Genomic DNA, 55,826 nt, shown 5'->3' with positions numbered 1-55,826 from the left:
CTCACTTCCCGATGCGGCGCGCCAAGCGACACGGCAGAGGAGAAGTAATAGACCACCTGCGCCAGCACCCGCCCCCAGTTGATGGAGTTCACTCCAGCAAGCGAAACCTCTTCCCGAAACGCGAAGTCGTTGAACATGTCTTTGACCGCTGCTTGGCAATCATCGAAATCCCCATCAACGGCGAGCGCGTGAACGTTGGCTTCGGTCGGCGTTGTCATCTGACGCCGCTGCACTTCGCTAACGCGGCCATGCGGGTAAAGGATGAAGACATTGACGTTGGACAACCCGCGGAACGCCTCAATCGCTGCGGACCCCGTATCCCCTGACGTGGCACCGACGATGGTAATCGACTGTCCAGACCGCCCAAGTACCGCTTGGAACATCTGTCCGATAAGCTGCATCGCGAAGTCTTTGAATGCCAGCGTCGGACCGTGGAACAGCTCCAACAAAAAATGGTTTGGGGCAAGCTGGACCAAAGGCGCGCGGACCTCATGTCCGAAGCCTTCGTAAGCCGCTTTGATCAGGCCCTTAAACTCGTCATCGGTGAACGTGTCCCCAATGAAGGGGCGCATGACGGTGAAGGCGATCTCTTCATACCTCTGCCCTGCCATCGCTGCGATGTCGTCCGCGTTCAAGGTTGGGATTTCGGCAGGCACATAAAGGCCGCCGTCCCGCGCCAGACCCGTCAGCATCGCCTCTTCAAATGTCAGTTCCGGGGCTTGACCCCGGGTTGAGATGTAGCGCATGTCAGGCGTCCTTCGGGCGGAGTATTCGGAAGACCCAATATAGGGACATCAACGCCCACACAACGGCAAGTCCGAACCATGTGGCGGCGTATTCAAGGTGATCGTTTTTGATCGTTCTGGTGTTGACCGGGACTGGGGTCAGCCGTGGGTCAGCGGGGTCACTGGACCGCACGACGACAAGCAGTGGTTCTGTGTTCAACGCCTCTGCCATCGCGTCCAGATCACGTCCGAACCAGATGTTGGCTGACAGATCAGGCTCTGGCGTTGAGCTGTTGATGTCATCGGGCCAAAGCAGATTGCCCAGCACTTCGACGGTCGTATCGGTTGCAGGCATGTTCTTCCGATCCAGCGGCAACAGTCCTTGATCCAGCAAAATCCGCCGCCCATCGGTCAGCGTGACGGCGCGGATCGCAAGATAGCCCGTGCCGGCAGAGGTGCCGGAGATCAGCACATGCAATTCTGACCCAGACAGATCGCCGGTCAGCATCACGCTGCGGTATTCATCCGTTTCTTCGCGGGGCTCCTCGGGGAAAGCAATCGCATCCTCCGACATGCGGGCCTCAATGCCTGCGAGAACACCCTCTTTCCATTCCAAGCGCTCAAGTTGCCAAAAGCCAAGGCTCAGCAACACCACTAAACCAGCAACGCATAACACAATGGGGAAGAGTAGCTTTCGCACCGCATGTCCTTTCGTCGCGGTCTATATCGCTGATAATTCCAATGGTGAAGAGCGACATAAGCGACAAAAAAGGGCAGGTTCAGTACCCGCCCTTTGAAATCTTAATTCCCAGCTTGTTCAGCCGCCCCAGATGTAGACAGCAAAGAACAGGAAGAGCCAGACCACATCAACGAAGTGCCAGTACCAAGCAGCGGCTTCGAAACCGATGTGCTGTTCTTGTGTGAAGTGACCGCGCATCAGACGCAGCAAACAGACCAGCAGGAAGATTGTCCCGATCAGAACGTGGAAGCCGTGGAAACCTGTCGCCATGAAGAAGTTGGCACCATAGATGTTGCCGGAGAAGCCGAAGGCTGCGTGGCTGTATTCGTAAGCTTGGAAGAACGTGAAGAGAACGCCAAGCGCAACCGCCAGGATCAGACCCCATTTCATATCTTCGCGGTTATTCTCATGCACCAGAGCGTGGTGTGCCCATGTGGCCGCCGCACCGGAGCAGAGCAGGATCAGCGTGTTGATCAGTGGCAGGTGCCACGGGTCAAATGTCTCAATCCCTGCAGGTGGCCAAACGCCGTCTACAGTGGGGCTTTGCGGACCCATTGGATACAAAGCATGCTTGAAGAACGACCAGAACCAAGCGGCAAAGAACATCACTTCAGACATGATGAACATGATGAAACCATAACGCAGGCCGATGCGAACGACCGGTGTGTGATCCCCGACATGGCTTTCCTCAACCACGTCAGACCACCAAGCGAACATGCAGTAAAGCACCAGCGCAAGGCCGATGAGGAACATGTAAGGGTTGCCGCTGTCTTTCATCCAAAGCACAGCGCCAAACAGCATAATAAACGCCCCAAGCGCTGACGCCAGCGGCCAGATAGAGGGGTTCAGAATGTGATAATCGTGATTCTTTTCATGTGCCATTGTCAGTGTTCCCTATGGCTGTCTTATAGCGTTGTCCTATGGCGTCATCTACGCCAGTTGTCAAAGCAAGTTCGGCGTCAAGCGCGGCCTGCTGAAGCTCATCCTCAGGCAAATCGATCTGATAGAACGTATAGCTGAGGGTAATCGTGTGGATGTACTGGCCTTCGCGATCATCAACGATGTCGGGATGCACGAAGAAACTGACCGGCATCAGAACGGTTTCGCCGGGTTGGAGCACTTGCTCCACAAAGCAGAAGCAATCGATTTTGTTAAAGAACCCGCCCGCCTGATAGGGCACGACGTTATAGGCGGCTTGGCCCGCGATTGGCTCATCTGTCGGGTTGTGCGCTTCGTAGAACGCCAAACCCATCTCGCCGATGCGCAGCTCCATCTCCCGCTCAACGGGTTTGAACTCCCACGGCATATCGCGCTCAAGTGATGCGTCAAAGCGCACGGTGATCATCTGGTCTAGCACGACATCAGACGTGCTTTCGGCCACATTCGTAGCGCCGCCAAAGCCAGTGACGCGGCAGAACCAATCATAGAACGGCACGGACGCCCATGACAGGCCGCCCATCAACAAGACGACGCCCAGCGTTTGCAGCAAGGTCCGCTTGGGCCCCTGAATGTTTGGGAAAAGCGCCATCAGTTTCCGCCCTCATCCGCTGGAATGATTTGCGGGCGGGCGACATGGTCAAAGCGCTCGAACTTCTGCGCTTCGCCCAGTTGCGTCACCTTCACAACGGTCAGGCCGAAAACGATGCCGATGAAACCGACCAGCACAAGACCTAACCCGATGTTGCGGCCTTTGCGACGTTCGTGGAGTTCGTGTTCAACCTTAATGGCCATCAAACAGCACCCCCGCTCGTCGCGCGAAGACTGCCCTCAACCAGCAACGCACCGAAATGCGCGAAAAGGTAGATCAATGAGACTTTGAACACACCCCGTTCAGCTTTGTATTTGTCCGCCTCGGACGTCGCATCGTCGCGCTTCCAGACGTCATATGCGCCTTTCACGAACCATGCGTTAAGGATCACAGCGGTTGCCAAATAGATTGGGCCACCGATGGAGGTAAAGCCGAGCCCGATGGCCACAGGCGCCAAAAGCAAAGCGTAAGCCAGGATATGATTGCGGGTGACCCGGGTGCCATACGTGACGTTCAGCATAGGCACTTTCGCATCGCCGTAATCCGTCTTCACAAACAAGGCCAGCGCCCAGAAATGCGGCGGCGTCCACATAAAGATAACCGCGAACATCAAGATGCTCTCAAAGGAAACGCTCGCCGTCGCAGCGGCCCATCCCACCATTGGCGGGAAGGCCCCCGCGGCACCGCCGATGACGATGTTTTGCGATGTCAAGCGTTTCAACCACATCGAATAAACGACGGCATAGAAAAAGATTGTAAAGGCCAGGAACGCAGCAGCGAAGGCATTCGTTGCAAGCCACAGCAGAATGACAGAAAAACCACTGAGGGCGAGACCGATGCCTAGCGCCTCTTTCGCCTGAACGCGGCCCGATGGGATCGGGCGGCCTGCGGTGCGGCGCATCTTTGCGTCGATGTCTGCGTCCCACCACATGTTCAATGCACCAGACGCACCGGCGCCAACTGCAATGCAGAGGATCGCGACAAAACCAACGAAAGGATGGATCGGCACAGGTGCCACCAGCAACCCGACCAGCGCCGTGAACACCACCAACGACATAACGCGTGGTTTCAGCAGCGCAAAATAGTCGCCAAAGCTGGCATCGTGAGTTCTGGTTTCTACTGTCGTGTCGCTCATTTTGGCGTCCTACAGATGTGACATGACCACCTCTGAAAAAAAGGGGGCGGCTCCGTCCCCACCTGACCAGCCCTTAAGAGGCTGGGTTTTCTTCTTTCGCTTCAGCAAGCCAAGCGTCGTAAGTCTCTTGGCTCACAACTTTGACTGTGATCGGCATGTAAGCGTGCGCTTGACCGCACAGCTCTGAACATTGGCCGAAGTAAACACCTTCACGCTCCGCCGCGAACCACAGTTGCGCGATGCGCCCAGGAACAGCGTCCTGCTTCACACCAAAGGACGGGATGGTCCAAGAGTGGATCACGTCTGCGCCTGTGACATCCATTACGATTGTCTTGCCGACAGGCACGACAACTGCTGTGTCAGTGGCGAGCAGGTAATGCTCTGGCTCATAGCCGAATTCTGCCAGATCTTCTTCGTCCAGCATAAAGCTGTCGAATGCCACGTTGTCATCAGTGTACTCATAGCCCCAGTACCACTGGTAACCAGTGACTTTGATGTTCACGTCGCCTTCAGGGATTTCCTGCTGGTCGAACAGAACTGGCAGGGAGAATGCGCCAATAAAGACAAGGATGCCGATTGGCACGACGGTCCATGTCACCTCCAACGCGGAGTGGTGTGTGAAGTTTGCCGGTGTTGGATTCGCTTTGCGGTTATAGCGCACAATCACCCAAGCCAGCAGTCCAGTGACAAACAGCGAGATGATCGTGATGATGATCAGCAGCATGTAATCGAGGTTCTGCAAATCGGTCGCAAGCTTTGTCGCTGCCGGCTGGAACCCTGTCCCTTGTGGCACCGGAACCCCAACAAATTCAAGCTCTTGATTCACATTTTGTGCGGCAGCATCGCCACCGAAAGCTGTGAACAGTGCTACGGCCCAGAGAGATTTGATTTGGCTGATCGATCTCATGATAGTCCCTGACTTCATATACTTGCGCCATCGGCGCGATTGGCTAAGCGGGCCCGCCATTGGACGGATTCCCATTGTATCTGTGGCGTCATGTCCCATATCCTGACCTACAACTCAAGAACCCCAGTTGCGGCAAACGGACGCTTTTTTTCAAACAGCCGCCGAATATCCGCTCCGAAAGGCAAATCATCGATGTCACAAGACAATTTTCGCCCGTTTGAGACACATATGGACAAGGACCGCGCGCTCCAACTGGTGCGGGATGCGACATATGGTGCCGATGATGGCGAATTGTTCCTTGAGCGACGCAAGTCGGAGGTTCTATCGTTTGAAGAAGGCCGCGTGAAGACCGCCAGTTATGATGCGTCTGAAGGGTTCGGCCTGCGGGCGTTAAAGGGCGAAACGGCTGGATACGCACATTCCACCACCGTTGATGAACATGCTTTGAAACGGGCCGTCGCCACCGCGCGTCTGGCGGTGGGGGACGGCGGCGGCACCTGGGCCGAAGCGCCACTCGGCACAAACCGTAAGCTCTATTCAGACGAAAACCCGATGGCGCAAGCCACCTTCCCCGCCAAGATCGATGTGTTGAGAGAAATTGATGCCTTCGTTCGTGGAATTGATCCGCGCGTGGTGCAAGTCTCCGCCAGCATGGCCTCATCCTTGCAAGAGGTTGCGATCCTGCGGCCCGAAGGCACGTTGGTCACTGACACACGCCCAATGTCGCGGTTGAACATTACCGTGATTGTCGAAGACAACGGTCGCCGCGAAATCGGATCAATGGGCGGCGGCGGACGCGCTGGTTTGATCGGGCTGTTGTCCCGCGACCATTGGGAAGGTGTGGCGCGGGACGCGCTGCGCGTGGCACTCGTCAACCTAAACGCTGAACCGGCGCCAGCGGGGGTGATGGATGTCGTCCTTGGCCCCGGCTGGCCGGGTATCTTGCTCCATGAAGCGATCGGTCACGGGCTGGAAGCCGATTTCAATCGCAAAGGCTCCTCTGCCTTCGCAGGACTGATGGGGCAGCAAATCGCGGCCAAAGGCGTCACCGTTCTCGACGACGGCACAATCGCAGATCGTCGCGGCTCCATCACCGTCGATGATGAAGGCACGCCAAGTGCCAAGAACACGCTGATCGAAGATGGCGTGCTGGCCAGCTACATGCAGGACCGTCAGAACGCTCGATTGATGGGTGTCGCCCCCACAGGCAATGGGCGCCGCGAAAGCTATGCCCACGCGCCAATGCCACGCATGACCAACACCTACATGCTGGGCGGCGACACCGCGCCCGAGGCGTTGGTCGCCGAACTCAAAGACGGGATTTATGCCGTGGGCTTTGGCGGCGGTCAGGTTGACATCACCAACGGCAAGTTTGTGTTCAGCTGCACAGAAGCCTATCGCGTTAAGAACGGCGTCGTCGGCGCACCGGTAAAAGGGGCGACGTTGATTGGCGATGGGGCCACAGCGTTGAAACACATCCGCGGCATCGGCAACGACATGGCGCTTGATCCTGGAATGGGCAACTGCGGCAAGGCGGGGCAATGGGTGCCGGTCGGCGTTGGACAGCCAAGCCTTCTGATCGGCGGCCTGACCATTGGCGGTGCCGTGGCATAAGCGGCCAAAACCAACCTGAGGCAAGCCAATGCGCTTCATCAGGAGATATTGGTCCGCCTCGGCCCCTCCCCCATTGCGTAAGATCAATTTATCCACGATCTGGCCAACGCCCCGCAAAGCGTGGCCCCGAATTGGTGGAATTGGAAATCGCTGGAAAGATGTTACGCCAACCCGGTGGGCTGTTGTCGAAGGTCAGTTGAAGCCACGGCGCGGCACTATACCCCTCTGACAAAAAGGTCAGAAATCTCTCCATTGACAATTCATTCGACCTCCCCACATTTTGCCTGACTACGAGCAATTTCAATTCACTTTAAGGATTCTCATGGCAGTTGTCGTCGTCGAATCTCCGGCTAAAGCAAAGAAAATAAACGGATATTTGGGGAACGACTACACCGTCCTTGCATCCTTCGGGCACGTCCGCGACCTGCCCCCGAAAGATGGATCGGTCCTGCCCGATGAAGACTTCGCCATGAAATGGGAGGTCGCAAGCGACAGCAAAAAGCACATCAAGGCGATTGTTGACGCCCTCAAAGACGACCCTGAACTGATCCTCGCCACCGACCCCGATCGGGAAGGCGAGGCCATCAGTTGGCACCTGACAGAAGCCCTGACTGCCCGCAAAGCCATCAAGAAAGACACCCCTGTCAGCCGCGTCGTGTTCAACGCGATTACCAAGTCGTCGGTTATGGACGCGATGGCCAATCCACGGCAGGTCGACCAACCATTGGTGGAGGCATACCTCGCCCGCCGTGCGCTCGATTACCTCGTCGGCTTCAACCTGTCACCGGTGCTCTGGCGCAAGCTGCCCGGCTCCCGCTCTGCCGGTCGCGTGCAATCTGTGACGCTCCGCCTCCTCGTTGAGCGTGAAATGGAAATCGAAGCGTTCCGCCCGCAGGAATACTGGAGCGTCAAAGCCCAGCTCACCTCCGCCCGTGGCCAGACATATGACGCACGGTTGACGGTCCTCGCTGGCGAAAAGCTCGAAAAATTCAGCATCGGCAACCAGACCCAAGCGGAAATGGCGGTTCAAGCCATCAACAGCCGCGACCTCGTCGTGAAATCGGTGGAGGCGAAGCCCGCCAACCGGAACCCCTCCCCACCCTTCATGACTTCGACCCTGCAACAGGAAGCTAGCCGCAAATTCGGCTTTGGCGCGCGGCAAACAATGAGCGTGGCGCAACGGCTCTACGAAGCGGGTCTAATCACCTACATGCGGACCGACGGCATCGACATGGCGCCCGAGGCCGTCACCGACGCCCGCAACGCAATCAAATCGAAGTTTGGCGACAGCTACCTGCCCGACAGCCCGCGCATGTATAAAAATAAGGCGAAGAACGCGCAGGAAGCCCACGAATGTATCCGCCCGACGGAAATGGGCGTCTCCACCGAAGACGCCAAAATCGCTGACGCGGATCAGCGCAAGCTTTATGACCTTATCTATAAGCGCACGATGGCAAGCCAGATGTCCGCCGCGCGTTTGGAACGCACCACTGCCGATATCGGATCGGATGATGGTCAGGTGATGCTCCGCGCGACGGGTCAGGTCATGCTCTTTGACGGCTTTCTTGCGATCTATGAAGAAGGCAAGGATGATGCTGTCGTGGATGACGATGACAAGCGCCTGCCACAACTGGCGCAGGGTGAGGCTGCGGGCAAAGAACGTGTCACACCCGAACAGCACTTCACCCAGCCCCCACCGCGCTACACCGAAGCAACGCTCGTCAAGCGGATGGAAGAATTGGGGATCGGCCGGCCGTCGACATACGCCTCCATCGTTACGACGATTCAGGATCGCGGGTATGTGGAGAAGGAAAAGAATCGCCTTATCCCGCAGGACAAGGGCCGTTTGGTCACGGTGTTCCTGACCAACTACTTCCGCAAATACGTGGGCTATGACTTCACCGCGCAGTTGGAAAACCAACTGGATGAGATCAGCGCAGGTGACGCGGAATACAAAGTCGTCCTCAGCAACTTCTGGCGCGATTTCTCTACGGCGATTGCCGAAACCGCGGATCTGCGGATCACGGAAGTTCTGGAAAAGATCAATGAGGTACTTGAGCCGCATCTCTTCCCACCGAATGAGGATGGTACGGACCCACGGCTTTGCCCGAACTGCGGCGCGGGGCGTCTTTCCATGCGCACAGCCCGCGCAGGCGGGGCTTTCATCGGCTGCTCCAACTATCCAGACTGTCGCTACACGCGCCCGTTTGGCCCCCCGAACCCAGAAGCCGAAGCCTCCGCCATTCCGCCAGAAGGCAAAATGCTGGGCGAGGATGCGGGCGATAAGATTTGGGTCCACAAGGGACGATTTGGCCCCTACGTGCAGCGCGGCGAAGTTACCAACGACGACAAAAAACCGCCACGCCAGTCGATCCCAAAGGAGTGGCCGCCCGAAGAGGTGGAGCTGAAAACAGCCGTCAAACTGCTTGCACTGCCCCGCGAACTGGGCCCACATCCCGAAGACGGGATCATGGTTTGGTCGAACATCGGGCGCTATGGCCCCTACATCAAACATGCGCCGTCTACGTCCGATCGTGGCGGCACCAACGCCAATCTTGAATCGCTGGAAGAGGTCTGGACCGTCGGCATGAACCGCGCCGTGCAGCTTTTGGCCGAAAAGGTTGCGAGCCGTGGTGGCCGTGGCCGCGCCGCGAAACCGATCAAAGAACTGGGTGAGCATCCAGATGCGGGCGGATCCGTCGATGTGTATGACGGCAAGTACGGCCCTTACGTGAAATGGGAAAAGATCAACGCGACGATCCCCGACACGATCACGCCCGATGACATCACGCTTGAAAAAGCGGTGGAACTGATCGCCGAACGTGCTGCTAAGACCGGCAAGAAGGTGACAAAGAAGAAGGCCCCAGCGAAGAAAAACGCTGCAGCAGAGAAGAAAGCCTAGCTGAATCCAACCCTTCCGCAATGCAGCACAAATTGCAACCGGTTGCAATTTGTGCTGCATTGCGGCAAATTTGTTGACATTGGCTGGAATGGCGGTCACCAAATTTCTCGGAATATATAGAGGGTCCCCATGCAGAAGATTTATCCCAATGCAGCTGCCGCTCTCGACGGTCTGCTCGAAGATGGCATGTTCATCGCCGCAGGCGGGTTCGGGCTGTGCGGCATTCCAGAGCTGTTGCTCGACGCCATTAAAGAGGCAGGCACAGAGAATCTGACCTTTGCCTCGAACAACGCAGGCGTTGATGATTTCGGGATCGGGATCCTTTTGCAGACACGGCAAGTGAAGAAGATGATCTCCTCTTATGTGGGAGAGAATGCTGAGTTTATGCGTCAATACTTGTCTGGTGAGCTTGAGCTGGAGTTCAACCCGCAAGGCACGCTTGCTGAACGGATGCGCGCGGGTGGCTGCGGTATTCCGGGTTTCTATACAAAGACTGGCGTCGGTACGGTCATTGCGGAAGGCAAGGACCACAAAGACTTCAACGGTGAGACATATATAATGGAGGAAGGCATCTTTGCTGATCTTTCCATCGTCAAAGCGTGGAAGGCCGATGAGACGGGGAATGCGATCTTCCGCAAGACCGCCCGCAACTTCAATCCACCAGCGGCGATGTGCGGCAAAGTTTGCGTTTTGGAAGTGGAAGAGATTGTGCCAACAGGATCGCTCAATCCTGACCACATTCACCTGCCCGGCATCTACGTGCACCGTATTGTCCAGGGCGAGCATGAGAAACGCATCGAACAGCGCACAGTGAGGGAGGGCTAGACCAATGGCATGGGACCGCAATCAAATGGCCGCCCGCGCGGCGCAAGAGCTGGAAGACGGCACATATGTAAACCTTGGCATCGGTATTCCGACTTTGGTGTCCAACTATATCCCTGAAGGCGTCGAAGTGACGCTGCAGTCCGAAAACGGCATGCTCGGCATGGGCCCCTTCCCAACCGAGGCGGAGATTGACGCCGACCTTATCAATGCGGGCAAGCAGACAATCACCGAACTGCCCCAAACCGCTTACTTCGATTCCGCCACATCCTTTGGCATGATCCGCGGCGGCAAAATCGCGATGGCGATTTTGGGCGCAATGGAGGTGGCAGAAAATGGCGATCTGGCCAACTGGATGATCCCCGGCAAGCTCGTGAAAGGCATGGGCGGCGCGATGGATCTGGTCGCAGGAGTTGGCCGTGTGGTGGTTGTGATGGATCACACTAACAAGCACGGTGACAGCAAGGTATTGAAGGAATGCACCCTCCCCCTCACTGGCAAAGGGGTCGTTGACCGCATCATCACCAATCTTGGCGTTCTCGATGTTGTCGAAGGTGGTCTGAAGATCGTTGAAACGGCCGAGGGCGTTACCGAAGAAGAGCTTCGCAACGCCACAGCGGCCAAGATCGTCTAGCCGCTGATCGCAAAAGCGCAGCCGTCCGATACCAATTCGGGCGGCGTCTGACATAAACCGCGTGCGATCGAATATTCCAGTCAGATCATCACCGTCTACGACCCGATTGTCCACTCCGCCGCGTAAGAGCAGGTAGACGATCCAAACTCCCTGCGCCGCACATCTGGCCGCTTCGACTAGCGCTATGTCCGCTGCAAGCGCCCCACTGCGATCACTGGTGGTCAATTGTCGCTCGACATATTGGACCTCGTCTACAACGAAACCGCGCGGACCTATCAGGCACCGCTTCAGTTGAAATCAACCGGCGGTATCTTCATCGTGGACGTCTTTGGTCGTCAGGCTGAACCGCCGCAGGCCTTGATCAACCGTTGGATTGTTCCGCTGGAAGAAAACGAGGATATCTTGGCGTTGCAATCTGGTGAAAAATTCGAGGTGCCATTTGACACGCTCGTCATCTTCTCAACCAACTTCCACCCGAATGAAATCTTCGACAAAGTGGCGCTGCGCCGGATCTTCTACAAGATCAAGATCGACGGCCCAAACCAGGAAAACTTACTTAAGATTTTTGCGATGGTCGCGCGCAAGCTGTAGATGCCATTGGACGAAGCCACCCTCGTCCACTTGCTCAATAAGCGTTACCAAGAAATCCACAACGAATATGCGAATTACCAGCCGATCTTTTTGATCGACCAAATGATCTCGATCTGCGAGTTTGAAGGCATCCCGTACCAGATGACATCGGAGCTGATCGACCGCGCATGGGCCAACATGTTCGTGAAAGAAGAAACCATCGTTCACTAACAGACGCGAAAATCGGCGTTGCTGGATGCGGCCGCATGGGGCACCCCATGCTGGCCGCATTGCGTTTGGCGGGGTTCCACACGGACGGATTTGATGTGCGGCACGACGTTGGCGTCGGAACCGACATCACCGCCTTCGCGCAACACTTATCCATTTTACTAACTGTTGTGCGGGATGAAGCGGAAACCGACGCGCTTCTATTCGACAACCAAAAGATCATCTCTCAAGCCTCTGATATTAATGTTATAATCATCTGCTCCACGCTTTCCCCAAACTACGTCAAATCTCTGCGAGCCCGCATCCCTGACCATATCGCCTTGATAGACGCGCCCATGTCCGGCGCCCAGGTTCGGGCTGAAAATGGCACCCTCAGCTTCATGCTGGGCGGCGACCCTGACGCGCTCGCCCACTACATGCCGCTATTTGAAGCGACGGGAAAAGACATTCACATCATGGGCGACCTCGGCGCAGGCATGACTGCAAAAGTGCTCAACAACCTCCTCGCCGCTAGCTCCACCGCGATGACGCGTCTCGTTCTTGATTGGGCGAAAGCGCATCAGGTTGATGAACGCAAACTGCTCGACCTCATTCATACATCATCAGGTCAAAACTGGCTCGCCTCCGGCTTTGAAGAGATTGAGTTCGCCCGCGATGGCTATGCCGATAACAACAGCATCGGCCTCTTGGTGAAAGACGTCGCCGCCGCCCTAGATATTGCACCAGAGGGGGCGGAAACCGCGCTTCCTGAATTAGTGCAAAAGACGATACGCGGACTGAAGCCACTGGCATGACCCAACTGCCCAAAACGTTTGACAACTGGTTTGCCAGTCGCGGCTGGTCGATCCATTCACATCAGCAGGATATGCTCAACCACGCTGATGAACCGTCGCTTTTGCTCATCGCACCAACTGGTGGCGGTAAAACGCTATCCGGCTTCCTTCCTACCTTGCTCGAACTGGCCGACGGGGCGCACAAGGGGCTGCACACGCTCTACGTCTCCCCGCTCAAAGCGCTCGCCACCGACATCAAACGCAACCTCCGCACACCGGTGGAGGAGATGAACCTCCCCATTCGGATCGAAGATCGCACGGGCGACACCTCCTACACGCAAAAGCGCAGACAACGCGCCGACCCGCCGCACATCTTGCTCACCACCCCCGAAAGCCTCGTCCTGCTCACCTCCCACGAAGACGCTCCGCGCATTTTCAAAGGGTTGGAGCGGGTGATCGTCGATGAAATCCACGCGCTCGAAGAATCTAAGCGCGGCGATCAGTTGATGCTTGCTCTCGGACGGTTGCAAACCCTCGCCCCGAATCTCAGACGCGTCGGCCTCTCCGCCACGGTGGAGGATCCCGCCGCCATCGCCAAAAGCCTCGCCTGTCATCCAAACCCGTGCACCATTCTGCACGCGGACCCCGGCCCCGACCCCGACATCCAAATGCTTAGGACGGAGGAACACCCGCCCTGGGCGGGCGGCGGTGCGGCCTATTCCATCCCCGCCGTGCTGGGAGAGGTCAAAAAGCACAAAACCACCCTCATCTTCCACAACACCCGCGCTCAGGCGGAGCTATTCTTTCACAACCTCTGGCTCGCCAACGAAGACGATCTGCCCATCGGTATCCACCACGGCGCGCTTGACCGCAGCCAGCGTGAAAAGGTTGAGGCTGCGATGGTCGACGGCAGCTTGCGGGCGGTGGTCTGTACCGGCTCACTCGACCTTGGCATCGACTGGGGCGACGTCGATCTGGTGATCCAGATCGGTGCGCCAAAGAACGTCAAACGCCTCGTCCAACGTATCGGCCGCGCCAATCACCGCTACAACGCCCCCTCAAAAGCGCTCATCGTTCCAGCCAACCGCTTTGAAGTGGTGGAATGTATCGCAGCCCTTGATGCAGTGAAAGAGCGCGACCTTGACGGCGATCCTAAAGGCCCCGGCCCGCGCGACGTGCTGTGTCAGCACATCCTCATCACCGCCTGCGCAGGTCCGTTCGACGCCGACGCGCTCTATGCCGAAGTCACCACCGTCGGCGCCTACAGCGGCCTCAGCCGAACGGAATTTGACGACTGCCTCGAATTCTGTGCCACCGGCGGCTACGCCCTGCGCGCCTATGACAAATGGAAACGGCTGCTGGAAAAAGACGGCAAATGGCAGCTGCGCGACCCGCGCACCGCCCGCAACATCCGCATGAACATCGGCACGATCCAAGACACGGACACGCTTAAGGTCAAATTCAAGAACGCCTTCAAACCCATCGGCGAGATTGAGGAAGGCTTCGCCGCCACCCTCACCCCCGGGGACACTTTCCTGATTGGCGGGCAAATCGTCCGCTATGACGGGATGCGCGAACTCACCGTGCAAGTGACCCGCGACGCCGCCAAAAAGCCAAAGATCGCGACCTTCCTTGGCACCAAATTCGCCACCTCAACCCAGCTGCAGCATCGCATCCTCAGAATGCTGCAATCGGGTGATTGGACAGGAATACCAAGCCACACCGCTGATTGGCTGAACCTGCAACACCGTTTCAGTAAAATGCCCACCGCCGACCGTGTGTTGGTTGAAAGCTTCCCGCGTGACGGCCGCCCGCACACGGTGTTCTACGGTTTCGCAGGCCGCAACGCGATGCAGACCCTCGGCCTACTGCTCAACCAACGGATGGAGGAACAAGGCCTCGGCCCCTTGGGCTTCGTCGCCACCGACTACGCCACCATGATATGGAGCGTGGACCCTGTCACCAACCCCGCCCCGCTCTTTGAACCAGACGGGCTGCGCGACGGTTTGGACAAATGGTTGTCGGGTAATGCCGTGATGAAAAAGACTTTTCGCGCCGCCGCCACCATCGCCGGACTGATAGAGCGTAACTCCCTCCAAGCCCGCAAAACAGGGCGTCAGGCCACGTTTTCCAGCGATATCCTCTACGACACGCTCCACAAATACGACCCCGACCACCTGATGATGCAAATCACGAGAGAAGAAGCGATGCGCGGCCTCGTCGATTTCGGCCGGATTGAAGAGATGCTGGACCGGACCCGTGGCCGTGTCGATCATCTGACCCTCTCCCGCGTCAGCCCCCTCTCCGCCCCGATGCTGTTGGAAGTGGGCCGCGTCGCCGTGCACGGCGAAGGCCGCGACAAACTGATGGAAGACGAAGCCGCCGCCTTGATGGAGGCGTCGGGCCTCAGCCAAATCGATGCCGGCCCATCCAAACCCCGCTGGAGGGTTGGTTTCTGATCTTGCGGCAAGAGCCCGGCCATGCCAAGAACGGAACATGAACACGCATCACGCCTTTGCATTTCAATCCCACACCCTCTGGGCGCTAGCTGAAGGCGCACTGTGGTGGCCGAAAGAGCGTCTGCTCTGCGTCTCCGACCTGCATCTCGGCAAATCTGACCGGATCGCGCGACGCACCGGCGCAATGCTGCCGCCCTATGAAACGCAAGACACGCTGGACAGATTGGGCACTCTCATCGACACCTTCGATCCCGCGCAAGTGATCTGCCTTGGCGACAGTTTTGATGATCTTGATGTGGCCCTGTCGCTGTCGGATATGCACTACCGCGATGTCGCACGCCTGCAAGCCGGCCGCCGCTGGATCTGGATCGAAGGCAACCATGACCCTGGCCCGATTGAGATCGGCGGCCAACATATGGCGGAGTTGACCATTGGAGGTCTGACCTTTCGCCACATCGCAAAACCAGCGGCTGAGGGTGAGATTTCGGGGCACTATCACCCGAAATGTCGCCTCTCGCGTGGTGGCAGCCGACCCGCGTTTCTGATTAGCACGGATCAGATCATCTTGCCGGCCTTTGGCACCTATACCGGCGGCCTGCGCGCCACTGACCCCGCGCTAACAAGGATCATGCCGCAAGACGCAACAGCGATCCTGACGGGGCGCAAAGCAATACCAGTCCCCTTCAAAGCAACAGGTTAAGGGGCTGTCTGCTCGTCGCCGCAATGCGGCTCACCCCGAAGGTATTTCAAGCAAAAGAACGATTTAGGCGGTCAAACCCTTCGTCTCTGACAGGCCATGAGCGCGACAGCACGCGGTAAGCGTGTTGGCCAACAGACAGGCAATGGTCATCGGCCCCACGCCACCTGGCACTGGGGTAATCGCATCTGCAACACCCGCAACCTCATCATAGGCCACATCGCCCAACAGCTTTGTCTTGTCCGGCTTGTCCGGATGCGGAATGCGGGTGATGCCCACATCGATGACAGTCGCTCCCGGCTTGACCCAATCCGCCTTAACCATTTCGGCGCGCCCGACAGCGGCGATTAGAATATCGGCGCGGCGGCACACCTCTGACAGAGCAGCGGTGCGCGAATGCGCGATGGTGACCGTGCAGTTCTCCTGCAGCAAAAGCTGCCCCATCGGCTTGCCAAACAGGTTTGACCGCCCAATCACAACCGCTTCCTTGCCGGACATATTGCCCACTTGATCGCGCAGCAGCATCAGACACCCCAATGGCGTGCAGGACACAAGGCCTTTTTCGCCAGAGGCCAAGAGCCCCGCGTTTACAACGCTCAACCCGTCGACATCTTTGTTGGGATCAATCCGCGCCACAATAGCCCGCTCGCTCAAATGATCTGGCACGGGGAACTGGCAAAGAATACCATGCACTGTCGGGTCCGCATTCAACTTATCAATGAGCGCAAAAAGCTCTTCTTCGGACACATCCGCTGGCAATTTATGCTCGAAGGAGGCCATACCCACTTCAACCGTCTGCTTGTGCTTGGCCGCGACATAGACCTCGCTCGCCGGATCTTCGCCTACCAGCACAACTGCCAGCCCAGGCGTGATGCCATTTTCATCCTTCAGCCGCGCTACATGCTCAGAAATCTGCCCGCGCACCTCGGCCGCAAAGGCTTTCCCATCAATCACTTTCGCCGTCATCGTCTACCTTCTCTCGCAAAAAATGCCGCCCGCCGGGAGGCATTGGGATGGCGGGTGGGGCGTCGACGCAGCCGCGCGTCACCCACCATCCAAGTCTTTAGAACAAACCTTCGATCTGTCCGTCTTCGTTCAAGCGAATGTTCTCCGCAGATGGCACGCGTGGCAGGCCCGGCATGGTCATGATCTCACCACAGACCGCGACGATGAAACCTGCACCCGCCGACAAGCGCACTTCCCGCACAGGCACAGAATGCCCTGTTGGCGCGCCGCGCAGCGTCGGATCGGTGGAGAAGGAATATTGCGTTTTCGCCATACAGACCGGCAGTTTGCCATAGCCTTGCTCTTCCCAAAGCTTCAACTGATCGCGGATCTTCTGATCCATCAGCGCCTCATCCGCGCGGTAAATACGCTTGCAGATCGTCTGGATCTTTTCGGCCAGTGGCATCTCATCGGGGTAGATCGGTGCAAAGTTCGCCGTATCCGCATCGGCCAGTTCAGCAACTTTCGTCGCCAAATCGGCGGAGCCTTCGGATCCCAACTCCCAGTGACGTGACAGAACCGCCTCAGCACCTTGGCTGGCAACGAATTCCTTCACCGCGTTCACTTCTGCATCCGTATCCGTGACGAAGTGGTTGATTGCAACCACCACGGGCACACCAAATGACTTGAGGTTTTCGATGTGACGGCCAAGGTTCGGGCAGCCGGCCTTCACTGCATCCACATTCTCCGCACCAAGGTCGGCTTTCGCGACCCCACCGTTCATCTTCATTGCACGCACCGTGGCCACACAGACCACCACGGAGGGGAAGAGGCCCGCTTTGCGGCACTTGATGTTTAGGAACTTCTCAGCACCCAAGTCCGCGCCAAAGCCTGCTTCCGTCACGACATAGTCGGCCAGTTTCAAAGCGGTCGTTGTCGCAATGACGGAGTTACAGCCGTGTGCGATATTGGCAAACGGGCCGCCGTGGACAAAGGCCGGGTTGTTTTCCAACGTCTGCACAAGGTTTGGCTGCATCGCATCTTTCAAGAGCACCGTCATCGCGCCTTCTGCCTTGATATCACGGCAGAATACGGGGCTGCGGTCGCGGCGGTAGGCCACAATCATATCGCCCAAACGCTTCTCTAGGTCTTTGAGGTCGGTCGCCAGACACAAGATCGCCATCACCTCAGATGCCACCGTGATGTCAAAGCCCGCTTCACGTGGGAAGCCGTTGGCCACGCCACCCAAGGAGGCTGTGATCTGGCGCAGCGCACGGTCGTTCATGTCGACCACGCGACGCCACTGCACGCGACGCACGTCAATCTCTTGCTCGTTGCCCCAATAGATGTGGTTGTCGAGCATGGCAGACAGCAAAGAGTGCGCAGATGTGATCGCGTGGAAGTCGCCTGTGAAGTGCAGGTTCATCTCTTCCATCGGCACAACTTGGGCATAACCACCACCAGCGGCGCCACCTTTCATCCCGAAGTTCGGGCCGAGCGAGGCTTCGCGGATACAGATCATCGCGTTCTTGCCAATGCGGTTCAGACCATCGCCCAGACCAACAGTTGTTGTGGTCTTACCTTCACCAGCAGGCGTCGGGTTGATCGCGGTCACAAGGATCAGCTTGCCGTCGTCGCGGGACTTCGTGGAGTTGATGAAATCCTGGCTCACCTTCGCTTTGTCATGGCCGTAGGGCAGCAGGTGTTCGCTAGGGATACCCAGCTTGTCACCAATTTCTTGGATCGGGCGCTTTTGGGCCTCCCGGGCAATCTCGATGTCGGATTTATAGCTCATGTTCGGTCCCTCAGCCGTTGGTCTTCAAGCAGTAATTGCGCCGACGCTAAACTGCATGCAAAGATATACGGACCGTATTTACGACACAAAACCCGCAGGAATCGTCGATTCAAAGGGCAAACGTTTCGCATGGGAAACGGAAATGCGACTTAGGCGGCGTCCGGCGCCCAGCCGCGTTGAGCGGGAATATGCAGCCGCAAACGGTCCCCGATCCGCAGAGGTCCGGACCGTTCGACCCAAGCTGTGATACCCCGCCGGTCCTTCGCTGCTGCTTTGAAGAGCTTGCCCGCGTCCGCGTAGTGTCGCTTTACAGCCAGCCCCGGCTGGTGGCAGGGCAAATTCACCATATCAACAAACAGTGTCTTGCCGCCCTTCGTCTGGAGCTGTGCAGAGGGTGGGATATGCGTGAAATCGGGGATGCCGCGGACAACAACGGTTGCGCCCAACCATGCGGGATCGAGGTGCTCCAACTCCATCTCTGCCATAATCCACTCCAGTTCTTCCGCACTCACAATGGACAACTGCCGGACGTTGGCAATCTCAGTGCCCTTCGGGTGCTGGGCTTTCACGCGACTGCATGACGGTCGTTTGCGCCCGCCGTAAGGTGCACCGTCCAACCCATCAAACCCAAGCTCCAACGCCTCGACCGCGACGCCATCAATCCCGGGCTCCTTGCGCGCGGTCATATGGCCCAGCCATGTGATCTCACGGTAATGCTCGGTCAGTATGAGTGCTGGCGTTGCAGGCGTCATTCAGTGTCGGAGTCATCGTACAACAGCCGCATAGGACTGCAACCAGCCCCCCCTGAAAGAAGAAAGCCGCCCCGTGGGGCGGCTTTGCGATCTTAGGTTGGTTCTGGCTCCATCCCGCCATCAGAGGCGCGTGGCTTCTTCGGCATGGTCTTTGGAACCGCGGTCAGGCTTGGCGCACTGCCGGAGTCAGGCTTGTTGTCGTCCTCATCCTCATCCACATGCGGCGGGTCACCGCGCACGACGCGCTCAATCTCGTCGCCTGTCAGCGTTTCATATTCCAACAAGCCCTGCGCCAGACGCTCGAACTCTTCGTTCTTTTCAGTCAGGATTTTGTAGGCGAGCTCGTAGCCTTCATCAATGAAGCGCTTCACTTCTTCCTCGATCAGCTCCTTAGTACCCGCAGAAATGGAGAAGCCACCCGCACCACCATTGGCCTGATAGCCGGCCGCCGCTTCCTGATAGTCGACGTTGCCCACTTTGTCAGACATGCCGTAGCGCATCACCATAGCCCGCGCCAATTGCGACGCTTGCATGATGTCGCCCACAGGACCGGAAGACACGCTTTCCTCGCCATACTTGATGATCTCTGCGGCTTTGCCCGCCATGGTCATTGCGATCTTTTGGTGCGCTTCGTCCTTGAACATCTGCAGCTTGTCCATTTCAGGCAAGCTCATCACCATCCCCAAGGCACCGCCGCGCGGGATGATCGTGGCTTTGTAGACCGGATCACACTTCTCAAGCGCCATGCCAACGATGGCGTGGCCCGCTTCGTGGTAGGCTGTCTTTTCCTTCTGGTCTTGGGTCAGCACCATGCTCCGGCGCTCTGCCCCCATCAGGATTTTATCTTTCGCCTGTTCGAAATCGACCATCGCAACAAAGCGGCGTCCAACACGGGCCGCGCCCAAGGCCGCCTCATTCACGAGGTTGGCAAGGTCCGCACCAGAGAAGCCTGGCGTACCGCGTGCGATAATCCGCAGATCCACATCTGGGCCAAGCGGTGTCTTGCGCGCATGCACGCCCAAGATCTTTTCGCGCCCTTTGATGTCTGGGTTGCCTACCGTGACCTGACGGTCGAAGCGGCCCGGACGCAACAGCGCAGGGTCCAAAACGTCTTTCCGGTTGGTTGCCGCGATAATGATGACGCCTTCATTGGCCTCAAAACCATCCATCTCAACCAGAAGCTGGTTCAGCGTCTGCTCCCGTTCGTCGTTGCCACCGCCATAGCCTGCGCCACGGGACCGGCCCACGGCGTCAATTTCGTCAATAAATACGATGCATGGCGCGTTCTTCTTGGCCTGTTCAAACATGTCACGGACACGGGACGCACCCACACCCACGAACATTTCGACAAAGTCAGAGCCAGAGATGGTGAAGAACGGCACACCCGCCTCACCCGCGATGGCACGGGCCAAAAGCGTCTTACCGGTACCGGGAGGGCCCTCAAGCAGCGCACCTTTTGGAATCTTGCCACCAAGGCGTGAGAATTTCTGCGGGTTGCGCAGGAACTCGACCACTTCTTCAAGCTCTTCCTTGGCTTCATCGATGCCCGCAACGTCGTCAAACGTCACGCGGCCTTGCTTTTCGGTCAGCAATTTCGCTTTGGATTTGCCAAAGCCCATCGCCCCGCCACGGCCACCGCCTTGCATGCGGTTCATGAAGTAAATCCAGACGCCGATCAGCAGGATAAACGGCAAAAGACCCACTAGGAACGTCTGAAGGCCGGATTGCTCTTGGCTTTCGACCGTCACAGGGATGCCCTTTGTGATCAGCAGATCGGTGATCGCCGCATCTTCCGGCTTGATGGTCACATAGTTTTGGTTGTTGGTGCCGCGATAGCGCACCTGCTCACCATCCAGCTCCACCTGCGCGACTTCATTGTTGTCCACCGCCTCGACAAAATCAGAATATGACCGTGCGTTAGATGCGCCGGTCGCGCTACTGCTGTTAAAGAGGTTAAACAGCGCCAACAAGAGGACGAACAATACGACCCAAAAGACGACATTACGTGCGTTGACCAAGGCGACACTCCTTCATCAGAGGAAATAGCGAAGCGCCACTCATGGGCGCGAAACAGTTTCCCTTAAAATAGAGGCTTCCGCGCGATCTTCAATGCGTAACCAGCCAATCAGCAAAATCCGCGACAATTCGTGCCGACCAGCCCGTGCCGTATCCAAGAATTGGGGCGGCAATAAGGGTCTCATCCAACCAAATTGCGGGCGTGGCCATCGCGGATTTGCGGGGCAATCCGGCATCGCGCCAGTCGGGGCACTGCGCCAGACCCGCCTCACCCACGGCTTTGATCACGTTTGCGTTGCCCTCAGGCCCCACAACCAACCAGCGCCGATCCCATGAGGTTTCACCCGTTTCATGCGGGCTGACCCTGCTTTCACAGGCCCGCAACTCGCGCGTCAATCGCAGCTTTCCACCCTCAGGGATCAGCACGCAGCCCGCCAAAGTCACCACCTGTCGATTGAGCGCAGACGCGAAGCTGTCCCGCACACTCTCAAGCCGTGGCTTGTACGCAGTGCCGGAAACCCATTGCAGACCCGCGACCAAGATCCGTTGCAACAGCGCTTTGTCTGCTTGGCTCTCAAAGGCCGTTGTAAAAACCAAGTCTCCCTGTTCCTGAACCACATGGTTCTTGACAAACCCCAGCATCGCGCGGTCCACAATCGCCGCCGCATCCGCCATATGCGCGACAGTCTGCAAAACCCGCTTTTGCGTCAGGCCAAGCTCTGCCAAGTGATCCAGCATCTTGCGGGCCTTCACGCGGTCATAGCTGTCATCATCATTCGACGGATCATTGGCCCAAACAATCTCGCGCGCCGTCAACCAGTCTCGCAACTCCGCCCGCCCGCATTGCAGCAGTGGCCGGACAATGCGCACACCATCGCGCATGGTTGCCACCTTCATCCCAGACAGTCCATCCACACCGGACCCGCGTGACAGACGCATCAGGAACGTCTCAACCTCGTCATCCGCCGTATGCCCCATCAAAACGGCATCAAACGCCTGCTCTTCCACCCAAGCCCGCAGAACATCCCACCGACCGGCCCGCGCAGCTGCTTGCAGGTTCCCCGTGCCGTCATACCGCCACTCGCGAGCGTCAAACGCGATGCCGAGCCCGGCGCATTGTGCCTCGACGAGCGCGACTTCCTCCCCCGCCTCAGGCCGCAAGCCATGATTGACGCACATCACCGACAATCGGCGCGGCCCGACGACGCCCGCCATCAAATGCAGCATCGCGACAGAGTCCCCACCGCCCGAAACAGCAAGACCAAACCGCGCGGTTTCTAACGAAATCTGAGGGATGGTTTCGAGCGTCTTTAAGACACGCACTTCAATCGACGTCTGATCCGTCACTGACAGCCGAAGTTCCGCATGCTGGACTGCGCCTCAAGCACCGCATCCGTGCCAGGGAAGCGGATTTCCACCTCGCCCAAAGTCAGGCAAGCGTCTTGCGTCTGTCCCAAAGCGCCCAGTGAAAAGCCCAGCTTGTAAAGCGCTTCTGGTGCGACGGACCCTGTCGGATCGCCTGAAAAGCTCTCTAAATAGGCGCGCGCTGCGTTGGTCATCTCGCCCACACCTTCCAACGCCTGACCGCGCAACAAGGCCGCGCGTGCCGCCAAAGATGAGCCAGGATAAGCCGCATTGAAGGCTGTCAGCTGTTCGATTGCTCCACGGAAATCGCCGGAGGCCAGCGCCTGTTGCGCACCGTCAAAATCAGCTTGCTCACCGACGGCCACAGCCGGGCCGCCAGTATCGTTCGACCCGTCCGCCGCTGGCACGCTGACTTCGTTGTCGATGCCGCCCAAGAAGGGCGTGTCTCCTAATTGGCCGATGTCGCAGCCTTCTTCCAACTCGCACAGACGGAACTCCAGATCACCGATGCGGTTGGTACCATCAACAGTGATGCGATTGATCCGAAACTCCAGCTCTTCAGACTTGGACGTCAGGCGTTGCAATTGCTCTTCAATCGCGTTCAACCGATCAAGCGGGGTGTTCCCCGCCACGCCGGTCGTTAATTCGCCCGTGGTCGACAGCTCCCCCCGTAGCTTTTGGATCTCCACGTAAAGCACGGAAAGCTGCTGCCGAATATCGGCCAACGTCTCACCCTGCGCGAAGGAGACAGAGGGCGCAGCAAGCGCCAAAACACAAGCAAGAGTTAACTGCAGCACCATCAATTTCCCTTTAGCTCAATCCAGCTGCAGAGATGATTGTCACAGCGCGGCGATTCTGGGAATAGCAGCTCTCGTCAGAGCAGACCTCGACCGGACGCTCCTTGCCGTAGGAAATCGTACGCAGGCGTGACCCCTCAACCCCACGGGAGATTAGATATTCCCGAACAGCATTGGCACGACGCGCACCCAGGGCGACGTTGTATTCCCGCGTGCCCTGCTCATCCGCATGGCCTTCAATGATGGCCAGATAATCGGTGTTGATCATCAGCCAGTTGGCCTGCCCATCCAGCGTCGCCTGACCTGCAGCCGTCAACGTCGACTGATCCACAGCGAACAAAACGCGGTCCCCAATGGTTTGGGAGAAATACTGCGGGCTAGTTGGATCCGCCGCGCCAGTCAGCGCACTGTTGTCCGTGACACCCGCACCATTGGCCCCGCCACCGCCAAAGCGATCTGGCCGTGTACAGGCCGTCGTGGCCAAAGTGGCGATCAACAATAGCGCCGTTGTTGTTCTTGTTGAAATCATCCTGTCCTACCGCTTTTTGTCGTTTTCGTTGGGTGTTGGAATGAACCATCACTGATGCAGAGCCATGATTCAAGGCTGTAAAGGTCCCCATGAAGGGTCAGATGCACCGCTTTCCAGCAGCACTTGGCGCGGCTGCGTGCGCCCCGCGATGTCGATACTATAGAGCGAGGCCGTCCCACCAGCACCCTGCGTTTCGCGCATAAACATGATCACACGACCGTTCGGGCTCCACGTCGGGCTTTCGTCTAAGAAGGAGGTCGAAAGCAACCGCTCCTCCGATCCATCGGTGCGCATCACACCAATGTGAAAACGCCCACTCTCCTGATTGGTGAAGGCGATCTGATCCCCGCGCGGCGACCAGACGGGGCTGCCATAGCGCCCTTGGCCAAAGGAAATCCTGCGCGGCTCCCCACCGCTGGCCGACATGATGTAAAGCTGCTGCGTACCAGACCGGTCGCTTTCAAAGACGATCTGCGACCCATCTGGGCTAAAGCTCGGCGCGGTTTCAATAGACGGGGCGGAAGTCAGCCGGATATGCTGCCCGCTGCCCAAATCCGTCATGAAGAGGTCAGTGTTGCCGCCATTGATCAGGCTATAGATCACCTTCGACCCATCGCGTGAGAACCGTGGGGAGAATGACATCTCCCCCGGGGCGGTGCTCAACTCCCGACGCCCTACATTGGCCACATCAAGCACGTTGATGCGCGGAAAGCCGGAGGCGTAGCTGGTGTAAAGCACGCGGTCGCCGGTGGGGGAAAACCGCGGCGCCAAAACGATGGAGCCTACATCCGTTAGATACTGCACATTGGCCCCGTCATAATCCATGATCGCCACGCGCTTTTGCCGGTTATCCTTGGGGCCACTCTCCGCAATAAAGACAACGCGGCTGTCGAAATAGCCGCCCTCACCCGTGACCCGGCTGTAGACCGCATCAGCCACCTTGTGACCCAAACGCCGCCAGCCCTGCACAGTGCCCACGAGCTGCAAGCCATCGCCCAGCTCTTCACCAGCGAACACGTCGTAGAGGCGGAATTTCACGATCACCTGATCGCCGCTGACCGCCACCGCGCCGGTGATCAACGCCTGCGCATTGATCGCGCGCCAATCAGCAAAAGCAATGGACGCCGAGAAGGACGCAGGTGTGCTGATAAACGCATCAGGGGAAATGGCGCGAAAGAGCCCCGTGTTGACCAAATCCTGCGACACAAGCCGACCGATATCGGCCGCAACACCCTCTGCCCCTACCGTTTCAGCCTGAAAAGTGGGAAGCGCGAATGGCAGCGGCTCTATCACACCGTCAGTGATTTCAATTCGCAAAGGCCCGCTTTGCGCCGATGCCAGCCCTGCGAACAGGCACATCACGAAAATGCTCAACAACCGCTTCAACATAGTCTTGTCCTTTCTGCCCGGATTTTTACCCGGTGGTTTCATCCTTACGCAAAAAAGCCAAACTCCCAGAAGGGAAAGCTAAAACTTGCGCATCTTATTGCGACTTCTATCACCTCAGACGCATCCCTGTCGGGTCAAAGGTGATCACCACGTCTTTCCATTGTCCGTATTTGTCGGCGGGCAGATCGTACCCCCCGCTCTGACATCTCAAGATCGCCCGCCGCGCCGCCTCAAACGCGGCCCGTTGCGCAGCACTATCGCCACCGGTCGCGGAAATCAGGGTCAGACCACTCTCAACTTTGCCGTTGCGCGACAGGGAAAAGCCCACTTCGACGGTCACATTGGCGGACGCGGCGCCTGTATCGACAACCCAACAGCGGTTCACGGCCAAGCGGAACGCATCCCGCTCCGATCCCGTCATTGGCGGCCCTTCGTCCACCGCTGCATCGTCACCCACGACACCCGCGATGAGGTCATTGATGGCATCTGTGCTGTCAGGCGCTTCGGTCGGCGTTGCGGCTTCAACCGGTTCGGGATCTGGCTCCAGCGTCGGGCGGCTGGGGCGGGCGGCAGGCCGCACGGATTTCTCCACTGCGCCCGACACCTCGACATTCTCAACCGATGTGGTCTGCGCTGTGTCTTCCGCCGACGTCGTCTGCTCCGGCTCCTCTACCGGCACCTCATCCACCGGCTCCTCTGGCCGCACGGCAGGCGTCGTGTCCACTGACACAGGCGCATCTCTTTCTGGCTGCGGCACCTGACTGGGTGCAATCACCTGCGCGGGCGCCGCGTTGGGCGTGTCCGTCACGATCTCTTCGGAAATCTCCAGCTGCTCTTCCACATCAGGCGACGGCAATTCCGGTACCTCATTGGTCACATCTGCGACAGGCGCAGGCGGTTCGGGCGCGTCTGGAGGCGGTGTTTCTTCCACTGGCGGCTCGACTATGTCCGGCACGGGCAACGGCTCTAGCTCCACTTCGGGCTCCGGCGCTATAGGAGGCTCATCAATCACGGGCTGGGTCAGGCTGTCGGGCTCCTCCACCCCAGGATTGGGAGAAGTTGCCCGCACCAAAGCGGCGTAGTCTTCGCCTGAAATTACGCTGACATCTGACACTTCAACCGGAAGCGGGTCGGCCTCAAGCCCCCAGCCCAAGATCAGCCAAAGCACAAGGCCGGTGTGTCCGATGCCCGAAATGTAAGCCCCGAGAGAGCGCATGCCTTACCCGTCAGACCCGGTGAAGGTCGGCCCGCCAATGTCGGTCACAAGCCCGATGTTGGAAAAGCCAGCCGCATCCAGCGCACCCATGACCTGAGCCACACGAGTCCAATCGTTGGCCCCATCTGCACGCAGAAATATCCGGTCACTGTCCCGCTCCGCTGCAATTGCGCGAAGATGTGTGATCAACTCACCTTCGGAAATCTCCGTGTTCTGTATGGCCAGACTGCCATCAGCCTGAATGCTCACAGTCAACGGTTCTTCCTGATCGGTCGGTAGCGCGTTCGCCGCCGTCTCCGGCATTTGCACGGGCACCCCGACCGTCAGCAAGGGTGCGGCCACCATAAAGATGATGAGCAGCACGAGCATCACATCGACGAACGGCGTGACGTTGATCTCCGACATCGGGGGGGTGCGCGTGGCACTGCGGCGGCGCCGTCTGCCGCCCCCGCCGCCAGATGATTTCATGATACCGGCTCCCATCCCTAGCTGTCCAACTGGCGGCTGAGGATGGTGGAGAATTCGTCGGCGAAAGCCTCATAGCCCGCAATCACGCTGTCACTGTCAGCAGAGAGTTTGTTGTAGAACACAACCGCCGGGATCGCGGCCAAAAGACCAAGACCGGTGGCTAACAACGCCTCTGCAATACCGGGGGCGACGACGGCAAGGTTGGTGTTCTGCTGCTCCGCAATCTCGATAAAAGCGTTCATGATGCCCCAGACCGTCCCGAATAGACCAACAAAAGGCGCGGTTGATCCAACGGTCGCCAACACAGGCAAACCTTTTTGCAAAAGCCCCGCTTCTTTGGCAATCGCCAAATCCATCGACCTGTCGATCCGCGCATGGGCACCGGCAATCAGCTCCCCATCCTGTCGGTGACTACGCCGCCATTCCATCATACCTGCGGCAAAGATCGTTTCTGACGCACCGCGCGGGTTGGCCCCGATCTGGTCGTAAAGCCCGTCCAGAGGCTCCCCCGACCAAAACGCCATATCAAAAATCTCCGCATCGCGGCGGGCTTTGCGGTACTGGCGGAGTTTGTCGATGATCACAGCCCAGCACCAAAACGATGCAAAGATCAGCATGATCATCACGATTTTCACGGTCAATGTGGCGCGCGCGAATAGCGCCCACATGGTAAAGTCGGTTGCTGCTTCCATTTGCCTGCTCTGTCTACGGCCCGATTTTAGGGCTCTGTTGCGGCAAAACTAAACCAGTCTGCGATGAAAAGGAATGAAAGAAGCGGTCACAATGCTGAAATGGGCCGAAATCTTACGTCAGTTTTGCGCGAAGTTCCGCCGGAAGCCGCACAGGCTTACCCTCTGTCGTCATGCACACGGCTGTGACCTTAGCACGGAACAACAGTTCGTCGCCACGCATCACGTCCTGATCAAAAACCCAGCGCATCGGGGACGCCGCATGATGGGTCGTCACAATCTCTAACTCGTCATCCAGCCGCGCAGGGCGTAGATAGTCCGCCTCAACCCGCACCACGACGAAGACGATCGCGTCCTCGTCCTTCATCTTCTTCTGGTCGAGCCCCAACTCCCCCACTAAGGTGGAGCGGCTGCGTTCAATATATTTCAGGTAGTTGGCGTAATAGACGATCCCACCCATGTCGGTGTCCTCGTAATAGACGCGCACTGGCAATCGATGGGTCATTGGCGCACCAACAATCGGGCCGCCATCCGCATCGCATGGCTGGGGTCTTGGGCCACAGCGGGCAAGGACGGATCATAGGCCGTACGAATGATGTCCGCTATATCTGGTTTCAGTACGGCTTTATTCTCAACAATCCCCAAAGGTGAGGCATCTATGAACGCGGTGTCGGACCACAGCAGGATGGTCTGTGTCGCTTGGCTCAGCGCTATTGTGTCTGCCGTGGCGTTAGCCATATGCTCATCCAGCCGCAGAAACACGAACGCGGCCTTGATCGCGCCATCCTCCTCAAACCGAAAGATGCGGTATTGGTTGGCATCAGATTTGATCAGCCGTTTGATCAGGATTTGCAGGTCAGGCACCAGCTTATCGAGGTGTGGTACCTCCCCCAGTACAGACCAATCCTTGCAGAAAAAGACCATGAGGTTGGCACCCAGCTCTGGGTCCGTCTCCGCCATCTTGTGATTGGCAAGGACCGTTAACGCCTCAATCGCGGCTTTAAAGACCTCAAGGCTTTTCTCATCCACGCCAAAAACAACCGGCGCAATCGGCCGCCCCCAACGGGCGCAAAGGTATGTCCCATCCTTGCGTGTGAAATAGGCAGCGATGTCTTTGTCCGTGAGCATTGCGCAGGGCCTTCGACGTTCAGATCACCACAAACCGGCGATCCCTTATTCAAACAGTTCGCTTTGGCCTTTAGGCGGGGCAATCCCCAAATGGGTCCACGCCGCTTGGGCCAGCATCCGTCCGCGGGGTGTGCGCTGAATCAGGCCCTTTTGCAACAGATAAGGCTCGATCACCTCTTCCAGCGCGTCACGGCTTTCCGACAGGGCGGCTGACATCGTCTCTACCCCCACCGGACCGCCGACGTAGCTTTCGGCGATCAAGCGCAGATACCTCCGGTCCGCGTTATCCAGACCCAAATGATCGACACCCAACCGCGTCAAGGCAAGGTCAGCAATCGCTTGCGTCACGCGGCCATCGCCCTCAACCACTGCAAAGTCGACAACACGGCGGAGCAATCGTCCCGCAATCCGCGGCGTGCCGCGTGCGCGCTTTGCAATCTCCCGCGCGCCTGCGTCATCGGCAGGCGCACCCATCAACCGCGCCCCGCGCGTGACGATTTCGTGCAATTCGTCAACGTCATAGAACTCAAGCCGCGTCGGGATGCCAAACCGATCCCGCAGCGGTGTTGTCAGCAAGCCAAGCCGCGTCGTCGCACCCACCAAGGTGAAGGGTTGCAACTCAATCCGCACGGTCCGTGCGGCTGGCCCTTCGCCAATCACAAGGTCCAACTCAAAATCTTCCAGCGCGGGATAAAGCACCTCTTCCACCGCTGGATTCAAACGGTGGATTTCATCAATAAAGAGCACATCGCGCGCTTCAAGGTTCGTCAGGATCGCCGCTAGATCACCCGCCTTCGCCAACACAGGGCCAGAGGTCATGCGGAAATTCACGCCCAACTCCCGTGCCATGATTTGCGCCAGCGTCGTCTTACCCAAACCGGGCGGGCCGTGGAACAGTGCGTGATCCATCGCCTCCCCCCGCCGCTTGGCGCTTTCAATAAAGACATTGAGGTTGGCGCGGGCATCTTTTTGACCGATGAACTCATCCAGCGACTGCGGACGCAATGCGCGGTCTGCGTCTTCGGCTTGGCGCTCTGGCCGGAGGGTCGGATCAGGTTCGGACATATCCATCCCTTACCCTTTCGGCGCCAAAAGCTTCAAGGCAGCGCGAATAAGGGCAGATGTGTCCGCGTCTGGGTCAGCGCCCACTGCCTCAGCCACAGCACTCGCCGCCTCACCGGGCGCGTATCCAAGGTTGACCAAGGCAGACAAAGCCTCCGCCTGCGCGGGGTTGGCTTTCGGGGCGCTTGGCATGGGCCGCGCGGCCTCCAACTGTTCTAAAACAGCATCATCGCCTAGAGCTTCGGCCACTGTGCCGCCCATCGCCATGACGCTTGGCGCTTTGTCTTTCAATTCGATCGACACCCGCTGCGCTGTTTTTGGACCAACGCCTTTGGCTTTCGCAATCGCGTTCCAATCGCCCAGCGCTATCGCACGGCTGACCCCATCGGCCCCCAATGTCCCCAAGATCGCCATGGATGCCTTCGCACCAATGCCCTGCACGGACATCAGCAACCGATGCCACTCTTTCTCCACCAGTGTCGTGAAGCCGAAAATCTGAAGGTTATCTTCCCGGACCAGCAAATCGGTATAAAGCACTATGGCCTCCCCATTGCTGGGCAACCCCGCCATCACGCGGCTTGAGACATAGACGATATAGCCGACACCTCGCACGTCGATCAGTACGTGATCTTCCGCGCGGTATTCCAGCCGTCCGGCGATTTTCCCGATCATGCGCTGGCCTTTGCCAAGGCTTGATCCAAACAACCTGCCGATTGCGCGTGATGCGCATGGCAAATCGCAATCGCTAAGGCGTCAGCGGCGTCCGCGCCGAAGATCTTCACCCCCGGCAACTGCATCTTCACCATATGGGCGATCTGGTTTTTATCCGCATGGCCTACACCCACGACGGCTTTCTTCACCGCATTCGGGGCATACTCCCCAATCGGCAAGCCCGCCTGCGACAGTGCCAGCATCGCGATCCCGCGCGCTTGGCCCAGTTTCAGCGTCCCCGCCCCGTCCTTGTTGACGAAGGTTTGTTCAACCGCCGCCGTCTCCGGCTGATAGGTGTGCAACACATCGCCCAGCGCCTCAAACAGCGCCAACAGGCGGTCGCCAAGCTCCACCCCCACGCCATGACAGACGCCATTGGCCACATGCGTAATCCGGCTGCCTGAGACGTCAATCACGCCCCAGCCCATGTTCCGCAATCCGGGGTCAATTCCCAAAACGCGCATCCGCGCCCCCTGCTCGTTCTTGTTGTTGCGCAACGGTTAGCACAAAACGCGAACATAATCCAAGCTGAATGCCACACCCGCGCGAATCCTTCCAAATCCCGCATCGCAAAAGCCAAGCAATCTAAGGGCTTTGGGGCAATGCTCGCTCAAAAATTAGGCATTCTGAAGACGCATACTGGGCATGACCAAATAGCAATGGTGAAACCCCGGTCAGTGGCATAGGTCGCCCCTTGAAAAAGAAACCGCGGCCACAAGCGTCGCACCACAAATATAGGAGTGAGGCAATGGCCGCTTTTGATACCAACCGTTCTGTCACCTTTTCGTCTACTGGTCGTGTCACACGCCTATTTTCAGACGCTTTCGCATATCTGATTGCGCTGAAAGACGCGCGCGCAACACGCAAAGCGCTCTACAAACTCACAGTCCGTGAGTTGGAAGACATCGGCCTGTGTTACGGCGACATCAAAGACATCACAAAAGTCTAAGACAGCCCTTCGACCCCAAACCAAAAGGCCGCGATGCACCTTTGCAGGGCGACCTTTTCTCAAAAAAACGCCCTGTCCGACAGGGCGTTTCATCGTGGTGGGGTCTGATGGATTTAAAGGCCGATCCCGTTCATAAACTGCGCCGTTTCAACAGTAATAAAATCTGGCTGCATCACCCAAACGCTCAACCGCAGACCCTTCAGCAAAGGTTGCAATCTTCTCACTGTAGACAAAGTTGCCCAATGTGGCGAGGATGAAAGCTTTGAAGAAGTTCGCTGCGCCAACAATCAAGAGAATACCGCGCAGTGGGAAACGTAGGTTGTAAAGTCGTGGTTGCGCAACGACCAAACCATCCGCGCGCATCACATGTGTGGCGCCTTGGCTCATGCGCTGGTAATCACGAAAAATCTTGCGCAAGCGTTTGTTAAAAGGTGTTTGAACGACCGACATTACTTTTGCTCCCACATTGCCACATGTGCTGGACAGTATGCCCTAAAGAATTTGTCAACATTTGGACAAATGCTGAAAACACTGTTCAAATTGGACGATTACGCACCATTCCTGCGCATGCACAGCGTGGTCCAGTCAACAATCATCTGGCGCTCGATAAGATTGAACCCATTCCGGGTATAAACGTCGATCACTTCGTCGGCTTGCTCGTTCAAAATCCCCGATAGAATCACGAAGCCTCCGTCCTCTGTCGCCTTCGCCAAATCTGGGGCGAGCGCGATCAGTGGACCCTTTAATATATTGGCGAAGATGAGGTCGAACGGCGCGGCAGATTGGATTGCAGCATCATCCATGCCCATCGCCACCAAACTTATCACACGGCCCGTCAGCCCGTTTGCCGCCACATTTGCTGACGCTACGTCAACGGCCACAGGATCGATGTCGCTGGCCAGCACCACATTGGGTGACACATGCGCTGCGGCCATTGCCAGCACGGCCGTACCGCATCCAACATCAATGGCGTTCTGGGGCACAAATCCTGTTTCCAACAACGCATCAAACGCGCGCAGGCACCCTAATGTCGTCCCGTGATGCCCCGTGCCAAAGGCCATCGCCGCCTCAATCAGCAGCGGGATTCGGTCTCCGGGCAACTTATCAGTGTCATGACTGCCATAGACGAAGAAACGGCCAGCCTCGACCGGTGCCAACTCGCGGCGCACCTTTGCGACCCAGTCTTGCTCCGGCAGTTCTGAAACGGCGAAGGGCTTCGCGTCATGCATCGTCGCCAGAATGGCGAGCCCTGCTTGATCCGGTGTTTCGGTAAAATAAGCACCCACTTCCCAAACGCCGGACCCATCCTCCACCTCGAACACGCCCACACCCGTTGGTTCAGGCTGCAATGCCTCCAAAGCGTCGCCCAAGGCATGAGCCTTCTCACGACCAGTCAGTGTTGTCAGTGCTGTAAATGTTGGCATCGGGGGGCGCCTCAAAGTTGCGCCCCTCAGTTAGCCTGCGCGGGTCAAAACCACAATGCTATGCGCCAGTTCCAATAGGGCAAGTCACACCTGTTCCGCCAATCCCGCAATAGCCGTTGGGGTTCTTCGCGAGATACTGCTGATGATACTCCTCAGCAAAATAGAACTCCGGGACCGGAATGATCTCTGTCGTCACCACGCCGTAGCCTGCCGACTTTAGCCGTAGCTCAAATCCGGTCTTGGACGCCTCAGCCGCCGCGGCCTGTTCATCAGAATAGGTGTAAATGCCAGATCGATACTGCGTCCCACAGTCATTGCCCTGCCGCATACCTTGGGTCGGGTCATGCCCTTCCCAAAACACCCGCAAAAGATCGTCATAAGTGATAACGCTTGGGGCATAGACGACACGAACCACCTCATTATGGCCGGTCTTGCCCGTGCAAACCTCTTCATATGTCGCATTCGGCGTATAGCCACCCGCATAACCCACCATCGTGGATGTGAGGCCCTCAAGCTTCCAAAACATCCGTTCGACGCCCCAGAAACAGCCCATGCCAAACATCGCAACCTCATGACCCGCAGGCACGTCCGCCGTCAAAGGCGTGCCATAAACGAAATGGTTCTGCGCCGTCGGGATTGCCATCGCACGACCTGGAAGGGCGGCGTCAGGCTGAACCATTTCGGACTTTGCAGATGACATGAAAAACATGGGCGTCTCCATTCTGTTTAGTTTCCACAGATATAGGGCGCAGGGGCCGTGGTTTCTACTCTGCCGCCGCTACACGCTTGCGTGAGAGAATTGTTTCAAAACCCGGCTCCGGATGGCGCGGGATCAGCAATGCCAACAAGAACGAAACCGCCGCCATCGACGCCGCAACAATGAAGACCATGCCCGGTGACACCAACCATAAATAGCCAAGCATCGCAGGCAGTAAGACCGCCGCGATGTGGTTGATGGTAAAGGCCACGGCCGCCGTCGGCGCGATATCCTCAGGATCAGCAATTTTCTGGAAATAGGTCTTCAACGCCAAGGCCAGCGCAAAGAAGATATGGTCGAGGATATAGAGCGCGGCCGCGATCATCACGCCCCAGCCGAAATAGAACACCCCTCCATATGCAAGGAATACAGCCACCAGCCCTGCGTATTCGAACAAGAGCGCCCGCCGCTCCCCAAACACAGCGACAGCTTTACCGAGCATGGGGGCTACCACAATCGTCACCACAAGGTTGATGAGATAGAGCTGCGTGATCTCATGCACCGCAAAACCAAACCGCTCCACCATCATGAAGCCCGCGAACACGACAAAAATCTGCCGCCGCGCCCCCGCCATGAACTGCATCAGATAATAGAGCCAATAGCGCTTGCGCAGGATCAACTGCTTGCGCTGCGGATGCGGGGCCTCAAACTGGGGGAAGGACACGTACATGTAGATCGCTAGGGCCATAGTGACACCGCCACCCGCCCAATAAACCGTCGTGTAGCTCAGATCATAGGTCTTCCACGTCAGCACGATCAGTACATAAGCCACAAAGGTCGCCGCTGACCCCACCGCTGTCAGCCAGCCAATCACCTGCGGCGCGTGGGATTTCTCAATCCACTGCAACTGGAGCGACTGATTGACCGTCTCGTAATAATGAAACCCGATGGAGGACAGCATCGTCAGCGTCAAAATCCCCGCCATCGATGGGAAATAGGAGGTCAGAGCCGTCGCCAATCCCAGCACAAAGAGGGAGACGACCCCCAAAACCTGCTCCCGCATGAAAAGCAGGATCGCGATGACACCAACCGCCAGGAACCCCGGTATCTCCCGCACCGTATGGAGCCAGCCAATGTCAGAGCCGTCGAAATTTGCGGCTTCAATGACGAAGTTATTGAGCAGCGCCGACCACGTGTTGAACGCCACAGGCATCGCGATTGCAGCCAGCACTAGGAACGCGATGGGGCTGCGCCACCAGGGAAACTTGCGGGCCTCTGTCAATTTTACGATCTGCATGACCCCCGCTTACGCCTGTTCCCAGACGGATGCGAGGGGGAATCGTCAGTCGCTGCGCTGCATGATAAGCCGCACACCGCTCTGCCACGTCACACAAGACCAAATCCGTTAAAGCGTGACGAAAAGCCGGTTCTTGATCCCGATCAAGAAATAGACGTGGGCAGCACCCCACAGAATCCAGCCAATAAAGCCTGTGACCCGCAGACCAAAAATATCTGCGAGCGCCTTGTTGCGCACAATCGTTGCCAATGCGCCTGCATCGGAATAGCGGAACGGTTTGTCGAACGCCGCGCCGCGCACCTCTGCCGCGATGCGCTTGCCGACATAGACGCCCATCTGTTTCGCCACAGGCGCAATACCAGGCACGGGGCCGTCCCCCTCCATCCGGTCCGCGGTGTCACCGATGACATAGACGTTCTCAAACCCTTCGGCCCTCAAGGTCGTATCCACAAACACATGCCCGCTGCGACCGGCTTCAAGCCCCAACCACCGCGCGGCTGGGGAGGCTTGCACGCCCGCCGCCCAAACCACGGTTTTGGCCAAAACCTCTCCGGTGGAGGTTTGCAATCGCCCGTACTTGATATCCGTCACCATCGTATTGGTGCGCACCTCAACGCCCAGCGCCTGCAAGTCCGCCTCCGCCCGACAGGACAGCTTGTCTTTGAAAGACTGCAATACTCGCGGCCCGCCTTCTAGCAGCAAAACCTTGGTATCCTCGGCCCGAATGTTCCGTAAATCCCGCGCCATCGATTGGGCCAGTTCCGCGATCGCGCCAGCCGTTTCGACCCCTGTTGGGCCTGCGCCAATCACAACAAAGGCATGCAGCCGCTTCGCTATCTCAGGATCAGCACCCATCGCCAGTTCCGCGCGTTCAAATGCGGTCAGGATCTTCTCCCGCAGGTTCAGCGCGTCATCCAAGGTTTTCAATCCCGGCGCATCCTCGGCCCAAGCGTCATTGCCAAAAATAGCTGTGCCGCGCCCCTGTCGCGATGATGAGCGTATCATAGCCAATCCGTTGGCCACTCTCGGTAACAACAACCTGAGCCACCGCATCCACATCCACCACGCGATCCATCACCACCGGCGCGTTCTTTTGTTTGCGCAAAATCCACCGCACCGGCACCGCAATGTCAGCAGGGGTGAGCGCAGCGGTGGCCACTTGATACAGGAGCGGCTGGAAAAGGTGGTGGTTCTGTTTGTCGATCAGCGTCACCCGTACGGGTGCTTGGGCCAGCGTCTTTGCCGCTGAAAGCCCCCAAAACCCCGCTCCGATAATGACGACGTATGGTAGGTCTGACATGGCTGGCCCCGCCTTGATCCGACCCTTAGATGTGGGCGCGGGGTGGAGGCTTCAAGGGCCTCTCAGATCAGCCCACAACCTGTGACGTGAAATCCCCACGCAGGGCGACTTCCAGCAATTCTAAATCATCCGAACAGTCGACATAGTGCGTCGCCAAACCGGGTGGAATGACGAAGGCATCCCCCGCTTCCAACTCGGAAGATGGCTGCCCGTCAGCCTGCAACGTCATGCGCCCTTCCATCACGAAAGTGAAATGGATGTCCGCATCATGCACCGTCGGCGCTGTTACGCCCGCTTCAAACTGCGCCACATGGATGCCTGCGACGCCCTTCGTGCCAGCACTGATGCCCGTGTCACGCGATTTGAAGCCGGGGATACGGAATGGAGTCCAGACCGCTTTGTCCTTTTCGTGATGCACGAACTTTTGCCCATCCCACTCCCGATCAGGATTCACCATGCCGTTAGGCAGTTCCATCTCATGATCGATGGTGGTCACATGCTCCGCCGGAACCCCCACCTCTATCACCTCTATATCGGGGGAGGCATAGACAACACGGTGCCGGATACCGGGCGGCTGCGTAACGCAATTGCCCGCGTGAAGACGCATCATCTCGCCCTGATCCTCATAAAGCAGGTCAACCCAGCCACGATAGCAAAAGATCAGTTGAAACCCGACCGTATGATAATGCACCTGATCTGGCACGGGCCCGCCATCGGGAATGCGAATATGGCTGGCTATGATTGCCCCACCCAAGCGCGAGGAAATGAGGTCGCGGTAATGCATGCCTGCGCGCCCGATCACCCATGGCGCCTCATCCCGCAACCGCCGCACCTGATATTCATGCTCCACGACCGGCACATCGGCCACAGGCGTCAGCGGTGCAATCTCAATCCGCGTGCCATTGGGGGCCATCAGCTCCGTCGCGCCGTCAGCAAACCCCGCAACATCGTCGGTTAGAATACGCAAAACGCCAGGCTCTACCGCTACGCCTTTTTCGATGCGGATGTTGAGACCGTGGCCAGAAAACGTCGCCGTGGTCGGGTCATCTGCGGGAAAGATCGTGTCCATCCGCATCCCCAACACCTTGGTGTAGAACGGCAGATCATCGCGCAGTTCCTGCGTCGGCAACAAAACCTCTGCTCTGATCGGGGTGTCTGTCATGATCCGGTCCTCCGCCTTGCATGCAATCACGCGTATTCGGAAAAGGAAATAGGTGTTCGTTAGCCCGCGTCGACTCCAAGCTGTTGGGCAAGCCCGCGCACCTGCGCCCGCACCGTGCCGTCAAAGTCTAACAAGGGCCGAGGTAGGCTGGTCGTAATCAAACCCATCTCCTGCGCCAAAGCATGCGCGACGCGCACACTGCCGACGGTCTTGCAGAGGTCCCAAAGCACGCTCAATTCATCGCTTAGCGCTTGCATAGGTGCCGCGTCGCCAGCGACGGCCGCCTCCTCCAAAGCCACCAAGGGCACGGGCCACGTCCCTGCGATTGCGCTATAGAACGATACTGCTCCGCTCATAAACGCATCGGCCATGCCCCAGTCGCCAGAAAACCCGACCTCCAAATGATCCGGCAACGCCTCCATCACGGACCTAAAATCACAATCTTCAGGCAGCGGCATTTACACCGCTTGCACAGTGTCGATCTGCGCCAACCGCGCCAAGAGCACGTAGGAGAATGTGAAATTCGTGGTGCCCGGATTGTTGTAGATGCAAAGCGGCAGATCGGTTGCGGCGGCCACGGCCATATAGTGCTGCGCCACTTCTTCCGCTGTCAGCGGGTTGTAGGACACGGGCGCCATCAACAGCGCATCTGCTCCTGCGGCCTGCGCATCTTTGGCAAGCGCCACAGCCTAGCTCGTCCGCATCGCACCAACACCCAAGATCAGCGGCAAATCGGTCATCACCTCGCGCGCCGCCGCCACGGCGCGTTGCCGCTCCGCACACGACTTGAACATGCAAGTGCCCGTACTGCCCAGCAACCCGACAGAGGCTACACCACTCCCCTCCAGCCGCGCCAAGACACGCTGCAACGCATCGGTCTGTACCACGCCATCCGAGTTAGCGGGCGTGATCGGAAAAGCTGAAAATCCTTTGAACATAAGGACCCCTAATAGAAACTATGTGGATCAATATCGATGCTCATCCGCAGGTTGGAGGACAGTTTGAACTGCTCCACCCATTCCGCCAAGGCCCGCTGCAACGGCGCAGTCTTTTCCGCCTTCACCAGCAAACGCACCCGATGCCGCCCCCTGATCCGCGCAATTGGCGCAGGCGCAGGGCCAAAGACCTGCGCCCCGATCCGGCGCAAAGGTGCATCGCGGCGGGCCATGTCGGTGCCAAGATCCAAGGCTTCTTCGACATTCGGACTGCTCAGCACGATCCCCGCCATCCGACCATAGGGCGGCACACCGGCCTGTTTACGCTCCGCCGCTTCCGTCGCCCAAAAGCTCTCCTCGTCACCTGCCAAAATCGCGCGGATCACAGGGTGTTCTGGCTGATAGGTCTGCAACAACGCCTCCCCCGGCTTCTCCGCCCGTCCTGAACGGCCAGCCACCTGCCGCATCAGTTGAAAAGTTCGTTCCGCCGCCCGCAGATCCGACCCTTGCAGCCCCAAATCCGCGTCAATAACACCGACAAGCGTGAGGTTGGGAAAGTTATGCCCCTTGGCCACCAACTGCGTCCCAATGATGATATCGGAGCCGCCCTCTGCAATCTCCTCAATATGCGCCTTCATCGCGCGCGCGGAGCCATAAAGGTCCGATGACAACACAGCGACCCGTGCCTCTGGGAATAGCGCTGTCACCTCTTCACCCATCCGCTCCACGCCTGGACCGACGGCGGACAAACGATCTTCCGCCTCACAATGGGGGCACACGCTGGGTATGGGTTTCGTCTCCCCACACTGATGACACATCAGCCGCTTCAGGAACCGATGCTCCACCATCCGCGCGTCGCAATGATCGCAGCCGATCTGATGCCCACAGGCCCTACAGAGCGTCACCGGCGCATAGCCACGACGGTTGAGGAAGATGAGCGATTGCTCCCCCTTCTCCAGCCGGTCCTGCAGGGCACCGCGCAGGCTGGGCGACACCCATGTGCCACCGGGCACCTCTTCGCTGCGCATATCAATGGCCAACATTTTTGGCATCACCGCCGCCCCGAACCGCGCATTAAGCGTCTGACGGGTATATTTCCCCGCCTCCACATTAGCCCAGCTCTCAAGGCTTGGCGTGGCCGAAGCCAGCACCACCTGCGCCCCATTGATCGCCGCCCGCAGCACCGTCATGTCGCGGGCGTTATACATCACGCCATCTTCCTGTTTGTAGGAGGTGTCATGCTCCTCATCGACCACTATCAGGCCAAGGTTTTGATACGGCAGAAACAGCGCCGACCGTGCCCCCACAACGAGCTGCGCATCGCCTTGCCCAACCATCTTCCAACAGCGCCGCCGCTCCGTCATCGTAACGCCGGAATGCCATTCCGCAGGTTTCATCCCGAACCGTGCCTCCACACGGGTCAAGAACTCTCCCGTCAGCGCAATCTCCGGCAACAGAACCAAGGCTTGCCGCCCCTGTCGCAAGCATTCTGCCACAGCCTCCAAATAAACTTCTGTCTTGCCAGACCCTGTCACGCCCTTCAGCAATGTCGTGCCATAGGCCCCTGACCAGATTCCTGTCCGCAAGACATCAGCAACAGCCGCCTGATCCGCGGTCAGCTCTTTGCCGCCATAGTCAGGATCCAGCGCAGGGTAAGGTGTATCGCGTGACGTATCCTTTTCCCGCACCGCACCTTGCTTGACCAAACCTTTGACGACGGAGCTGCCGACACCCGCCATCTCCGCCACCTCTTTCAAGGTAAACGACAAGCCGCCATAGTCCCGCAAAACGGCCAAAACCTTCTCCCGCGCTGGTGTCATGCGGTCGGGGACAGCATCGCCCAACCGGTAGACCTTCCGCATCGAGGGCGAATCGCCCAAGCCCGGCGCACGGGTTGCCAGCCGCAGCATCGCCGACATCGGTGTCAGCGTGTAATCCGCCGCGCGGGTCAGAAACTCCTGCATCTCTTCACGCATTGGGGCCACGTCCAAAACGCGGATCACGGATCGGATCTTGGCGCGGTCATAATCCCCCACGCCTTGGCCCCACACGACGCCCAAAACCTTGCGCGGACCCAGCGGCACCTCCACAAATGCGCCCAACATCACACCGCCCTCAGGCGCTTTGTAATCCAGAACGCGATCCAGTGGTTGCGCGGTCAACACACCGACGAGATCGCCCTCGTGAAAGAACATCTCGCTCATGGTCGCGCCAGCGTATTTGGGGTTTCGGCAGTCACCCCCATGAGGTAAACGACACCTAAGCAAACGCCAACCCACCGCTGGAGAAAGCCCATGAAATTTTTTGTTGATACCGCCGAGATCGACCAGATCAAGGAACTGCATGCTTTGGGAATGGTCGATGGCGTCACCACGAACCCGTCCCTGATCGCAAAATCAGGCCGCGATATCCTCGAAGTCACCAAGGAAATCTGCGACATCGTTGACGGCCCCGTCTCTGCCGAAGTTGTGGCACTCGACGCTGATACGATGCTGGCCGAAGGCCGTAAACTGGCAAAAATCGCTGACAACATCGCTGTGAAAGTGCCGCTCACATGGGCAGGTCTGCAAACCTGCAAAGCGCTCAGCGACGAAGGCACGATGGTCAACGTCACGCTTTGCTTTTCTGCCAATCAAGCGCTCTTGGCCGCGAAGGCGGGTGCCACGTTCATCAGCCCCTTCATCGGCCGCTTGGACGACATCAACCTCGACGGGGTGGAGCTGATCGCTGACATCCGCGACATCTATGACAACTATGGGTTTGAGACACAGATCCTCGCCGCCTCCATCCGCTCAGCCAACCACATGAGCGAATGTGCCAAGATCGGCGCGGACGTGGCCACAGCCCCACCCGCTGTTATCAAGAAAATGGCCGATCACGTGCTGACCGACAAAGGCCTCGCAGGGTTCATGGCCGACGTTAAAAAAGCAGGCATCAAAATCCTTTAAGCTACCGCGAAAACCCAGGCCCCTCCCAAAAGGGGAGGGTCGGTGCCGACAGCATCTCTACCAGCGCATCAAACACCAGCCTGATACGGCGGGAAGAGCACAATTCCCGATACATGGTCAGGTAATAGGGCACCTCGTAAATCGGCGCGTCCAGCAGTAAAACCTGCATATCAGGACAGCCCACCGCCAATTCCTCCAACATCGGCATCACCCCCAGTCCCCCGCTGACCATCTCCCACGCGCCAATATCGCTGTCTGACATCACGCAAAGATGCTCCGGCGCGATATCCACGCCAAAGCTGCGGATCGCTTGCAACATCTCCGTCTCATCGCCACCCGCGCCGACAAAATCGGCAAGTTTCAGGTCCTCCGCCGTCTCAAACGGACCATGCGCGAGGATATAGGCGCAGCTGGCGTAAAGCCGCCCATGCCCGTCCCGCACCTTGCGCGCAATCAATTCAGGCTGGGTCGGCACCACATGGCGAATGGCAATATCCGCCTCCCGCCGCTACAAATCCGACAGCAAATTTGACGCCAGCACATCAATCCGCACCTGCGGCGCGCGACGTTTCATCTCAATCACCACCGCAGGCATCACCAACTGCGCAAAAATATCCGTGACGAAGTCGCCTACGCTGACGCGCCCATCGGCCCGCATCAAGACGTGGTGATCGCACTCAACCTTCTGCACCTTGTCCCCAACGTTGACCACCACATCCAGCAGATCTACGACGCACTGCCCTCCGGCGGTCTCTTCATCGCAAAAACTGCGCTGCCGAAGACGGCACATGGTTCTTAGGGCCAGCGCTGTTTGCCATGCGTGCCGTGGGCAAGGCCCCCTATGTTGTCTGGCTCTCTGAAAAGCAGTTCTTGGGTCAAATCACAGCCGCCGGTTTCGAAATAGTCGAAACCCTACTGCAACGCGGCATGGCCCCACGTCTTTTCACCGTCGCACGTAAGCCTTAGGCCGATCCGCGACCTCAAGGTCACAGTTGCGCCACCATTCTTTGTCACTCTGCAAACATAGGTGCAGCATCAGCGGAATCGGTCTGCTACACTAGCCAAAACGACAAAGAGCAGGCACATGGCCAACACACCATCCATGGACAACACCATCCGCGAGAAAATCATCTCCGAACCTGAAGTTATCCTTGAAGACCAAGATGTTATGAATGCGCTCATCACTGCGAATGAGCAGGCGATGGGAGACAATATCGTGGATTTGCGCGGGATCGCAATGGATCGGTTGGCCACCCGCCTTGACCGTCTGGAAGATACGCATCGCTCTGTTATCGCCGCCGCCTACGACAATCTGGCCGGCACAAATCAGGTGCACCGCGCGGTTTTGCGGCTGCTTGACGCGACAAAATTCGACGATTTCCTCCATGATCTCTCCCATGACGTCGCCGACACCCTGCGCGTCGATGTCGTCCGCCTCGTTCTGGAAACGGATGAGGATGACGCCAGCACCGGTCACATGGACACCGTCCTTGTGATGAAAGAAACAGGCTTCGTCGACACATACGCCACCCGTGGCCGCGATATGCCCGTGCGCCAAGTCACCCTGCGCCAGACCCGCGCCGATGGGGAGGATATCTACGGCGAGAAAGCCGCCTACGTTCGGTCAGAAGCTTGCCTGAAGCTCGATTTCGGCGACGGTCGCCTGCCTGGTATGTTACTCTTGGGCTCGGAAGACCCGCACCTCTTCACTCCGCAACAAGGCGCCGACCTGATGACCTTCTTCGCGGGCGTCTTTGAGCGCGCAATGCGGCGGTGGCTGGGATGATTTCCCCCGCGCTGACGGACGCTCTGGCCAAATGGCTCGATGCCCAAAAAGCGCTCGCCGCGACCTCGGAGAATACCCGCACCGCCTATCAAACCGATGTTCTGGGCTTTCTTGCCTTCATGCAGCAACACAAAGGCGAAGCGCAAGGTCTGGGCCCCATCACCAAAGTCAGCGTCAGCGACATGCGTTCTTGGATGGCGCACGAACGGGGGCGTGGCCTAGGCGCGCGCTCCCTCGCCCGCAGCCTAAGCGCTGTAAAGTCCTTTTACCGATGGCTGGCAGAGCGGGAGGGTTTTGAACCCACTGCCGTCCTCTCCACCCGCGCGCCCAAATTTCAAAAGAAACTCCCCCGACCCTTAGCAGAAGAGGCCGCCAATGACCTCATCGACCATGTGCAGCAAGCCTCGGACGAGCCGTGGATCGCCGCGCGGGATGAGGCGGTCGTCACCCTGCTCTACGGTTGCGGTCTACGGATATCAGAGGCGTTGGGCCTGACCGGCAAATACCTGCCCCTGACCGCTACGCTTCGGATCACCGGCAAAGGCGGCAAAACCCGCATCGTCCCCGTGATCGACGCCGCGCGTCAGGCGGTGGAACGCTATGTCGCCCTCTGCCCCTATGACCTCACCTCGGGTAGCCCACTCTTTCGCGGTGTCCGTGGCGGCGCGCTCAATCCGCGGGTCATTCAAAAGGTTATGGCCATTGTGCGAACGCAAATGGGCCTGCCCTCCACCGCGACACCGCACGCGCTCCGCCACTCATTCGCCACGCACCTTCTCAGCGCGGGTGGCGATCTGCGCTATATTCAGGCGCTTTTGGGCCACGCCTCCCTCTCCACGACGCAAGCCTACACCGCCGTGGACACTGCCAGACTGATGGACGTATACGACAAATCGCACCCCCGCGCGTAAGTCTTCTTTCGCACAAAATACCTCCGCCGGAGGCATTCAACATCTGCCGCCATGCGGAGCAAGGACACCGATGACGATACAGACCAAGGCCCTCCTCGTTCACCTCTTCACCGCGACCGGTGCGGTCTTTGCGATGCTGGCCATGTTGGCCGCCGTAGATGCGAAATGGAGCTTGATGTTCCTCTGGCTTGTCGTGGCCTTCATCGTCGACGGGATTGATGGCCCCTTGGCGCGCAAATATGACGTCAAAACCAACGCGCCAATCTTCGATGGCGTGCTCCTTGACCTCATCATCGACTATCTCACTTACGTCTTCATCCCCGCCTTCGCGCTCTACGCTTCCGGGCTCATGGACGGGTGGAGCGGTTGGGTCGCGATCATTGTCATCACCTTCGCATCTGCCATGTATTTCTGCGACACCCGCATGAAAACAAAAGATTATTCCTTCAAGGGCTTCCCTGGCTGCTTCAACATGCTGATCCTCGTTCTCTTTGCGCTGCAACCGCATTGGTCGGTTTGTCTGGCGCTGGTACTGATCTTGTCGCTCGCGATGTTCCTGCCCATTAAATTCGTCCACCCCGTCCGCACCGCCCGCTGGCGCGGCGTGACACTCCCGATGGCCCTCGCTTGGACGTTCTTTGCAGGCTGGGCCGCGTGGTTTGACTTCAACCCTGGGCAATCAGCGCACTATGGCTTGATGATCACCTCCATCTACTTGCTCAGTGCAGGCGCCCTACAGCAGATGATGTACGGCAAAGACGGCTAGAGCCGCGTCAATACAACGCCCGCGATAATCAGCCCCGCGGCCAAAGCTTTCTGGGTGCCCATCTTCTCTTCAAAGAAAATCCAGCCGATCAAGACCGCAAACAGGATCGACGTCTCCCGCAGGGCGGCGACAAGCGCAATGGGCACGATCGTCATGGCCCACACCGCAATTGCATAAGCCCCGTAAGACGCCATCGCCGCGACACCGCCCACGATCCACGTGCGCCCCGTCGTCCGCAATACGTCACGCCCCCGCAACGCCACGCAGATCGGCGTGAAGAACACCGCATCCATTACAAACAGCCACGCCACATACATCACCGCATCGCCCGACACCCGCGCGCCCATCCCATCGACCAGCGAATACCCCGCTGTCATCGCGGCAGAGCCAAGCGCCAAAGGCACCAGTTTGACGCTTTCGCCGGACCGGAACACGCCCTGCCCCATCAGCAAAATGCCAAACCCGAGAATGAGGACGCCGACATACTCCCAGCCACCCAAAACATCCGATAGAAACAAGGCAGAGATCACCAACACCACCATCGGTGCCGCCCCCCGCGCGATCGGGTAAACGCGACTCAAATCGCCTTGCTCATAGGCATAGGCCAGAAACAACTTATAGCCGGAATGAAAGACGCCAGAGGCGAGCAGCCACAGCCAAACCTCAAAGGTCGGAAACGCCCGTGTCGTGGCAATGATCAGGCCAAAGCCGCCTTGCACTAAGGTTAGGATCAGCATCGACGTCATCTTTGACGTGCCAAGCTTGATCAGGGCGTTCCACGTGGCATGAAGCAGCGCGGCAAACAAAACCGCCAAGAGTACCCAAATGCTCATTTGCCACCATTAAATCAAAAGCGATCCCGCTTTTTCTAACTTCAACAGTGCCACTTTCGCCTCGACCCCACCAGCCCCCGAATAGCCGCCCAACCCATCGGCGGCGAGCACGCGGTGACACGGGATCAAAATGGCGATGGGATTGGCACCGCAGGCCTGCCCAATGGCTTGGGCAGAGACACACAAGTCTTGTGCCATCGCGCCATAGGTCCGCGTCTCCCCATAGGGGATCGCGCAAAGCGCGTCGGAGAATGCGTGTTGAAACGCCGTCACGCGCGGGGCGACGGGCACGGTGAAAACGGTCAACGCGCCCGCGAAATAGGCCGCCAATTCACGCCGCAACTGATCGGCCAAGACACCTTCCTCCAGGTCACCCGACCGACCCCATAACAGGTTTGTCACCGCCCCATCAGCGGCATCAAACCCCAAAGGGCCAATCGGAGTATCGATCAGAACGGGCATCTAGCCCAAGGCGGCGTCACACCGACCGCAGACACCCGCGTGGCTGTGGCTGCCCACATCCGGCAAGATCTTCCAGCAGCGCTGGCACTTTTCACCGTCCGCTTGGGCAAACACCACCGCAACACCTGCAATATCATCCATCACAAAGGCATCGGCTGGAGCCGGATCGGTTGAGACCGCGATGCCAGAGGTGATACAAAGATCGTCAAAGCTCACGGTCTCCAAAATCGAAGCTGTCTCCGCATCGACATGCACGGTCGGGGCCGCTTCCAAAGAAGCCCCGATGACTTTTTCTGTCCGCTGGATTTCCAGCGCGCCCGTCACTACGCGACGCACCTTGCGGATAGTCGCCCATTTCGCGGCCAAACCTTCATCCAGCCACTCGGCTGGCGTCTCCAAAAAGTCCAGCAAATGGACAGACGCGCCCGGCGCGTTATGACGCTCCAGCCACACCTCTTCCATCGTAAAGACAAGAATCGGTGCCAGCCATGTGGTCAAACGGTGGTAAAGGATATCCAAAACCGTCCGCGCAGCCCGCCTGCGCGCCGTATCGCCGTCGCAGTAGAGCGCATCCTTGCGGATATCGAAGTAATAGGCCGACAGATCAAGCGTCGCGAAGTTGAAGATCGCTTGCCAGACAGCGTTATAATCAAACTCCGAATAGCCCTTGCGCACCTGTACATCGAGTTCTGCCAAACGGTGCAACACCCAACGCTCCAGCTCTGGCATCTCCGCAGGCTCCACACGATCGGCGTCTGTGAAGTCCGCCAAGGACCCCAGCATGAACCGCATCGTGTTGCGCAACCGGCGATAGCTGTCCGCGACGCCTTTCAGGATTTTTGGCCCGATCCGCTGGTCAGCGGTGTAATCCGCCTGCGCCACCCACAGCCGCAAGATATCCGCGCCGTACTGCTGGATCACTTCCGCTGGGGCGATGATATTGCCCAGCGATTTGGACATCTTCATGCCTTTGTCATCGAGCGTGAAGCCACAGGTCACAACGTTCCGATAGGGCGCACGGCCCAAGGTGCCACAAGCCTGCAAAAGTGACGAATGGAACCAACCACGGTGCTGGTCTGTCCCTTCCAGATAAACATCGGCGATGCCATCCTCGGTCCCGTCGTCACGGTCGCGCAGCACGAAGGCATGGGTTGAACCTGAGTCAAACCACACATCGAGCACGTCAAAAACCTGCTCCCACTCATCTGCGGTATAATCCTCGCCCAAGAACCGCTCTTTCGCGCCGTCCTGATACCAGCAATCGGCACCCTCGGCCTCGAACGCCTCCGCAATTCGTGCATTGACAGCAGGATCGCGCAGAAGAAAGTCTGCATCGGTCGGCAACGCTCCTTTCTTGGTGAAGCACGTCAATGGCACACCCCACGCCCGCTGGCGTGACAGCACCCAATCAGGCCGGGCCTCGATCATGGAATATAAACGGTTGCGCCCTGCCTGCGGCCACCACTTTACCAGCTCGTCGATCGAATTCAGGGCCCGCTCGCGGATCGTCTTGCCCATCTCGTCCTGAACGTCGCCCACCTCACGATCGACAGAGACGAACCACTGCGGCGTGTTGCGATAGATGATCGGCGCTTTGGAGCGCCAAGAATGCGGATAGCTATGCTTGATCTTGCCGCGTGCGAGCAGCCCGCCGACCTCGACCAGCTTGTCGATCACCGCTTTGTTGGCATCACCCTCACCGCCCTTTCGGGAAAGAATATACTTGCCGCCAAAGAACGGCAGATCAGCGCGGAAGCCACCGTCGTCCATCACGTTGTAGGTGATGACCTGCTCCAACATTCCCAAGTCGCGGTAAAGCTCGAATTCCTCCATCCCGTGCGACGGCGCACAATGGACAAAGCCGGTGCCTTCGGTGTCAGTCACAAAATCCGCAGCGCGGAAATCGCGAATGTCGTCCCATTCGCCCTTAGACCCTTCGGCCCCGTTGAGCGGGTGCATCAAGCCAAGTCCCTCAAGATCAGACACGAGCACATCGGTCACACGGCGCCACTGTCCCTCTTCCAACCGCGCGCGGCCCATGACGTCTTCGGCAAGGTTATCGGCCAACAGGAACCGATCCCCGACGCTCGCCCAGCACTCATCCGGCGTGCCTGTGACCTCATAAAGGCCATAGGAAATATCCGCCCCATAAACGACCGCCTTGTTGGACGGGATCGTCCAAGGCGTGGTGGTCCAGATCACGACATGCGCACCTGCCAGCTTGTGATCGACAGGCTCTGCCACCTTGAACTTCACCCAGATCGTGAAGCTGTCCTTGTCGTGGTACTCAACCTCCGCCTCGGCCAGCGCGGTCTGCTCCATCGGCGACCACATCACGGGTTTGGAGCCTTGGTACAACGTACCGTTCATCAGGAACTTCATGAATTCCTCGGCGATCACGCTCTCCGCGCGGTAATCCATTGTCAAATATGGATTTTCCCACTTTCCGGTCACGCCCAGCCGCTTGAATTCCTCGCGCTGGATATCAACCCACTCATCCGCAAAGGCGCGGCACTCGCGGCGGAAATCGACGACATCCACGTCGTCCTTGTTCTTGCCCTTCTTGCGGTACTTCTCTTCGATCTTCCACTCGATCGGCAGCCCGTGACAGTCCCAACCGGGAACATAGCGGCTGTCATAGCCCATCATCTGATGGGACCGGACCACAAAATCCTTCAGCGTCTTGTTCAGTGCATGCCCAATGTGCAAATGGCCGTTCGCATAGGGCGGCCCGTCGTGCAGCGTGAAGGGTTTGCGGCCCTGTTTCTCCCGCAAGCGGTCATAAACGCCGATCTCATGCCAGCGCTCCAACCACGCAGGTTCGCGCTTTGGCAATCCAGCCCGCATCGGGAAGTCGGTCTTTGGCAGGTTCAAAGTTTCTTTATAATCAGGGGTGTCGGCACACATGTGTCCGTGTCCTCTTATTCAGTCATAGGTCATGGATCAGGGGCGGTGCGAAGTCTCAGACACCTTGGCCCGGCGGCTCGAATCAGAGCGCCGGGGAAATAATTCGTATGATTTGCACCAACATCATGCGGCGCTTATAGGCTCCTTAAAAACACCGGTAAACCCCATCTTCCTCTTGCCAAAAATATCCCTGCCGGAGGCGCCCCTTTACAAGTCGCGCTGTGTTTGGCTACCAGCCACTTCATGGCACTGCTGAAAACGACGACCATGACGAAAAAGACCATTCGCATCCGAGGGGGTGCTTTTTTTTCGCCTGGGCACGTGACAGACGCCTAACACCAAACCAAAGCAAGCCCCACCGCAAGGACGGGGCTTTATTTTTGGCTCAGGTCCACAACCAAAGGACCAAGCCAATGAACATTCAAAACCCAGACGCTCCACAACCCGCCCCTGTCATAGCCATCGTCGGCGCAACGGGCGCCGTTGGTGTTGAACTGCTCAAATGTCTTGAGACGCGCAATTTTCCAGTGTCGGAGCTGCGTCTGGTTGCCTCCGCGCGCTCTGCTGGGAAGCGCATGCAGTTCCGCGGTCGCGATGTGATCATTCAGGAACTCAATAAACTCAGCTTTGAAGGGGTTGATGTTGCGTTCTTCTCCACCGGCGCCACGATCACCAAGAAATTCGCCCCCTTTGCTGTGGCCGAAGGCGCGCAAGTGATCGACAACTCTTCCACCTTTCGCATGGACCCCGACGTACCCCTCGTCGTGCCCGAGGCAAATGGAGCAGCCCTGGAGGACGCCCCCATTGTAGCCAACCCCAACTGCATTGCCGCGATCCGCACCGGTGCCACATCAAACCGTGGCTAAGTCGACGTGCTGATCCGCTCAATCGGGCGCAACAACGTCTCCGGCGCTTCCACTATCGCGGACCCTGCCATCAAAACGGCCAACGCATATGCGCCCCAACGCCTCACGATTTTGACGGTCCCCGTCCAAAGTTCGGCGCAGCCGTATCCTGCCCCGCTTCGATAATCCCGCGCCGGATCGCCCGCGTGCGAGTGAAATAGTCATGTAGATGATCGCCGTCGCCGGTACGTATGGCCCGCTGCAAAGCAAAAAGCTCTTCAGTAAAGCGGCCCAGAATCTCAAGCGTGGCGTCCTTGTTGGTCAAGAACACATCCCGCCACATTGTCGGGTCCGACGCCGCAATCCGCGTGAAATCCCTGAAACCCGCTGCGGAGTAATTGACAACTTCAGTGTCAGTGACGCGCCCAAGGTCGTCAGCAACACCTACCATCGTGTAAGCGATAAGGTGCGGCGCATGGCTCACGACCGCGCAAATCAGGTCATGATGGTCGATGTCCATCTGCGTGGTCATCGCGCCCAAGCCTTGCCAGAACGCCTCCACCTGCGCGACGGTCTGAGCATCGGCATCCGCCCCCGGCACAACCAGGGTCCAGCGGCTGTCAAAAAGTTCGGCGAAGCCCGACCGTGGGCCCGAATGCTCCGTCCCTGCCATCGGGTGACACCCGACAAAGTGAACGCCCGTCGGCAAATGCGGCAGAACCGCATCAAATACAGCGCGTTTGACCGATCCCACGTCCGTGACGGTCGATCCTGCTTTCAAATGCGGCGCAATCTCCGCCATCACGGGGCCCATCGCCCCGATTGGCACACAGAGGATCACCAAATCCGCGTCTGCCACAGCCTCCGCACCGGTGTCGCACACCGTGCACAACCCGATCTCACGCCCGATGTCGCGGGTTTCTTGACTGCGCGCATAGCCAGTGATTTCGCCCACCAATCCGCCGCGCTTGGCCGCATGACAGATCGAGGACGCGATCAACCCCAAGCCAATTAGCGCGACCTTTTTGTACATCTGATCACTCATGCCGCACCTTTGAACGCTGCCACCGCATCCAGCACGCGGTCATTGTCTTCTGGCCGTCCGACCGTGATCCGCAATCCTTCGGGAAAGCCATAGCCCCCCACCTTGCGCACCAAAATCCCCGCCGCTTGAAACGCCTCTTCCATCTCAGCAGCCTCGGCCTCATCCGCAAAACGGGCAAGCACAAAATTCGTGTGGCTGTCGTCGCAAGCAATCCCGTGCTGACGCAAACCGCCTGTCAGACGCGCCCGCTCCACCGCGTTGACCTCAACGCAAGTCGTGGCCCAGTCAAGGTCTCGCGCCGCGGCTTCGGCAGCGGAAAGTTGCACCTCTGACAAGTTGAACGGCTGCCTAATCCGCATCATCACATCAATGAGCGCGTTCGGGCCAAAGCCAAAGCCGATCCGCAAACCACCCAAGCCGTAAAGCTTGGAAAACGTCCGTGTCATGATCACATTCTCACGGCGCCGCGCCAGAGCTTCCCCACCGTCATGACCTACGGCGTATTCGATATAGGCGCAGTCGAGCACAAGGATCACGCCGTCCGGCAAACCATCGGCAAGCCGCTCCAACTCCGCCACTGGCAGGATCGTGCCCGTCGGATTTCCCGGATTGGTGAGCATCACAACACCCGTCCGCTCCGTCACGGCGGCGAGGATCGCATCGACGTCCACTTGGCGGTCTTTCTCCGCCACGCACACCGGCGTCGCACCCGCCGCATGGGCAAGGATTGGATACATCGAAAACCCGTGCTCGGTATGAATGACCTCTACACCCGGTCCGGTGAAGGCCTGACAGATGAACTGCAACACCTCATCAGACCCGACACCACAAATCACCCGATTCGCTTCAAGCCCGTAAACCTCTTCAATCGCTGCACGCAGGGCAGCATGATCGGTGCTAGGATAGCGATGCGTGTCACCTGCCGCCGCAACGATCGCCTCTATCGCGACAGGCGGCGGGCCAAACGGGTTTTCGTTCGAGCTGAGCTTCAGCACATCGGTGCGACCGGCAATCTCCGACTTACCGCCTTGATACAAGGCGATATTCATGATGCCGGGTTGTGGTTCAATCTGGGTCATAATCGCCTTTTAGCGAATTCAGCTAAAAGAACCAGCCAAAGCCCTGCAATTTATGCCCGCTGAGGTGAATCGCCGCGACTGATCAATCATCAGCCTCCCAAAAGCGCGCCAGATATTTATTCGAATAATCCACTTCCAACTCCACCCAAACCGGCAAATGGTCCGACATCTCGTTGCGCGCAAAGCTCCGATATCTTTTGGCAAAATTCTTATACGGCTCTTCTTTGTGGAAAATCTTCTGCGCCCTGAGGATCGGCTCATAATGGGCATGATATTCCGCGTCAGTCTTCAAACTGGCCGCTGGGTGCGCATCGGCTGGCAGGGCTTTGGGCGGATGCACATCGTAACGCGCCCCGCGAGACGTCGCATACAAAGTAATCCCAATTCGAGCCCAGCAATCCCATCAACCGCTTTAGCGGCCTAAGGTCCACCTTTATTTCCTACAACGCGCAAATGTCGAAGTGATCGATGATCTCCGCGATATAGTGATATCTTTCATCAAGCCTCGGTAAACCGCCATCAAACACCACCAAATTCCATGACCCAATGATGAGGGAGTTGGGCTGCCGGTCCCGCCTGAATTCATCATATAAAAAACTGCGCAGGGTCAGTAGCCGCTCTGGCACACATTTTGCATCGCTCTGCCAGGGGCAGGCTGCTCATAATCCTTGAGCCCGTGATAATACGCCACCCGATCTTCCCCGAAATACACACCTTAAATGTCAAAAGCGTAGCACCGGCCCCAGAACCCACAAAACGAAAAAGGCCGCCCAAGCGGGCGGCCTTAAATCGTGGTCGTGAAGAACGAGATTAGTTCTTCGCGTAGAATTCGACGACGAGGTTTGGTTCCATTGTCACTGGGTATGGCACGTCACCAAGGCTTGGCGTGCGTGTGAACTCACATGTCATTTTGGAGTGATCTACAGCCATGTAGTCAGGCACATCACGCTCAGGAAGCTGCGCCGCAACCAGTACTAGTTCCAACTGCTTGGACTTCTGGCGCACTTCGATGACGTCGCCTTCTTTGACGCGGTAAGACGGGATGTTGACCTTCTTGCCGTTCACTGTGACGTGGCCGTGGTTGACGAACTGACGTGCAGCAAAGATCGTTGGTACGAACTTCGCGCGATAGACAACAGCGTCCAAGCGGCGCTCCAGCAAACCAATCAAGTTTTCACCTGTGTCGCCTTTTACACGCTCAGCTTCTGCATAGATGCGGCGGAACTGCTTTTCGGTCAGGTCGCCATAGTAGCCCTTCAGCTTCTGCTTTGCGCGCAGCTGGATGCCGAAGTCGGACAGCTTGCCCTTACGGCGCTGACCGTGTTGGCCGGGGCCATATTCACGACGGTTAACGGGAGATTTTGGGCGACCCCAGATGTTTTCGCCCATCCGGCGGTCAATTTTGTACTTGGCAGCGGTACGTTTAGTCATACGCTGATCTCCTTCTAAGACGGCCCTTTTGGGCATGAAGGGCGTTGTCCTTTCCCCTGATTTTGCAGGGGCGACAGGGTCCCTCTTGCGAGGACCACCAACACCAATGGGTGGATGGCTTATAGAAGGTGCGAGAAAGGAGTCAACACGCATTTCGCGACATCATCATGTCGGTCTCACACAAGACCCAGGCAAGCCAGACCCGCAGGCTTGAATGACGACAAAGGGAACGCCCATGACAGACCTTAACGGCAAAACAGCACTGGTGACGGGGGCCGCAGGGGGCATTGGCACGGCGATTGTCCACCGCCTGCAGGCACAGGGCGTCACGGTCACGGGCGCTGATCAGAACGACTGCACCGCCAATCACAGAATCACCGGCGATCTGATGGACGCTGGATTTTGCGACACGCTCCCCCTACGCGCGGCCGATCTGATGGGCAAGCTCGACATCTTTGTGAACAACGCAGGCATCATCACCCGTGGCCCGATCACGGACGCGACTGACGACGACTTCATCCGCACAATGGCGATCAATGTGGAGGCTCCGTTCCGCCTCTGCCGCGCGGCAATCCCGATCATGGCCGACGCAGGCGGCGGGGCGATTGTGAACGTGGCCTCATGCTGGGGCGTCCATCCTGGCCCAAACCACCCTCTCTATGTCATGTCCAAGGCAGCGGTTGCCTCCCTGACCCAATGCCTGGGCATGGACCACGCGCACCAGATGATCCGCGTCAACGCGGTCTGCCCCAATGAGGTCGACACCGCCATGTTGCGCAGCGGGTTTGCCGCGCGGGGCTTTGACCCCGACAGCGCCATCGCTGATCTCAACGCCTCTGTCCCGCTGGGCCGGATTGCCGCGCCTGAGGATATCGCCGACATTGTGGTCTTCCTCGCCTCCGACCAGGCGCGCTATCTCTGTGGCGCATTGATTGAAGCCAACGGCGGGAAACCTGTGAAATGACCGATCTCAGCGGCAAGACAGCCCTCATCACCGGCGGGCGCAGCGGCATCGGTGCTGCCATCGCCGCCGCGATGGAGGGCGCAGGCGCAACAGTCCTCACCGCCCAGCGCGGCCTAGACCCCGCCCGCGACAGCATCGAAGCTGACCTCGCTGACCCCACCGCCCCTGAAAAGCTGGTCGCAGAGGCGATCAGCCGCCTCGGCCAGCTCGACATCCTGATCAACAACGCCGGCGTGATGGTTGAGGGCACGTTGCTCGAAATGGACGCAGCTACATGGGCGCAAACGCTGCAAGTGAACCTCACCGCACCCGCCATGCTCATCAAAGCCGCCCTGCTGCACCTGATTGCCACCAAAGGCGCGATCCTCAACATCGGCTCCATCGAAGGGCTCGGCTCCAACCCGCGCCATCCGGCCTATTGCGCCTCCAAAGGTGGGCTGCACGCCCTCACCCGTGCCGTGGCGGTCGATCACGGTCCCGACGGCGTCCGTTGCAACGCCATCGCGCCGGGCTGGATCGACACCGACCTCAATACCACCTTTATTGAAAGCCTCGGCGATCCGGCCCAATTCCGCAAAGACATCGGTCGTATCCACCCCGTCGGCCGCACCGGAACCCCGGAAGAGGTTGGCGCATTGGCCCGCTGGCTCGTCTCCGATGAGGCGAGTTTTGTCACCGGACAGGTCTGGACCATCGACGGTGGCCGCATGACACAACTGAGCCTGCCTTAACCAACCCATCCCGCGCTGCTCACGCCGGATGCCGGGACGTTCATTTGTATTTTTACAAAAAATGGACTAAAGTGGCGTTCATAACTAAAAATACGTGCGCGGTTTCAAATGCTACACTACATTCAGTCCGCCTGGGACGGGGTTCTGGGCCCGTTTTTGCGTAGGACAAAACATCCTCAGATGGCCGCCATGTGCCATCGCGATACAGAGACCGGCAGGGAATACCTGCTGATTACGAGCCGCGACACAGGTCGCTGGATTATCCCAAAAGGCTGGCCAATTGACGGTCTGTCCCCTGCGGACACGGCCCTGCAAGAAGCGTGGGAAGAAGCCGGCGTCAGGGGCACGGCCACCTCCGACGACCCGATTGGCTCCTATTGCTATGACAAGGGACTTGATGACGGGTCCGCCTTGCCGGTGGAGGCGCAGGTCTTCTCCATCGCCGTGACGGACATGCTGCCAACGTTTCCAGAAGCTGCGGAACGCACCCTCAACTGGGTCGACTCCGAAACCGCCGCCAGTCTTGTGAACGAACCGGAGCTTCAGGCCCTCTTTCTCAATCAATAGGGTTGCAACAGGCCCTTGGCTGTCCCGCGCCACAGGTTATGCTGTCTAAAAAGCCTCTGGAGCCTGCATTGACCTACGTCCCCTCGCCAACCCGTTATGACACCATGCCCTACCGCCGCTGTGGCGTGTCGGGTCTTGATCTTCCGGCCATCTCATTGGGCCTTTGGCACAATTTCGGCGGCGACACCCCGC

At 58.2% G+C, this 55,826-nt stretch carries 58 protein-coding genes and 2 pseudogenes (2 of these 60 running past the window's edge); 18 read left to right on the top strand and 42 right to left on the bottom strand.

Annotation, left to right across the window (positions count from 1 at the left end; genetic code table 11):
• The 7 genes from thrC to coxB all read right to left on the bottom strand — a co-directional run.
• Positions 1-746: the 5' portion of a threonine synthase gene (gene thrC, locus ACTF5F_RS02130; RefSeq protein ID WP_438955232.1), read on the bottom strand. 637 nt of this gene lie to the left of the window's left edge; only the first 746 of its 1,383 coding nucleotides appear in the window; its start codon is at positions 744-746; its stop codon lies beyond the left edge, outside the window.
• A 1-nt stretch (position 747) separates the two neighbouring features.
• Complete coding sequence (locus ACTF5F_RS02125) at positions 748-1,425, bottom strand: SURF1 family protein (protein ID WP_438955231.1); 678 nt, start codon at positions 1,423-1,425, stop codon at positions 748-750.
• A gap of 117 nt (positions 1,426-1,542) precedes the next feature.
• Entirely contained in the window at positions 1,543-2,346 is an 804-nt protein-coding gene (locus ACTF5F_RS02120) for a cytochrome c oxidase subunit 3 (protein ID WP_438955230.1), read from the bottom strand.
• The gene (locus ACTF5F_RS02115) at positions 2,336-2,992 is read right to left on the bottom strand and encodes a cytochrome c oxidase assembly protein (protein WP_438955229.1); all 657 of its coding nucleotides are present in this window, start codon (positions 2,990-2,992) and stop codon (positions 2,336-2,338) included. Before ACTF5F_RS02115 ends, ACTF5F_RS02120 begins: the two co-directional genes overlap by 11 nt.
• Positions 2,992-3,195, bottom strand: coding sequence for a hypothetical protein (locus ACTF5F_RS02110; protein WP_438955228.1), 204 nt, complete (start codon positions 3,193-3,195; stop codon positions 2,992-2,994). Before ACTF5F_RS02110 ends, ACTF5F_RS02115 begins: the two co-directional genes overlap by 1 nt.
• Positions 3,195-4,127, bottom strand: a complete 933-nt coding sequence (gene cyoE, locus ACTF5F_RS02105; RefSeq protein ID WP_438955227.1) for a heme o synthase — start codon at positions 4,125-4,127, stop codon at positions 3,195-3,197. Before cyoE ends, ACTF5F_RS02110 begins: the two co-directional genes overlap by 1 nt.
• Before the next feature lie 73 nt (positions 4,128-4,200).
• A complete protein-coding gene (gene coxB / locus ACTF5F_RS02100; RefSeq protein ID WP_438955226.1) occupies positions 4,201-5,034 on the bottom strand; it encodes a cytochrome c oxidase subunit II in 834 nt (277 codons plus the stop codon).
• 192 nt (positions 5,035-5,226) lie between these two features.
• Between coxB and ACTF5F_RS02095 the strand changes: the two genes are divergently transcribed.
• The 8 genes and pseudogenes from ACTF5F_RS02095 (at position 5,227) to pdeM (ending at position 15,736) form a co-directional block, all read left to right on the top strand.
• Positions 5,227-6,648 carry a TldD/PmbA family protein gene (locus ACTF5F_RS02095; RefSeq protein WP_438955225.1) on the top strand — a complete coding sequence of 474 codons (1,422 nt, stop codon included), beginning with the start codon at positions 5,227-5,229 and terminating at the stop codon, positions 6,646-6,648.
• Positions 6,649-6,970: 322 nt separating this feature from the next.
• Entirely contained in the window at positions 6,971-9,550 is a 2,580-nt protein-coding gene (gene topA / locus ACTF5F_RS02090; RefSeq protein ID WP_438955224.1) for a type I DNA topoisomerase, read from the top strand.
• A gap of 129 nt (positions 9,551-9,679) precedes the next feature.
• A complete protein-coding gene (locus ACTF5F_RS02085) occupies positions 9,680-10,375 on the top strand; it encodes a CoA transferase subunit A (RefSeq protein ID WP_438955223.1) in 696 nt (231 codons plus the stop codon).
• Positions 10,376-10,379: 4 nt separating this feature from the next.
• Complete coding sequence (locus ACTF5F_RS02080) at positions 10,380-11,006, top strand: 3-oxoacid CoA-transferase subunit B (protein WP_438955222.1); 627 nt, start codon at positions 10,380-10,382, stop codon at positions 11,004-11,006.
• A 57-nt stretch (positions 11,007-11,063) separates the two neighbouring features.
• Positions 11,064-11,807: pseudogene (locus ACTF5F_RS02075) on the top strand (ATPase); the annotation flags it as partial.
• On the top strand, positions 11,765-12,598 hold the full coding sequence (locus ACTF5F_RS02070; protein WP_438955221.1) for an NAD(P)-dependent oxidoreductase: 834 nt from the start codon (positions 11,765-11,767) through the stop codon (positions 12,596-12,598). The pseudogene ACTF5F_RS02075 and the gene ACTF5F_RS02070, both read left to right, overlap by 43 nt.
• Complete coding sequence (locus tag ACTF5F_RS02065; protein WP_438955220.1) at positions 12,595-15,036, top strand: ligase-associated DNA damage response DEXH box helicase; 2,442 nt, start codon at positions 12,595-12,597, stop codon at positions 15,034-15,036. The genes ACTF5F_RS02070 and ACTF5F_RS02065 overlap by 4 nt, the downstream gene beginning before the upstream one ends.
• A 37-nt stretch (positions 15,037-15,073) precedes the next feature.
• Complete coding sequence (gene pdeM / locus ACTF5F_RS02060; protein ID WP_438955219.1) at positions 15,074-15,736, top strand: ligase-associated DNA damage response endonuclease PdeM; 663 nt, start codon at positions 15,074-15,076, stop codon at positions 15,734-15,736.
• A 63-nt stretch (positions 15,737-15,799) separates the two neighbouring features.
• On the opposite strand, the gene folD is transcribed toward pdeM, so the two are convergent.
• The 16 genes from folD to ruvC form a co-directional block, all read right to left on the bottom strand.
• On the bottom strand, positions 15,800-16,699 hold the full coding sequence (folD, locus tag ACTF5F_RS02055) for a bifunctional methylenetetrahydrofolate dehydrogenase/methenyltetrahydrofolate cyclohydrolase FolD (protein ID WP_438955218.1): 900 nt from the start codon (positions 16,697-16,699) through the stop codon (positions 15,800-15,802).
• 97 nt (positions 16,700-16,796) lie between these two features.
• The gene (locus ACTF5F_RS02050; protein WP_438955217.1) at positions 16,797-18,473 is read right to left on the bottom strand and encodes a formate--tetrahydrofolate ligase; all 1,677 of its coding nucleotides are present in this window, start codon (positions 18,471-18,473) and stop codon (positions 16,797-16,799) included.
• A 149-nt stretch (positions 18,474-18,622) separates the two neighbouring features.
• Entirely contained in the window at positions 18,623-19,225 is a 603-nt protein-coding gene (locus tag ACTF5F_RS02045) for an MOSC domain-containing protein (RefSeq protein ID WP_438955216.1), read from the bottom strand.
• A gap of 92 nt (positions 19,226-19,317) precedes the next feature.
• Positions 19,318-21,243, bottom strand: a complete 1,926-nt coding sequence (ftsH, locus tag ACTF5F_RS02040) for an ATP-dependent zinc metalloprotease FtsH (protein WP_438955215.1) — start codon at positions 21,241-21,243, stop codon at positions 19,318-19,320.
• Between the two features lie 88 nt (positions 21,244-21,331).
• Positions 21,332-22,588: a tRNA lysidine(34) synthetase TilS gene (gene tilS, locus ACTF5F_RS02035; protein ID WP_438955214.1), complete on the bottom strand. Its 1,257-nt coding sequence runs from the start codon at positions 22,586-22,588 to the stop codon at positions 21,332-21,334.
• Complete coding sequence (gene ybgF, locus ACTF5F_RS02030; RefSeq protein WP_438955213.1) at positions 22,585-23,406, bottom strand: tol-pal system protein YbgF; 822 nt, start codon at positions 23,404-23,406, stop codon at positions 22,585-22,587. Before ybgF ends, tilS begins: the two co-directional genes overlap by 4 nt.
• Before the next feature lie 10 nt (positions 23,407-23,416).
• Positions 23,417-23,932, bottom strand: coding sequence for a peptidoglycan-associated lipoprotein Pal (gene pal / locus ACTF5F_RS02025; RefSeq protein ID WP_438955212.1), 516 nt, complete (start codon positions 23,930-23,932; stop codon positions 23,417-23,419).
• Between the two features lie 69 nt (positions 23,933-24,001).
• Positions 24,002-25,321: a Tol-Pal system beta propeller repeat protein TolB gene (tolB, locus tag ACTF5F_RS02020; protein WP_438955211.1), complete on the bottom strand. Its 1,320-nt coding sequence runs from the start codon at positions 25,319-25,321 to the stop codon at positions 24,002-24,004.
• Positions 25,322-25,430: 109 nt separating this feature from the next.
• On the bottom strand, positions 25,431-26,537 hold the full coding sequence (locus tag ACTF5F_RS02015; protein WP_438955210.1) for an energy transducer TonB: 1,107 nt from the start codon (positions 26,535-26,537) through the stop codon (positions 25,431-25,433).
• Positions 26,538-26,540: 3 nt separating this feature from the next.
• On the bottom strand, positions 26,541-27,020 hold the full coding sequence (locus tag ACTF5F_RS02010; protein ID WP_438955209.1) for an ExbD/TolR family protein: 480 nt from the start codon (positions 27,018-27,020) through the stop codon (positions 26,541-26,543).
• Positions 27,021-27,022: 2 nt separating this feature from the next.
• The gene (gene tolQ / locus ACTF5F_RS02005; RefSeq protein WP_438955208.1) at positions 27,023-27,697 is read right to left on the bottom strand and encodes a protein TolQ; all 675 of its coding nucleotides are present in this window, start codon (positions 27,695-27,697) and stop codon (positions 27,023-27,025) included.
• 112 nt (positions 27,698-27,809) lie between these two features.
• On the bottom strand, positions 27,810-28,199 hold the full coding sequence (gene ybgC / locus ACTF5F_RS02000) for a tol-pal system-associated acyl-CoA thioesterase (protein WP_438955207.1): 390 nt from the start codon (positions 28,197-28,199) through the stop codon (positions 27,810-27,812).
• Positions 28,196-28,822: a hypothetical protein gene (locus tag ACTF5F_RS01995; protein ID WP_438955206.1), complete on the bottom strand. Its 627-nt coding sequence runs from the start codon at positions 28,820-28,822 to the stop codon at positions 28,196-28,198. The genes ybgC and ACTF5F_RS01995 overlap by 4 nt, the downstream gene beginning before the upstream one ends.
• 45 nt (positions 28,823-28,867) lie before the next feature.
• Positions 28,868-29,887, bottom strand: a complete 1,020-nt coding sequence (gene ruvB / locus ACTF5F_RS01990) for a Holliday junction branch migration DNA helicase RuvB (protein ID WP_438955205.1) — start codon at positions 29,885-29,887, stop codon at positions 28,868-28,870.
• Positions 29,888-29,896: 9 nt separating this feature from the next.
• Entirely contained in the window at positions 29,897-30,556 is a 660-nt protein-coding gene (gene ruvA / locus ACTF5F_RS01985; protein ID WP_438955204.1) for a Holliday junction branch migration protein RuvA, read from the bottom strand.
• Complete coding sequence (gene ruvC / locus ACTF5F_RS01980; protein WP_438955203.1) at positions 30,553-31,059, bottom strand: crossover junction endodeoxyribonuclease RuvC; 507 nt, start codon at positions 31,057-31,059, stop codon at positions 30,553-30,555. The genes ruvA and ruvC overlap by 4 nt, the downstream gene beginning before the upstream one ends.
• Positions 31,060-31,343: 284 nt before the next feature.
• Here ruvC and ACTF5F_RS01975 point away from each other — a divergent pair, with 284 nt between their 5' ends.
• Entirely contained in the window at positions 31,344-31,544 is a 201-nt protein-coding gene (locus ACTF5F_RS01975) for a DUF1127 domain-containing protein (RefSeq protein ID WP_438955202.1), read from the top strand.
• Positions 31,545-31,691: 147 nt separating this feature from the next.
• On the opposite strand, the gene ACTF5F_RS01970 is transcribed toward ACTF5F_RS01975, so the two are convergent.
• The 10 genes and pseudogenes from ACTF5F_RS01970 to ACTF5F_RS01925 form a co-directional block, all read right to left on the bottom strand.
• Positions 31,692-31,994, bottom strand: coding sequence for a hypothetical protein (locus ACTF5F_RS01970; RefSeq protein ID WP_438955201.1), 303 nt, complete (start codon positions 31,992-31,994; stop codon positions 31,692-31,694).
• Positions 31,995-32,092: 98 nt separating this feature from the next.
• Positions 32,093-32,968: a 50S ribosomal protein L11 methyltransferase gene (locus ACTF5F_RS01965; RefSeq protein WP_438955200.1), complete on the bottom strand. Its 876-nt coding sequence runs from the start codon at positions 32,966-32,968 to the stop codon at positions 32,093-32,095.
• Between the two features lie 58 nt (positions 32,969-33,026).
• A complete protein-coding gene (msrA, locus tag ACTF5F_RS01960; protein ID WP_438955199.1) occupies positions 33,027-33,677 on the bottom strand; it encodes a peptide-methionine (S)-S-oxide reductase MsrA in 651 nt (216 codons plus the stop codon).
• Between the two features lie 55 nt (positions 33,678-33,732).
• The gene (locus ACTF5F_RS01955) at positions 33,733-34,962 is read right to left on the bottom strand and encodes an MFS transporter (RefSeq protein WP_438955198.1); all 1,230 of its coding nucleotides are present in this window, start codon (positions 34,960-34,962) and stop codon (positions 33,733-33,735) included.
• 108 nt (positions 34,963-35,070) lie between these two features.
• A complete protein-coding gene (locus tag ACTF5F_RS01950; protein WP_438955197.1) occupies positions 35,071-35,967 on the bottom strand; it encodes an NAD(P)/FAD-dependent oxidoreductase in 897 nt (298 codons plus the stop codon).
• Complete coding sequence (locus ACTF5F_RS01945) at positions 35,915-36,262, bottom strand: FAD-dependent oxidoreductase (RefSeq protein WP_438955196.1); 348 nt, start codon at positions 36,260-36,262, stop codon at positions 35,915-35,917. The genes ACTF5F_RS01950 and ACTF5F_RS01945 overlap by 53 nt, the downstream gene beginning before the upstream one ends.
• 67 nt (positions 36,263-36,329) lie before the next feature.
• On the bottom strand, positions 36,330-37,424 hold the full coding sequence (locus ACTF5F_RS01940; RefSeq protein ID WP_438955195.1) for a cupin domain-containing protein: 1,095 nt from the start codon (positions 37,422-37,424) through the stop codon (positions 36,330-36,332).
• 59 nt (positions 37,425-37,483) lie between these two features.
• The gene (locus ACTF5F_RS01935) at positions 37,484-37,882 is read right to left on the bottom strand and encodes a dihydrodipicolinate synthase family protein (protein WP_438955194.1); all 399 of its coding nucleotides are present in this window, start codon (positions 37,880-37,882) and stop codon (positions 37,484-37,486) included.
• Positions 37,883-38,362 (bottom strand): annotated as a pseudogene (locus ACTF5F_RS01930) (dihydrodipicolinate synthase family protein).
• Positions 38,363-38,370: 8 nt separating this feature from the next.
• Entirely contained in the window at positions 38,371-40,563 is a 2,193-nt protein-coding gene (locus ACTF5F_RS01925; protein ID WP_438955193.1) for a primosomal protein N', read from the bottom strand.
• Positions 40,564-40,653: 90 nt separating this feature from the next.
• Between ACTF5F_RS01925 and fsa the strand changes: the two genes are divergently transcribed.
• A complete protein-coding gene (gene fsa / locus ACTF5F_RS01920) occupies positions 40,654-41,307 on the top strand; it encodes a fructose-6-phosphate aldolase (protein ID WP_438955192.1) in 654 nt (217 codons plus the stop codon).
• A gap of 1 nt (position 41,308) precedes the next feature.
• Here fsa and ACTF5F_RS01915 read toward each other — a convergent pair whose 3' ends face one another.
• A complete protein-coding gene (locus ACTF5F_RS01915; protein WP_438955289.1) occupies positions 41,309-41,800 on the bottom strand; it encodes a hypothetical protein in 492 nt (163 codons plus the stop codon).
• A gap of 15 nt (positions 41,801-41,815) precedes the next feature.
• Positions 41,816-42,097: a hypothetical protein gene (locus ACTF5F_RS01910; protein ID WP_438955191.1), complete on the bottom strand. Its 282-nt coding sequence runs from the start codon at positions 42,095-42,097 to the stop codon at positions 41,816-41,818.
• A gap of 294 nt (positions 42,098-42,391) precedes the next feature.
• Between ACTF5F_RS01910 and ACTF5F_RS01905 the strand changes: the two genes are divergently transcribed.
• The 3 genes from ACTF5F_RS01905 to ACTF5F_RS01895 all read left to right on the top strand — a co-directional run bounded on the left by ACTF5F_RS01905 (position 42,392) and on the right by ACTF5F_RS01895 (position 44,770).
• Positions 42,392-43,093 carry a DUF484 family protein gene (locus tag ACTF5F_RS01905; protein ID WP_438955190.1) on the top strand — a complete coding sequence of 234 codons (702 nt, stop codon included), beginning with the start codon at positions 42,392-42,394 and terminating at the stop codon, positions 43,091-43,093.
• A complete protein-coding gene (locus tag ACTF5F_RS01900) occupies positions 43,090-44,004 on the top strand; it encodes a tyrosine recombinase XerC (RefSeq protein WP_438955189.1) in 915 nt (304 codons plus the stop codon). Before ACTF5F_RS01905 ends, ACTF5F_RS01900 begins: the two co-directional genes overlap by 4 nt.
• Before the next feature lie 70 nt (positions 44,005-44,074).
• Positions 44,075-44,770: a CDP-alcohol phosphatidyltransferase family protein gene (locus tag ACTF5F_RS01895; protein ID WP_438955188.1), complete on the top strand. Its 696-nt coding sequence runs from the start codon at positions 44,075-44,077 to the stop codon at positions 44,768-44,770.
• Here ACTF5F_RS01895 and ACTF5F_RS01890 read toward each other — a convergent pair.
• From ACTF5F_RS01890 to ileS, 3 genes are read right to left on the bottom strand one after another with little or no spacing between them, the layout of a single operon-like run.
• Positions 44,767-45,603: an EamA family transporter gene (locus tag ACTF5F_RS01890; RefSeq protein WP_438955187.1), complete on the bottom strand. Its 837-nt coding sequence runs from the start codon at positions 45,601-45,603 to the stop codon at positions 44,767-44,769. The genes ACTF5F_RS01895 and ACTF5F_RS01890 overlap by 4 nt on opposite strands.
• A gap of 9 nt (positions 45,604-45,612) precedes the next feature.
• On the bottom strand, positions 45,613-46,065 hold the full coding sequence (locus tag ACTF5F_RS01885) for a methylated-DNA--[protein]-cysteine S-methyltransferase (protein ID WP_438955186.1): 453 nt from the start codon (positions 46,063-46,065) through the stop codon (positions 45,613-45,615).
• Positions 46,066-48,972, bottom strand: coding sequence for an isoleucine--tRNA ligase (gene ileS / locus ACTF5F_RS01880; RefSeq protein WP_438955185.1), 2,907 nt, complete (start codon positions 48,970-48,972; stop codon positions 46,066-46,068).
• A gap of 413 nt (positions 48,973-49,385) precedes the next feature.
• Between ileS and ACTF5F_RS01875 the strand changes: the two genes are divergently transcribed.
• Entirely contained in the window at positions 49,386-49,838 is a 453-nt protein-coding gene (locus ACTF5F_RS01875) for a hypothetical protein (protein WP_438955184.1), read from the top strand.
• 103 nt (positions 49,839-49,941) lie between these two features.
• Here the strand turns inward: ACTF5F_RS01875 and ACTF5F_RS01870 are convergent, their stop codons facing one another.
• From ACTF5F_RS01870 to rpsD, 4 genes are all read right to left on the bottom strand, one after another.
• On the bottom strand, positions 49,942-50,862 hold the full coding sequence (locus ACTF5F_RS01870; RefSeq protein WP_438955183.1) for a prephenate/arogenate dehydrogenase family protein: 921 nt from the start codon (positions 50,860-50,862) through the stop codon (positions 49,942-49,944).
• Positions 50,859-51,941 carry a histidinol-phosphate transaminase gene (hisC, locus tag ACTF5F_RS01865; RefSeq protein WP_438955182.1) on the bottom strand — a complete coding sequence of 361 codons (1,083 nt, stop codon included), beginning with the start codon at positions 51,939-51,941 and terminating at the stop codon, positions 50,859-50,861. Before hisC ends, ACTF5F_RS01870 begins: the two co-directional genes overlap by 4 nt.
• An 82-nt stretch (positions 51,942-52,023) precedes the next feature.
• Positions 52,024-52,314 (bottom strand): hypothetical protein, encoded by a 291-nt coding sequence (locus tag ACTF5F_RS01860; RefSeq protein ID WP_438955181.1) that lies wholly within the window; start codon positions 52,312-52,314, stop codon positions 52,024-52,026.
• 437 nt (positions 52,315-52,751) lie between these two features.
• Positions 52,752-53,372 carry a 30S ribosomal protein S4 gene (rpsD, locus tag ACTF5F_RS01855; RefSeq protein ID WP_438955180.1) on the bottom strand — a complete coding sequence of 207 codons (621 nt, stop codon included), beginning with the start codon at positions 53,370-53,372 and terminating at the stop codon, positions 52,752-52,754.
• A 235-nt stretch (positions 53,373-53,607) separates the two neighbouring features.
• Here rpsD and ACTF5F_RS01850 point away from each other — a divergent pair, with 235 nt between their 5' ends.
• The 4 genes from ACTF5F_RS01850 to mgrA all read left to right on the top strand — a co-directional run.
• Complete coding sequence (locus ACTF5F_RS01850; RefSeq protein ID WP_438955179.1) at positions 53,608-54,336, top strand: SDR family NAD(P)-dependent oxidoreductase; 729 nt, start codon at positions 53,608-53,610, stop codon at positions 54,334-54,336.
• Entirely contained in the window at positions 54,333-55,067 is a 735-nt protein-coding gene (locus ACTF5F_RS01845) for an SDR family NAD(P)-dependent oxidoreductase (protein WP_438955178.1), read from the top strand. The genes ACTF5F_RS01850 and ACTF5F_RS01845 overlap by 4 nt, the downstream gene beginning before the upstream one ends.
• 180 nt (positions 55,068-55,247) lie before the next feature.
• Positions 55,248-55,634, top strand: a complete 387-nt coding sequence (locus ACTF5F_RS01840; protein WP_438955177.1) for an NUDIX hydrolase — start codon at positions 55,248-55,250, stop codon at positions 55,632-55,634.
• 68 nt (positions 55,635-55,702) lie between these two features.
• On the top strand, positions 55,703-55,826 hold the beginning of the coding sequence (gene mgrA / locus ACTF5F_RS01835) for an L-glyceraldehyde 3-phosphate reductase (RefSeq protein ID WP_438955176.1). It continues 920 nt past the right edge of the window; the window shows 124 of its 1,044 coding nt (coding positions 1-124); the start codon lies at positions 55,703-55,705; the stop codon falls past the right edge of the window.

Source organism: Cognatiyoonia sp. (assembly GCF_965661665.1).
Taxonomy (GTDB): Bacteria; Pseudomonadota; Alphaproteobacteria; order Rhodobacterales; family Rhodobacteraceae; genus Cognatiyoonia.
This window is presented reverse-complemented; position numbering and strand designations above follow the sequence as displayed.

What these genes read in the sequence shown, in the direction of transcription:
- ACTF5F_RS02015 (WP_438955210.1), bottom strand. Translation starts at nt 26,537, where the DNA reads ATGCGCTCTCTCGGGGCTTACATTTCGGGCATCGGACACACCGGCCTT.
- ACTF5F_RS01905 (WP_438955190.1), top strand. Translation starts at nt 42,392, where the DNA reads ATGGCCAACACACCATCCATGGACAACACCATCCGCGAGAAAATCATC.
- ruvC (WP_438955203.1), bottom strand. Translation starts at nt 31,059, where the DNA reads ATGCGCGTTTTGGGAATTGACCCCGGATTGCGGAACATGGGCTGGGGC.
- ACTF5F_RS02070 (WP_438955221.1), top strand. Translation starts at nt 11,765, where the DNA reads ATGGGCCAACATGTTCGTGAAAGAAGAAACCATCGTTCACTAACAGAC.
- ACTF5F_RS01840 (WP_438955177.1), top strand. Translation starts at nt 55,248, where the DNA reads ATGGCCGCCATGTGCCATCGCGATACAGAGACCGGCAGGGAATACCTG.
- ybgC (WP_438955207.1), bottom strand. Translation starts at nt 28,199, where the DNA reads ATGACCCATCGATTGCCAGTGCGCGTCTATTACGAGGACACCGACATG.
- ACTF5F_RS01945 (WP_438955196.1), bottom strand. Translation starts at nt 36,262, where the DNA reads ATGTCAGACCTACCATACGTCGTCATTATCGGAGCGGGGTTTTGGGGG.
- ACTF5F_RS01970 (WP_438955201.1), bottom strand. Translation starts at nt 31,994, where the DNA reads ATGTCGGTCGTTCAAACACCTTTTAACAAACGCTTGCGCAAGATTTTT.
- ACTF5F_RS02045 (WP_438955216.1), bottom strand. Translation starts at nt 19,225, where the DNA reads ATGACGCCTGCAACGCCAGCACTCATACTGACCGAGCATTACCGTGAG.
- tolQ (WP_438955208.1), bottom strand. Translation starts at nt 27,697, where the DNA reads ATGGAAGCAGCAACCGACTTTACCATGTGGGCGCTATTCGCGCGCGCC.
- cyoE (WP_438955227.1), bottom strand. Translation starts at nt 4,127, where the DNA reads ATGAGCGACACGACAGTAGAAACCAGAACTCACGATGCCAGCTTTGGC.
- ACTF5F_RS01875 (WP_438955184.1), top strand. Translation starts at nt 49,386, where the DNA reads ATGAACATTCAAAACCCAGACGCTCCACAACCCGCCCCTGTCATAGCC.
- ACTF5F_RS01895 (WP_438955188.1), top strand. Translation starts at nt 44,075, where the DNA reads ATGACGATACAGACCAAGGCCCTCCTCGTTCACCTCTTCACCGCGACC.
- fsa (WP_438955192.1), top strand. Translation starts at nt 40,654, where the DNA reads ATGAAATTTTTTGTTGATACCGCCGAGATCGACCAGATCAAGGAACTG.
- ACTF5F_RS01925 (WP_438955193.1), bottom strand. Translation starts at nt 40,563, where the DNA reads ATGAGCGAGATGTTCTTTCACGAGGGCGATCTCGTCGGTGTGTTGACC.
- ACTF5F_RS02120 (WP_438955230.1), bottom strand. Translation starts at nt 2,346, where the DNA reads ATGGCACATGAAAAGAATCACGATTATCACATTCTGAACCCCTCTATC.
- ACTF5F_RS01940 (WP_438955195.1), bottom strand. Translation starts at nt 37,424, where the DNA reads ATGACAGACACCCCGATCAGAGCAGAGGTTTTGTTGCCGACGCAGGAA.
- ACTF5F_RS01885 (WP_438955186.1), bottom strand. Translation starts at nt 46,065, where the DNA reads ATGCCCGTTCTGATCGATACTCCGATTGGCCCTTTGGGGTTTGATGCC.
- ACTF5F_RS02010 (WP_438955209.1), bottom strand. Translation starts at nt 27,020, where the DNA reads ATGGGAGCCGGTATCATGAAATCATCTGGCGGCGGGGGCGGCAGACGG.
- tolB (WP_438955211.1), bottom strand. Translation starts at nt 25,321, where the DNA reads ATGTTGAAGCGGTTGTTGAGCATTTTCGTGATGTGCCTGTTCGCAGGG.
- ileS (WP_438955185.1), bottom strand. Translation starts at nt 48,972, where the DNA reads ATGTGTGCCGACACCCCTGATTATAAAGAAACTTTGAACCTGCCAAAG.
- pal (WP_438955212.1), bottom strand. Translation starts at nt 23,932, where the DNA reads ATGATTTCAACAAGAACAACAACGGCGCTATTGTTGATCGCCACTTTG.
- ACTF5F_RS02065 (WP_438955220.1), top strand. Translation starts at nt 12,595, where the DNA reads ATGACCCAACTGCCCAAAACGTTTGACAACTGGTTTGCCAGTCGCGGC.
- msrA (WP_438955199.1), bottom strand. Translation starts at nt 33,677, where the DNA reads ATGTTTTTCATGTCATCTGCAAAGTCCGAAATGGTTCAGCCTGACGCC.
- ACTF5F_RS01910 (WP_438955191.1), bottom strand. Translation starts at nt 42,097, where the DNA reads ATGTGCCGTCTTCGGCAGCGCAGTTTTTGCGATGAAGAGACCGCCGGA.
- ACTF5F_RS01870 (WP_438955183.1), bottom strand. Translation starts at nt 50,862, where the DNA reads ATGAGTGATCAGATGTACAAAAAGGTCGCGCTAATTGGCTTGGGGTTG.
- ACTF5F_RS01845 (WP_438955178.1), top strand. Translation starts at nt 54,333, where the DNA reads ATGACCGATCTCAGCGGCAAGACAGCCCTCATCACCGGCGGGCGCAGC.
- rpsD (WP_438955180.1), bottom strand. Translation starts at nt 53,372, where the DNA reads ATGACTAAACGTACCGCTGCCAAGTACAAAATTGACCGCCGGATGGGC.
- ACTF5F_RS02095 (WP_438955225.1), top strand. Translation starts at nt 5,227, where the DNA reads ATGTCACAAGACAATTTTCGCCCGTTTGAGACACATATGGACAAGGAC.
- ACTF5F_RS01975 (WP_438955202.1), top strand. Translation starts at nt 31,344, where the DNA reads ATGGCCGCTTTTGATACCAACCGTTCTGTCACCTTTTCGTCTACTGGT.
- pdeM (WP_438955219.1), top strand. Translation starts at nt 15,074, where the DNA reads ATGAACACGCATCACGCCTTTGCATTTCAATCCCACACCCTCTGGGCG.
- ACTF5F_RS02080 (WP_438955222.1), top strand. Translation starts at nt 10,380, where the DNA reads ATGGCATGGGACCGCAATCAAATGGCCGCCCGCGCGGCGCAAGAGCTG.
- ACTF5F_RS02085 (WP_438955223.1), top strand. Translation starts at nt 9,680, where the DNA reads ATGCAGAAGATTTATCCCAATGCAGCTGCCGCTCTCGACGGTCTGCTC.
- ACTF5F_RS01890 (WP_438955187.1), bottom strand. Translation starts at nt 45,603, where the DNA reads ATGAGCATTTGGGTACTCTTGGCGGTTTTGTTTGCCGCGCTGCTTCAT.
- ACTF5F_RS02050 (WP_438955217.1), bottom strand. Translation starts at nt 18,473, where the DNA reads ATGAGCTATAAATCCGACATCGAGATTGCCCGGGAGGCCCAAAAGCGC.
- ACTF5F_RS01935 (WP_438955194.1), bottom strand. Translation starts at nt 37,882, where the DNA reads ATGCCGCTGCCTGAAGATTGTGATTTTAGGTCCGTGATGGAGGCGTTG.
- coxB (WP_438955226.1), bottom strand. Translation starts at nt 5,034, where the DNA reads ATGAGATCGATCAGCCAAATCAAATCTCTCTGGGCCGTAGCACTGTTC.
- topA (WP_438955224.1), top strand. Translation starts at nt 6,971, where the DNA reads ATGGCAGTTGTCGTCGTCGAATCTCCGGCTAAAGCAAAGAAAATAAAC.
- ruvA (WP_438955204.1), bottom strand. Translation starts at nt 30,556, where the DNA reads ATGATCGGGAAAATCGCCGGACGGCTGGAATACCGCGCGGAAGATCAC.
- ACTF5F_RS02110 (WP_438955228.1), bottom strand. Translation starts at nt 3,195, where the DNA reads ATGGCCATTAAGGTTGAACACGAACTCCACGAACGTCGCAAAGGCCGC.
- ACTF5F_RS01900 (WP_438955189.1), top strand. Translation starts at nt 43,090, where the DNA reads ATGATTTCCCCCGCGCTGACGGACGCTCTGGCCAAATGGCTCGATGCC.
- ACTF5F_RS01995 (WP_438955206.1), bottom strand. Translation starts at nt 28,822, where the DNA reads ATGCTCACGGACAAAGACATCGCTGCCTATTTCACACGCAAGGATGGG.
- ybgF (WP_438955213.1), bottom strand. Translation starts at nt 23,406, where the DNA reads ATGGTGCTGCAGTTAACTCTTGCTTGTGTTTTGGCGCTTGCTGCGCCC.
- ACTF5F_RS01965 (WP_438955200.1), bottom strand. Translation starts at nt 32,968, where the DNA reads ATGCCAACATTTACAGCACTGACAACACTGACTGGTCGTGAGAAGGCT.
- hisC (WP_438955182.1), bottom strand. Translation starts at nt 51,941, where the DNA reads ATGACCCAGATTGAACCACAACCCGGCATCATGAATATCGCCTTGTAT.
- ruvB (WP_438955205.1), bottom strand. Translation starts at nt 29,887, where the DNA reads ATGTCCGAACCTGATCCGACCCTCCGGCCAGAGCGCCAAGCCGAAGAC.
- ACTF5F_RS01950 (WP_438955197.1), bottom strand. Translation starts at nt 35,967, where the DNA reads ATGATACGCTCATCATCGCGACAGGGGCGCGGCACAGCTATTTTTGGC.
- folD (WP_438955218.1), bottom strand. Translation starts at nt 16,699, where the DNA reads ATGACGGCGAAAGTGATTGATGGGAAAGCCTTTGCGGCCGAGGTGCGC.
- ACTF5F_RS02115 (WP_438955229.1), bottom strand. Translation starts at nt 2,992, where the DNA reads ATGGCGCTTTTCCCAAACATTCAGGGGCCCAAGCGGACCTTGCTGCAA.
- ACTF5F_RS01955 (WP_438955198.1), bottom strand. Translation starts at nt 34,962, where the DNA reads ATGCAGATCGTAAAATTGACAGAGGCCCGCAAGTTTCCCTGGTGGCGC.
- ACTF5F_RS01850 (WP_438955179.1), top strand. Translation starts at nt 53,608, where the DNA reads ATGACAGACCTTAACGGCAAAACAGCACTGGTGACGGGGGCCGCAGGG.